The 57,131-nt window shown below is 64.7% G+C and carries 50 protein-coding genes (2 of these 50 running past the window's edge); 27 read left to right on the forward strand and 23 right to left on the reverse strand.

Going from position 1 to position 57,131, the window contains the following annotated elements; all coding sequences use genetic code 11:
* From ABIG06_RS24155 to hpaH, 6 genes are all read right to left on the reverse strand, one after another.
* Positions 1–122 carry the start of a thiamine pyrophosphate-dependent enzyme gene (locus ABIG06_RS24155; protein WP_370138857.1) on the reverse strand. It extends 1,507 nt beyond the left edge of the window, so 122 of the gene's 1,629 nt are visible here — the first part of the coding sequence; it begins with the start codon at positions 120–122; its stop codon lies beyond the left edge, outside the window.
* Positions 123–147: 25 nt separating this feature from the next.
* Positions 148–1,017 carry a fumarylacetoacetate hydrolase family protein gene (locus ABIG06_RS24160; protein ID WP_370138858.1) on the reverse strand — a complete coding sequence of 290 codons (870 nt, stop codon included), beginning with the start codon at positions 1,015–1,017 and terminating at the stop codon, positions 148–150.
* Entirely contained in the window at positions 1,017–2,000 is a 984-nt protein-coding gene (gene hpaD / locus ABIG06_RS24165; RefSeq protein WP_370138859.1) for a 3,4-dihydroxyphenylacetate 2,3-dioxygenase, read from the reverse strand. Before hpaD ends, ABIG06_RS24160 begins: the two co-directional genes overlap by 1 nt.
* A 106-nt stretch (positions 2,001–2,106) precedes the next feature.
* Complete coding sequence (gene hpaE / locus ABIG06_RS24170) at positions 2,107–3,645, reverse strand: 5-carboxymethyl-2-hydroxymuconate semialdehyde dehydrogenase (protein WP_370138860.1); 1,539 nt, start codon at positions 3,643–3,645, stop codon at positions 2,107–2,109.
* Positions 3,638–4,036, reverse strand: coding sequence for a 5-carboxymethyl-2-hydroxymuconate Delta-isomerase (locus tag ABIG06_RS24175; protein WP_370138861.1), 399 nt, complete (start codon positions 4,034–4,036; stop codon positions 3,638–3,640). The genes hpaE and ABIG06_RS24175 overlap by 8 nt, the downstream gene beginning before the upstream one ends.
* Before the next feature lie 30 nt (positions 4,037–4,066).
* Positions 4,067–4,873: a 2-oxo-hept-4-ene-1,7-dioate hydratase gene (gene hpaH / locus ABIG06_RS24180; RefSeq protein WP_370138862.1), complete on the reverse strand. Its 807-nt coding sequence runs from the start codon at positions 4,871–4,873 to the stop codon at positions 4,067–4,069.
* Positions 4,874–4,984: 111 nt separating this feature from the next.
* Here hpaH and hpaR point away from each other — a divergent pair, with 111 nt between their 5' ends.
* From hpaR to ABIG06_RS24220, 8 genes are all read left to right on the forward strand, one after another.
* Positions 4,985–5,503 (forward strand): homoprotocatechuate degradation operon regulator HpaR, encoded by a 519-nt coding sequence (hpaR, locus tag ABIG06_RS24185; RefSeq protein ID WP_370138863.1) that lies wholly within the window; start codon positions 4,985–4,987, stop codon positions 5,501–5,503.
* 114 nt (positions 5,504–5,617) lie between these two features.
* A complete protein-coding gene (locus ABIG06_RS24190) occupies positions 5,618–6,394 on the forward strand; it encodes an HpcH/HpaI aldolase family protein (protein ID WP_124160740.1) in 777 nt (258 codons plus the stop codon).
* Positions 6,395–6,489: 95 nt separating this feature from the next.
* Positions 6,490–8,013, forward strand: coding sequence for a UxaA family hydrolase (locus tag ABIG06_RS24195; protein WP_124160741.1), 1,524 nt, complete (start codon positions 6,490–6,492; stop codon positions 8,011–8,013).
* A 246-nt stretch (positions 8,014–8,259) separates the two neighbouring features.
* A complete protein-coding gene (locus ABIG06_RS24200) occupies positions 8,260–8,778 on the forward strand; it encodes a PAS domain-containing protein (RefSeq protein ID WP_370138864.1) in 519 nt (172 codons plus the stop codon).
* Complete coding sequence (locus ABIG06_RS24205) at positions 8,756–10,060, forward strand: methyl-accepting chemotaxis protein (RefSeq protein ID WP_199751538.1); 1,305 nt, start codon at positions 8,756–8,758, stop codon at positions 10,058–10,060. Before ABIG06_RS24200 ends, ABIG06_RS24205 begins: the two co-directional genes overlap by 23 nt.
* 275 nt (positions 10,061–10,335) lie before the next feature.
* The gene (locus ABIG06_RS24210; RefSeq protein ID WP_424578396.1) at positions 10,336–13,605 is read left to right on the forward strand and encodes a DUF2126 domain-containing protein; all 3,270 of its coding nucleotides are present in this window, start codon (positions 10,336–10,338) and stop codon (positions 13,603–13,605) included.
* Positions 13,606–13,632: 27 nt separating this feature from the next.
* Positions 13,633–16,158: a circularly permuted type 2 ATP-grasp protein gene (locus ABIG06_RS24215; RefSeq protein WP_370138865.1), complete on the forward strand. Its 2,526-nt coding sequence runs from the start codon at positions 13,633–13,635 to the stop codon at positions 16,156–16,158.
* Positions 16,155–17,033, forward strand: a complete 879-nt coding sequence (locus ABIG06_RS24220) for a transglutaminase family protein (RefSeq protein WP_370138866.1) — start codon at positions 16,155–16,157, stop codon at positions 17,031–17,033. Before ABIG06_RS24215 ends, ABIG06_RS24220 begins: the two co-directional genes overlap by 4 nt.
* Positions 17,034–17,301: 268 nt before the next feature.
* On the opposite strand, the gene ABIG06_RS24225 is transcribed toward ABIG06_RS24220, so the two are convergent.
* Positions 17,302–17,661, reverse strand: a complete 360-nt coding sequence (locus tag ABIG06_RS24225; protein ID WP_124160747.1) for a PRC-barrel domain-containing protein — start codon at positions 17,659–17,661, stop codon at positions 17,302–17,304.
* Between the two features lie 181 nt (positions 17,662–17,842).
* On the opposite strand from ABIG06_RS24225, the gene ABIG06_RS24230 reads away from it, so the two are divergent.
* Positions 17,843–18,058 (forward strand): hypothetical protein, encoded by a 216-nt coding sequence (locus tag ABIG06_RS24230; RefSeq protein ID WP_124160748.1) that lies wholly within the window; start codon positions 17,843–17,845, stop codon positions 18,056–18,058.
* A 460-nt stretch (positions 18,059–18,518) separates the two neighbouring features.
* Here the strand turns inward: ABIG06_RS24230 and ABIG06_RS24235 are convergent, their stop codons facing one another.
* The 5 genes from ABIG06_RS24235 to ABIG06_RS24255 form a co-directional block, all read right to left on the reverse strand.
* Positions 18,519–19,343 (reverse strand): phosphodiesterase, encoded by an 825-nt coding sequence (locus ABIG06_RS24235; RefSeq protein ID WP_370138867.1) that lies wholly within the window; start codon positions 19,341–19,343, stop codon positions 18,519–18,521.
* A gap of 67 nt (positions 19,344–19,410) precedes the next feature.
* On the reverse strand, positions 19,411–20,691 hold the full coding sequence (locus ABIG06_RS24240; RefSeq protein ID WP_370138868.1) for an ABC transporter substrate-binding protein: 1,281 nt from the start codon (positions 20,689–20,691) through the stop codon (positions 19,411–19,413).
* Between the two features lie 27 nt (positions 20,692–20,718).
* Positions 20,719–21,555, reverse strand: a complete 837-nt coding sequence (locus ABIG06_RS24245) for a carbohydrate ABC transporter permease (RefSeq protein ID WP_370138869.1) — start codon at positions 21,553–21,555, stop codon at positions 20,719–20,721.
* Positions 21,552–22,499, reverse strand: a complete 948-nt coding sequence (locus ABIG06_RS24250) for a carbohydrate ABC transporter permease (protein WP_370138870.1) — start codon at positions 22,497–22,499, stop codon at positions 21,552–21,554. The genes ABIG06_RS24245 and ABIG06_RS24250 overlap by 4 nt, the downstream gene beginning before the upstream one ends.
* Positions 22,492–23,643, reverse strand: coding sequence for an ABC transporter ATP-binding protein (locus ABIG06_RS24255; protein ID WP_370138871.1), 1,152 nt, complete (start codon positions 23,641–23,643; stop codon positions 22,492–22,494). Before ABIG06_RS24255 ends, ABIG06_RS24250 begins: the two co-directional genes overlap by 8 nt.
* A 155-nt stretch (positions 23,644–23,798) precedes the next feature.
* Between ABIG06_RS24255 and ABIG06_RS24260 the strand changes: the two genes are divergently transcribed.
* The 6 genes from ABIG06_RS24260 (at position 23,799) to ABIG06_RS24285 (ending at position 30,254) form a co-directional block, all read left to right on the forward strand.
* On the forward strand, positions 23,799–24,698 hold the full coding sequence (locus ABIG06_RS24260; RefSeq protein WP_370138872.1) for a LysR family transcriptional regulator: 900 nt from the start codon (positions 23,799–23,801) through the stop codon (positions 24,696–24,698).
* A 216-nt stretch (positions 24,699–24,914) separates the two neighbouring features.
* Complete coding sequence (locus tag ABIG06_RS24265) at positions 24,915–25,742, forward strand: HD domain-containing protein (protein ID WP_124160755.1); 828 nt, start codon at positions 24,915–24,917, stop codon at positions 25,740–25,742.
* Positions 25,743–25,778: 36 nt separating this feature from the next.
* Positions 25,779–26,675 carry an alpha/beta fold hydrolase gene (locus ABIG06_RS24270; RefSeq protein ID WP_370138873.1) on the forward strand — a complete coding sequence of 299 codons (897 nt, stop codon included), beginning with the start codon at positions 25,779–25,781 and terminating at the stop codon, positions 26,673–26,675.
* Positions 26,676–26,827: 152 nt separating this feature from the next.
* Entirely contained in the window at positions 26,828–27,403 is a 576-nt protein-coding gene (locus ABIG06_RS24275) for an HdeD family acid-resistance protein (protein WP_124160757.1), read from the forward strand.
* Positions 27,404–27,581: 178 nt separating this feature from the next.
* On the forward strand, positions 27,582–28,793 hold the full coding sequence (locus tag ABIG06_RS24280) for an ABC transporter substrate-binding protein (protein ID WP_370138874.1): 1,212 nt from the start codon (positions 27,582–27,584) through the stop codon (positions 28,791–28,793).
* 231 nt (positions 28,794–29,024) lie between these two features.
* Entirely contained in the window at positions 29,025–30,254 is a 1,230-nt protein-coding gene (locus ABIG06_RS24285; RefSeq protein ID WP_370138875.1) for an acyl-CoA dehydrogenase family protein, read from the forward strand.
* 441 nt (positions 30,255–30,695) lie between these two features.
* Here ABIG06_RS24285 and ABIG06_RS24290 read toward each other — a convergent pair whose 3' ends face one another.
* The 3 genes from ABIG06_RS24290 to ABIG06_RS24300 form a co-directional block, all read right to left on the reverse strand.
* Entirely contained in the window at positions 30,696–31,046 is a 351-nt protein-coding gene (locus ABIG06_RS24290; protein ID WP_124160760.1) for a hypothetical protein, read from the reverse strand.
* Between the two features lie 24 nt (positions 31,047–31,070).
* Entirely contained in the window at positions 31,071–31,442 is a 372-nt protein-coding gene (locus ABIG06_RS24295) for a hypothetical protein (RefSeq protein ID WP_370138876.1), read from the reverse strand.
* A gap of 527 nt (positions 31,443–31,969) precedes the next feature.
* Complete coding sequence (locus ABIG06_RS24300) at positions 31,970–33,709, reverse strand: methyl-accepting chemotaxis protein (protein WP_370138877.1); 1,740 nt, start codon at positions 33,707–33,709, stop codon at positions 31,970–31,972.
* Positions 33,710–33,944: 235 nt separating this feature from the next.
* On the opposite strand from ABIG06_RS24300, the gene ABIG06_RS24305 reads away from it, so the two are divergent.
* The 4 genes from ABIG06_RS24305 (at position 33,945) to ABIG06_RS24320 (ending at position 40,429) form a co-directional block, all read left to right on the forward strand.
* Positions 33,945–35,327 carry an ethanolamine ammonia-lyase subunit EutB gene (locus tag ABIG06_RS24305; RefSeq protein ID WP_370138878.1) on the forward strand — a complete coding sequence of 461 codons (1,383 nt, stop codon included), beginning with the start codon at positions 33,945–33,947 and terminating at the stop codon, positions 35,325–35,327.
* A 150-nt stretch (positions 35,328–35,477) separates the two neighbouring features.
* Positions 35,478–37,064: a B12-binding domain-containing radical SAM protein gene (locus ABIG06_RS24310; protein WP_370138879.1), complete on the forward strand. Its 1,587-nt coding sequence runs from the start codon at positions 35,478–35,480 to the stop codon at positions 37,062–37,064.
* Between the two features lie 6 nt (positions 37,065–37,070).
* Positions 37,071–37,859, forward strand: a complete 789-nt coding sequence (gene eutC / locus ABIG06_RS24315) for an ethanolamine ammonia-lyase subunit EutC (protein WP_370138880.1) — start codon at positions 37,071–37,073, stop codon at positions 37,857–37,859.
* A 203-nt stretch (positions 37,860–38,062) separates the two neighbouring features.
* Positions 38,063–40,429 carry an efflux RND transporter permease subunit gene (locus ABIG06_RS24320; RefSeq protein WP_370138881.1) on the forward strand — a complete coding sequence of 789 codons (2,367 nt, stop codon included), beginning with the start codon at positions 38,063–38,065 and terminating at the stop codon, positions 40,427–40,429.
* Positions 40,430–40,511: 82 nt separating this feature from the next.
* Here ABIG06_RS24320 and ABIG06_RS24325 read toward each other — a convergent pair whose 3' ends face one another.
* The gene (locus tag ABIG06_RS24325; RefSeq protein WP_061878080.1) at positions 40,512–41,009 is read right to left on the reverse strand and encodes a hypothetical protein; all 498 of its coding nucleotides are present in this window, start codon (positions 41,007–41,009) and stop codon (positions 40,512–40,514) included.
* Between the two features lie 458 nt (positions 41,010–41,467).
* Between ABIG06_RS24325 and ABIG06_RS24330 the strand changes: the two genes are divergently transcribed.
* From ABIG06_RS24330 to ABIG06_RS24355, 6 genes are all read left to right on the forward strand, one after another.
* Complete coding sequence (locus tag ABIG06_RS24330) at positions 41,468–41,701, forward strand: hypothetical protein (RefSeq protein ID WP_025035011.1); 234 nt, start codon at positions 41,468–41,470, stop codon at positions 41,699–41,701.
* Between the two features lie 194 nt (positions 41,702–41,895).
* Complete coding sequence (gene hpnC / locus ABIG06_RS24335) at positions 41,896–42,780, forward strand: squalene synthase HpnC (protein ID WP_370138882.1); 885 nt, start codon at positions 41,896–41,898, stop codon at positions 42,778–42,780.
* Positions 42,770–43,609 carry a presqualene diphosphate synthase HpnD gene (hpnD, locus tag ABIG06_RS24340; RefSeq protein WP_124160768.1) on the forward strand — a complete coding sequence of 280 codons (840 nt, stop codon included), beginning with the start codon at positions 42,770–42,772 and terminating at the stop codon, positions 43,607–43,609. The genes hpnC and hpnD overlap by 11 nt, the downstream gene beginning before the upstream one ends.
* Entirely contained in the window at positions 43,609–44,877 is a 1,269-nt protein-coding gene (gene hpnE, locus ABIG06_RS24345) for a hydroxysqualene dehydroxylase HpnE (protein ID WP_370138883.1), read from the forward strand. Before hpnD ends, hpnE begins: the two co-directional genes overlap by 1 nt.
* Positions 44,878–44,942: 65 nt before the next feature.
* The gene (gene shc, locus ABIG06_RS24350; RefSeq protein WP_370138884.1) at positions 44,943–46,895 is read left to right on the forward strand and encodes a squalene--hopene cyclase; all 1,953 of its coding nucleotides are present in this window, start codon (positions 44,943–44,945) and stop codon (positions 46,893–46,895) included.
* Positions 46,892–47,641: a phosphorylase gene (locus ABIG06_RS24355; protein ID WP_124160771.1), complete on the forward strand. Its 750-nt coding sequence runs from the start codon at positions 46,892–46,894 to the stop codon at positions 47,639–47,641. Before shc ends, ABIG06_RS24355 begins: the two co-directional genes overlap by 4 nt.
* 80 nt (positions 47,642–47,721) lie before the next feature.
* Here the strand turns inward: ABIG06_RS24355 and hpnH are convergent, their stop codons facing one another.
* Both hpnH and ispH read right to left on the reverse strand, forming a co-directional pair.
* Complete coding sequence (hpnH, locus tag ABIG06_RS24360; RefSeq protein WP_124160772.1) at positions 47,722–48,882, reverse strand: adenosyl-hopene transferase HpnH; 1,161 nt, start codon at positions 48,880–48,882, stop codon at positions 47,722–47,724.
* A gap of 35 nt (positions 48,883–48,917) precedes the next feature.
* On the reverse strand, positions 48,918–49,844 hold the full coding sequence (gene ispH, locus ABIG06_RS24365; RefSeq protein ID WP_370140897.1) for a 4-hydroxy-3-methylbut-2-enyl diphosphate reductase: 927 nt from the start codon (positions 49,842–49,844) through the stop codon (positions 48,918–48,920).
* A 454-nt stretch (positions 49,845–50,298) separates the two neighbouring features.
* Here ispH and ABIG06_RS24370 point away from each other — a divergent pair, with 454 nt between their 5' ends.
* Positions 50,299–52,887: an MMPL family transporter gene (locus ABIG06_RS24370; RefSeq protein WP_370138885.1), complete on the forward strand. Its 2,589-nt coding sequence runs from the start codon at positions 50,299–50,301 to the stop codon at positions 52,885–52,887.
* On the opposite strand, the gene ABIG06_RS24375 is transcribed toward ABIG06_RS24370, so the two are convergent.
* Positions 52,855–53,502 (reverse strand): DUF2147 domain-containing protein, encoded by a 648-nt coding sequence (locus ABIG06_RS24375; protein WP_199751539.1) that lies wholly within the window; start codon positions 53,500–53,502, stop codon positions 52,855–52,857. The genes ABIG06_RS24370 and ABIG06_RS24375 overlap by 33 nt on opposite strands.
* A gap of 142 nt (positions 53,503–53,644) precedes the next feature.
* Here ABIG06_RS24375 and hpnO point away from each other — a divergent pair, with 142 nt between their 5' ends.
* Positions 53,645–55,036, forward strand: coding sequence for an aminobacteriohopanetriol synthase HpnO (hpnO, locus tag ABIG06_RS24380; RefSeq protein ID WP_370138886.1), 1,392 nt, complete (start codon positions 53,645–53,647; stop codon positions 55,034–55,036).
* 122 nt (positions 55,037–55,158) lie between these two features.
* On the opposite strand, the gene ABIG06_RS24385 is transcribed toward hpnO, so the two are convergent.
* The 4 genes from ABIG06_RS24385 to ABIG06_RS24400 all read right to left on the reverse strand — a co-directional run.
* Positions 55,159–55,923 carry an anti-sigma factor family protein gene (locus ABIG06_RS24385; protein ID WP_370138887.1) on the reverse strand — a complete coding sequence of 255 codons (765 nt, stop codon included), beginning with the start codon at positions 55,921–55,923 and terminating at the stop codon, positions 55,159–55,161.
* Positions 55,920–56,468, reverse strand: coding sequence for a sigma-70 family RNA polymerase sigma factor (locus tag ABIG06_RS24390; RefSeq protein ID WP_370138888.1), 549 nt, complete (start codon positions 56,466–56,468; stop codon positions 55,920–55,922). The genes ABIG06_RS24385 and ABIG06_RS24390 overlap by 4 nt, the downstream gene beginning before the upstream one ends.
* Before the next feature lie 109 nt (positions 56,469–56,577).
* Complete coding sequence (locus tag ABIG06_RS24395) at positions 56,578–56,913, reverse strand: cupredoxin domain-containing protein (protein WP_370138889.1); 336 nt, start codon at positions 56,911–56,913, stop codon at positions 56,578–56,580.
* A gap of 19 nt (positions 56,914–56,932) precedes the next feature.
* Positions 56,933–57,131, reverse strand: the 3' end of a protein-coding gene (locus ABIG06_RS24400) for a metallophosphoesterase family protein (RefSeq protein ID WP_370138890.1). It continues 746 nt past the right edge of the window; 199 of the gene's 945 nt are visible here — the last part of the coding sequence; its start codon lies beyond the right edge, outside the window; its stop codon occupies positions 56,933–56,935.

Genomic DNA, 57,131 nt, shown 5'->3' on the forward strand with positions numbered 1-57,131 from the left:
TGGGCCTGATGGAAAGCATCGAACAGTCCGTAGACCTGCGCGCCGGGCAGGCCAAATACGGTGTCGACGCCATGTGCGACGAGGCCGCTTACGATCGCTTCGCCGCCGGTGAGGGTGGTCATTTGGCTATTCCACTTCGCTTGTTGTTCAGGCTTCGTCGACGACACCGTTGCGCAGGCGTCCGATGCCCTCGGCCTCGACCTCGACGAGGTCGCCGGGCTTCAGGTACCGCGGAGGATCGAACCGCGCACCCGCGCCGGTCGGCGTGCCCGTGACGATGATATCGCCGGGGACGAGGGTTGCGAAGGTCGAGATATAGTTCACGAGATAGCGGAACGGAAACATCAGCCGGCTGGCGCGATCGTCCTGCCTGAGCTCGCCGTTGACATGCGTGGTGAGACGAATGTCCGCGATCTGTGATTCCTGGGTGTAGGGCACGAGCCACGGACCTAGGCTGCCGCTGGAGTCGAAATTCTTGCCCTGCGTGACGTTGAACTTGGCGTGGCGCAGCCAGTCGCGCACCGAACCTTCGTTGCACAGCGTCAGCGCTGCGATGTGGTCGAGCGCGCTGCTTTCGGAAATGTGCCGGCCTTGCTTGCCGATCACCAGCACGATCTCGCCTTCATAGTCGAGCTGCGTGGAGGCACGCGGGCGCACCAGCGGCGCGTCGTGGCCGACGAAGGAGCGCGGTGAGCGCATGAACATGCTCGGATATTTCGGCGCGTCCTGGCCGTCCTTGTACTCGGCGTTGCGGTCGGGATAGTTGACGCCGATGCAGATGATTTTCTCCGGCGCGGGCACCGGCGGCAGCCAGGTGATTTCGCTGAACGCGTGATCGGGTGCGCGGCCGGCAGCCTCTTCGGCAAGGCCCACGAGCTTTCCCGCCGCGATCACCTCGCGCAGCGTCGGATACTCCTTGCCGTAGCGTGCGGAGAGGTCGACGATGCCGCCGTCAAGGACGGCGCCGTAGCGGGTGTTACCTTTGACGGAATAGGTGGCGAGGCGGGGGAGCGTCATCAATCCGCCACCAGCACGTCGGCCACGAATTTCGGCTCGCGCACCGTCTGTTCCGTGAAGGGCGAGCCCTGCTCGAACCAGGAGCGCGGCGCGGGCGCGCCCCACAGCGTCTGGCGGCGCGGATCGCGCAGCGACCAGCGCAGCGGCTCGTGGTCGTGATCCCCGGTGAAATAGTCGCTGGTGTAGAGCTCGAGGCGGTGCCCATCGGGATCACGGACATAGAGGAAGAACGCGTTCGAGATGCCGTGCCGTCCCGGTCCGCGCTCGATGTTCTTCACGAAACCTTGCGAAGCCATGACATCGCAGAGATGGATGATGTTCATCGCCGTCGGCGTCCAGTAGGCGAAATGGTGCAGGCGCGGACCCTTGCCATTGGTGATGGCGAAGTCGTGGACGTTGCCCTTGCGATGCATCCAGGCCGCGGCGATGCGCCCGTTCGGGCCGTCCTCCTCGGCGTACTCGGTGAGGCGGAAGCCGAGCCGGGCGTAAAATTCCATGGTGTCCTGAACCTCGGCGGCGAAGACGTTGAAATGGTCGAGCCGCTGCGGATGGCAGCCCCTGTAGAGATCGTACCGACGAAGCAGATGAGGCCGCCGGTCCATCGACGCGTAGAGCTCGATCTGGAAGCCGAAGGGATCGGTGAATTGCAATGTGCGGGCCTGAAACGGCTGGTCGACGAAGGCGTAGGCAAGACCGCTCTCGGACAGGAACTTTGCGGCCTTGTCGAGATCCCCGTCGTTGCCGACCTTGAAGCCGAGCCGTGCGCAGGCCGGCGCGGCCGCCTTGCGCAGGACGAGCGAGTGATGCTGGTGCTCCTCGGCCGCGCGCAGGTAAACGACGTTGTCGTCGGCGTCCTCGACATGCAGGCCGACGATGGTCTCGTAGAACTCGCGGCTCAGCTTCAGATCGGTGACGTCGATCACGACGTGGCTGGAGCGGATGATGTTGAACGGCGGCTCGAAGACGTGTTGCGGTACGGGCATGTGCGTTTCCCTCGTTAGGTCCCGTCATTCCGGGGCGGTCCGTCAGGACCGAACCCGGAATCCCGAGGTTCCGGGTTCGCTTCGCGCCCCGGAACGACTGCTTTCCTTAAATCCCAAGTTTCTGAATCTTGTGCGTGCCCCGCGCCAGCGAGACGTGCTTGGTTTCCATGTAGAAGTCGAACGAGTAATCCCCGCCGTCGCGGCCGATGCCGCTCGCCTTCATGCCGCCGAACGGCGTCGGCAGATGACGGACGTTCTCCGAGTTCAGCCAGATCATGCCGGCCTCCAGCGCATCCGCAACGCGCAGAGCCCGGCCCATGTCGTTGGTCCAGACATAGCCGGTGAGGCCATAGCGGATATCGTTGGCGATCTCGATCGCGTCTGCTTCGTCCTTGAAGGACAGCACGGTGAGGAACGGGCCGAATACCTCCTCCTGCGCCACCCGCATCTTGCCTTGCGCGCCGGTCACCAGCGTCGGCTCGACGTAATGTCCACCGCCGGGGCCATCGTGGGCCTTGCCGCCCACCGCGATCGTCGCGCCATCCTGGCGCGCGACATCGAAATAGGAGCGGACTTTTGCGAGGTGCCGCTCGTGGATCAGCGGTCCGATCTCGGTTGAGGGATCGAGGGGATGGCCGACCTTCAGCGCCTTCACCCGCGCGGTCAGCTTCTCCACGAATTGTTCCGCGATGCTCTGCTGGATCAGCAGGCGGCTCGAGGAGGTGCAGCGCTCGCCATTGAGCGAGTAGATCATGAACACGACGGCATCGAGCGCGCGGTCGAGATCGGCATCGTCGAACACGATGACGGGGTTCTTGCCGCCGAGTTCGAAATGCACGCGCTTCAGGGTCGGCGCGCCCTGCATCATGATGGCCGAGCCCGTCGCGCTCTCGCCGACGAAGCCGATCGCCTTGATGGCGGGATGTTCGGTGAGCGCCTTGCCGGCCTCTTCGCCAAAGCCGTGCACGGTGTTGAGCACGCCATCGGGCACGCCGGCTTCCTTCACGAGCTTCGCCAGAATGGACGCCGTCACCGGCGACCATTCCGCCGGCTTGTGCACGACGGTGCAGCCCGCAGCGAGGGCAGGGGCGATCTTCCAGGTCGAGAGCATGAACGGGGTATTCCAGGGCGTGATCACGCCGACAGGTCCGATCGGCACACGCGTCGAGATGTTCCAGTGCTCCTCGCTCGGCGTGTTGAGGCCGTCGCGCGCCTCCGCGCATTTGTCGGCGAAGAAGCGGAAATTCTCGGCGGCGCGGATCGCGGCCTTGGCCATGAATCGATAGGCCTGGCCGGTGTCGATGCATTCGAGCACCGCGATGTCCTCAGCGTTGTCCTCGATGGCATCGGCCACGCGATGCAGCAGCTTGCGACGCATCGCCGGCCCGATGTCGCGCCAGGACTTGAACGCAAGCGCAGCCGCGGTTGCCGCAGCGTCGATGTCCCCGGCATTGCCGCGGGCGACGCTTGCGAGCACGGCGCCATCGACCGGCGATTTCGTCTCGAACGTTTCGCCCGAGATCGAGGCGACGACCTTGCCGTCGATCATGTGGCCGATGCCGTCCGCGCGCAGCGTCTTCAAGAGCGGTGCGACGCGGTCGCAATTGGCCCGGAACAGATCGGCTTTCGGCGTGGGCTTATCCATGGGCGGCCTCCGCTTTCAGGGCGTCGTGGATGTTGTTGCGCTTCCAGCTCACGTCCTTGTCGTTGATCTGCATGTCGAACGACAGGGCGAACTGGCTGGCGGCGAACACGGGATCGAGATGTCTCGAGAGCGCCTGGAAGATTTGCTCGCCGGCCTTCTGACGTGTCTCGAGATCGCGGCCCTCGCCGATGCGCAGCACCATGTCGAGAAAGCCGTAGTCCTGCCTTGCGTCAGCGATCGCATAATGCTCGCAGCGGATGGCGCGAACGCGGATGCCGCCGAGCGGGAAGATGCCGGTCTCGCTGGCTGCCTTGCGCACGATCTCGCAGACGGCGCTGATGTCGAGGCGGCCATCGAGATTGGCGGAATATTCGATCGTGAAATGCGGCATCGCGGTTTCACTCCCTGTCTTCTCGTTGGCCTAAGCGAAGTAGCAGCTCACCGAGCCGTAGGCGCCATAATCGGCCTGAATTGTGTCGCCCTTGCGGGTTTCGATGGGGCGGATGAAAGAGCCGGCGAGCACGACCTGGCCCGGCTCCAGCGCAAGCCCGAGCGGCGCGATCTTGTTGGCGAGCCAGGCCACCGCGGTGGCGGGATGATTGAGCACGCCGGCGGCAAGGCCCGTCTCTTCCAGCTGGCCGTTCTTGAAGCACAGCGCGCCGATCCAGCGCAAATCGGCGTCCAGCGGCCGGATCGGCCGTCCTCCGAGCACGATGCCGGCATTCGCCGCATTGTCGGCGATGGTGTCGAAGATTTTTCGCGTCGCTTTCGTCGTGGAATCGACGCGCTCGATGCGCGTGTCCAGTATCTCCAGCGCCGGCACGACGAAGGCGGTGGCGTTGAGCGCATCGAACATCGTGCAATCGGGACCCGAAAGGCGCTTGCTCATGACGAAGGCGAGCTCGGCCTCGACGCGCGTTGCGATGAAGCGCTCGGTTGGAACGATCCCGCCGTCGGCGAAGAACATGTCGTCGAGCAGCACGCCGGAATCCGGCTCGTCGATGCCAAGCGCGCTCTGCATCGCCTTCGAGGTCAGGCCGATCTTGTGGCCTTTCACCACGCGTCCCTCGGCGACCTTGACGTCAACCCAGGCCTTCTGAATCGCGTAGGCGTCCGCGATGGTGATATCAGGAAAATCCTGCGACAGCTGCCGGATCTGCGTGCGGGTCTTCTCCGCCTGGTGCAGACGCCGCGCGCAAGCTTGGATATCGTCGTGGGAAAGCGCCATCTGTGATCATGCAAATCGTGGTGCCGGGAAATGCTTAACATGTTAAGTGAATGCGTCAAACATAAATTCGGCTTGCTGCACTGCAAACGGTTTGCGGCTTGAAAGGGCGCCATGACGAAGAAACCGGCCGATCCCGCCAACGGAAGCGCGCCCGCTGCACGGCAGGTGCCGATGCGCGACTTCTCGCGCTCGCTGCCGATGTCTCTGCTGCGGGCGCGCGAAGCGGTGATGCGGCAGTTTCGTCCCTCGCTGCGCGAGCACGGCTTGACCGAGCAGCAATGGCGCATCCTGCGCGCGCTCGCCTCCATCGAGGCGGCCGAGGTCACGGAACTCGCGCGCACCGCCTTTCTGCTCGGGCCGAGCCTGTCGCGCATCCTGCGCGATCTCGAGGCCCGCAACCTGATCGAGCGCAAGACCGCGAAAGCGGATCAGCGCCGCAACATGGTCTCGATCTCGAGGGAGGGGCTGAAGCTGATGGCCTCGGTCGCGCCGACGTCGGAGGCGATCTACGCGGAGATCACGCGACGCTTTGGCGCACGCAAGCTTGCCGAATTGCAGGAGATGCTCGGCGAGCTCGAACGGAGTCTTGCGGGGCTCGGGGGCGCCGACGATACACTCGCGGACGGGTGAACCCAGATATGCGTCCGTGCGCGGCGTGAGCCATGGACATTCACGCTCTTTTTCGCTCAAAGTGCGCCCCAACCCGATCCGCGGCGAGTGAGAGCAACAGGGAAGGAAGGCAACGTGGCGAATAAAGTCAAAGAGATCTGGAAGTCGGGTAAGGCCGTCGTCAACGCGTGGCTTGCGATTCCTTCCGGCTTCTCGGCCGAGATGGTCGCGCAATGCGGCTTCGACAGCGTCACCGTCGACATGCAGCATGGCGTACAGGACTATCTGTCGATGGTGCAGTGCTTCCAGGCCATGGACAAGCATCCGGTGACCCCGATGGTCCGCGTGCCCTGGAACGAGCCGGGCATCATCGGCAAGGTGCTCGACGGCGGCGCCTATGGCGTGATCTGCCCGATGGTCAACACGCCGCAGGAAGCCCGGAACCTCGTCTCATATTCCAAGTATCCGCCGAAGGGCGTGCGCTCCAATGGCCCGATCCGCGCCGGCATGTACGGCACCGCCGGCTCCTACCAGAAGACGGCCAACGACGAGATCGTGCTGCTGCCGATGATGGAGACCAGGACCGCGGTCGAGAACATGGAAGCGATCCTCGACGTCGAGGGCATCGATGGTGTCTATATCGGCCCGTCCGATCTCGGCTTCTCCTACGGCCTCGAGCCCAAGCTCGATCGCAGCGAGCCAGAGATCCTCGCGATCTACGAGAAGATCATCAAGGAGTGCGGCAAGCGCGGTCTGAACCCGGGCATCCACTGCAGCGGCGCCGAAGGCGCGGCGCGCGCCATCAACATGGGCTTCAAGCTGGTGACGCTGTCCAACGAGGTCGGCCTGATGACGACCTACGCCAAGATGCAGGTCAACGCGACCCGCAAGGATTCAGGCGGCAAGGCCTGATCTCTGGCGAATGGCGAATGGGGAGTAGCGAATTGCGCTGCTCCCCTTTCCACTCGCCACTCGCCATTCGCTATTCGCCTCCAAAGGAGACTCCCATGACCATCAGCCCCGTCATCCGCCTGCATCCCGACGATGGCGTGGTCATCGCGCGCGCGAGCCTGCCGCCCGGAACAAGCGTGGCTGACGGCGTGACCACGGTCGATCGCATTCCCTCCGGCCACAAGGTCGCGATCAAGCCGATCGCCGACGGCGAGCCGATCAAGCGCTACGGCCAGATCATCGGCTTTGCCACCCAAGCCATCGCGCCGGGCCAGCACGTGCATACGCACAACTGCGGCATGGGTGACTTCGCCAAGGACTACGCCTATTGCGCCGACGTCAAGCCGACACCGAACTTCGACCTGCCGGCGACCTTCGAGGGCATCCGCCGCCCGGACGGCCGCATCGCCACGCGCAACTATATCGGCATCCTCACCTCGGTGAATTGCAGCGCGCATGTCGCGAGCCTCGTCGCGGACGTCTTCAAGAAGAATCCCTTCACCGACGACAACCCGCTGGCCGATTTCCCCAACGTCGACGGCGTGGTCGCGCTGACCCACAAGACCGGCTGCGGCATGACGCAGAACGAGCCGCTGGCGCTGCTCCGCCGCACGCTCGGCGGCTATGCGCGGCACGTCAATTTCTCGCACGTGATCGTGCTCGGCCTCGGATGCGAGGTGAACCAAATCGGCGGCCTGATGGAAGAGCAGAAGCTCGCCGGCCGCCTCCGCGCGATGGACATCCAGGAGGTTGGCGGCACCCGCAAGACGGTGGAAGCCGGCATTGCCTTCGTGCGCGAGGCGCTCGCTGACGCCAACAAGGTCAAGCGCGAAACGGTGCCGGCAAGCGAGCTCACCGTGGCGCTGCAATGCGGCGGCTCGGACGGCTATTCCGGCGTATCCGCCAATCCGGCGCTGGGCGCCGCGAGCGATCTCGTCGTGCGCCATGGCGGCACCGTGATCCTGTCGGAGACCCCGGAGACCTACGGCGCCGAGCACCTGCTGACGCGCCGCGCCGTCAGCCGCGAGGTGGGCGAGAAGCTGGTCGATCTCATGCGCTGGTGGGACGAATACACGACGCGCGAGGGCGCCGAGATGAACGCCAATCCCAGCCCCGGCAACAAGGCCGGCGGTCTCACCACGATCCTGGAAAAGTCGCTCGGCGCGATGGCCAAGGCCGGGACCACCAACCTCGTGGAAGTGCTGCGCTACGCTGAGCCCGTTACCAAGAAGGGTTTCGTCTTCATGGACACGCCCGGCTACGATCCGGTGGCTGCGACCGGACAGGTCGCCGGCGGCGCCAACCTGGTCTGCTTCACCACGGGTCGCGGCAGCGTGTTCGGCTGCAAGCCGGCGCCCTCGATCAAGCTCGCCACCAACACGCCCATGTACAAGCGCATGGAAGAGGACATGGACGTCAATTGCGGCACCATCCTCGAAGGCGAGGAGAGCGTCGCGCAGTGCGGCCAGCGCATCTTCGATCTCATCCTCAAGACCGCTTCGGGACAGCCGACCAAGAGCGAGAGCTTCGATTTCGGCGGCGCCGAGTTCGCACCCTGGGTGCTCGGCGCGACAATGTAGTCGCATTGGGCGAGCGCCGTCGCGCGAGCGCAATCAAAAGCAGCCGGCAATTGTCGCTCGCGACCATTTGCGGCGCCTGCATGCGATTCGACGATATGCAACAATGGTTCGCTACGTAGTGATACGGAGGCGGCGTCGGCTCGCAAAAGTTCCCCGACTTACACCTGGTTAACACTGTTGCCGTAGATAGGGGGGTGATGGGTTCCACATCGTTGTGGGGCCGGCCTTTATTTGAGGATCGAACCGATGCAGGCGATACGTCCCACTGGGGTGGAAAATCTCCTCGGTGAGGAGGAGCTGATCGTATCGAAGACCGATCTCAAGGGCCGCATCACCTACGCCAATGATGTCTTCATCCGGATGGCGAAGTACTCGTGGAAGGAGCTGATGGGCGCTCCCCACAGCCTGATCCGCCATCCCGACATGCCGCGCGCCGTGTTCAAGCTGCTGTGGGACACGCTCCAGTCAAAGCAGGAGATCTTCGCCTACGTCGTCAATCTGGCGAAGGACGGCAGCCATTACTGGGTGTTCGCCCACGTCACGCCGACATTCGACGAGCGTGGCAATATTGTCGGCTATCACTCCAACCGCCGCAAGCCCGACCCTGCGCAGATCGAGCGCATCAAGCCGATCTACAAGACGCTGTGCGCGGAAGAGGCGCGGCATGCCAACGCCAAGGAAGGCATGCATGCGAGCTTCGAGGCGATGGTCGGGCTGCTCAAGCAACAGGGTGTCGGTTACGATGAATTTGTGCTCTCTCTCTAAGGCGCAGGGAGCGACCGCGCTCGCGTGTGTTGTTGCCGTCGTTGCGTTCGTTCTCTCGCTTCTCGGCGTGACCGGAACCAGCAGTGCGGTCCTGCTCGGCGCGACGGTCGCGTTGCTCGGCTACGCCATCTCGTGCCAGCATCGCACGGCGATGGCTGTCGATGAGGTGGCTGATGTGTGCAGCAAGGCGGCGCATGGCGATCTCGAAGCGCGCATCATGAGTGAGCGGCAGGCCGGGCGGATCGGAGCGATCCAGAAATCCGTCAACGACATGCTCGACATCACCGACGCCTTCGTCCGCGAGGCCTCGGCGTCGATGGACTATGCCAGCCGCGGCAAGTATTTCCGCAAGATCCTCGCGCGGGGTCTGCCCGGCTCGTTCCGCCGCTCGGCGGTCGTCATCAATGCCGGCACCGACTGCCTCGGCCGCCGCGTTGTGGAGATCGCCGGCCTCGCGCGGGAGTTCGGCACGCATCTCGACGCGGTTGCAGGCGGCCTCATGGGGGCCGCGACCGATCTCGAATCCGATGCCGGCCAGATGGCGGCGGCGGCGGAGAGGACCAGCCGGCAGACCTCCGGTGTGCTCACTGCGTCCGACCAGGCTTCGCGCAACGTCGCCACCGTCGCCGGCGCCGCGGAGCAGCTCGCCTCGTCGATCGCCGAGATCAACCGCCAGGTCGCCGGCTCGACCGCGAGCACCGGGCGGGCGGTCAACGAGGCCAATCGTGCCGGCAGCGAGATCCGCACGCTGGCGGGCGCCGCGATGCAGATCGGCGACGTCGTCAAGCTGATCAGCGAGATCGCCGAGCAGACCAACCTCCTGGCGCTCAACGCCACGATCGAGGCGGCCCGTGCGGGGGAGGCCGGCCGCGGCTTCGCGGTGGTGGCCTCCGAGGTCAAGAGCCTCGCCAACCAGACCGCCAAGGCGACGGAGGAGATCAGCGCCAAGGTCGGCGAGATGCAGCAATCGACGACCAATTCGGTTGCGGCCGTCGAGGCGATCGCGCAGACCATCGCCGAGATCAACGGCATCACGGCCTCGATTGCCGCCTCGATCGAGCAGCAGGGGGCCGCGACGCGCGAGATCGCCCGCAACGTTCACGAAGCCTCGACCGGCACCTCGCAGGTCTCCTCCAACGTCACCGGCATCAGCGAAGCCGCCGCCGATACGGGCCGCGTCGCCGGCCGCGTCAACAGCGCCTCCGAACGCGTCCATGGCGAGGTCGAGACGCTCCGCCGCGAGGTGACGCAGTTCTTGCAGCGACTGACGTCCGCGGCGTAGCGCGCTCTTTCTTTCCCTCTCCCCTTGCGGGAGAGGATGGCTCGCCGCGAAGTGGCGAGACGGGTGAGGGGTCTCTCACCTCACGAACAGCTCTGCAAGCGGAGACATACCCCTCATCCGGCGCTTCGCCACCTTCTTCCGCAAGGGGAGAAGGAAGAAAGGCGTCTGCACTCAGGCGCCCGCACCTTAGCTAGGCACCCTCTGCCCGTTGTTAGTGCTTGATCGCTCCCCCCTCAGGTGTTCTGCTCAAAAAAGCTGCTGGAGCACCGCACCCCGTGTCGATCTACGTCGCATTACACCACGTCACGCACTACAAATACGACCGCCCGATCGACCTTGGCCCGCAGACCATCCGCCTGCGGCCGGCGCCGCATACGCGCACGCCGGTCCTGAGCTATTCGCTCAAGGTCACGCCCTCCAATCATTTCGTGAACTGGCAGCAGGACCCGCAAGGCAACTGGCTGGCGCGTTACGTCTTTCCGGAGAAGACCACCGAGCTGAAATTCGAGGTCGACTTCACGGCGCAGATGACCGTGGTCAATCCGTTCGACTTCTTCGTCGAGCCCTACGCGGACAGCTTTCCGTTCGAATACCCGAAGGATCTGAAGACCGAGCTTGCGCCTTATCTCGAGACCATCAAGCCCGATCGCCTGTTCGCCAAATTCCTCGACACGATCCCGCACGAGGCCCCGAACACCGTCAACTTCCTGGTCGAGCTCAATCGCGAGCTCCAGAAGAAGGTCCGCTACATCATCCGGATGGAGCCGGGCGTGCAGACGCCGGAGGAGACGCTCGCCTCCGGCGCAGGATCCTGCCGCGACTCCGCCTGGCTGCTGATCCAGACCTTGCGCCATCTCGGTCTCGCCGCCCGCTTCGTCTCCGGCTATCTCATCCAGATTCGTCCCGACATCGATCCGATCGAGGGACCGCCCGAAGTCGAGAACGACTTTACCGATCTGCACGCCTGGGCCGAAGTCTATCTGCCGGGTGCGGGCTGGATCGGGTTCGACGCGACCTCCGGGATGCTCGCCGGCGAAGGGCACATTCCCGTCGCCGCCACGCCGCACTATCGCTCGGCGGCGCCGATCTCGGGCGGTGCCGGCTTTGCCGAGGTCGAATTCGCTTTCGATATGAGCGTGCGGCGCATCCGCGAGGCGCCGCGCATCACAAAGCCGTTCTCCGACGAATCCTGGGCGCGCCTCAACGACCTCGGCGAGCAGGTCGACGGCGATCTCGCCGCGCAGGATGTTCGGCTCACCATGGGCGGCGAGCCCACCTTCGTCTCGGTCGACGATCTCGAAGCGGGAGAATGGAACACCGACGCCGTCGGCCCGACCAAGCGCGCGCTCGGCGACGATCTGATCCGCCGCTTGCGCACGCGCTTCGCGCCGGGCGGCCTTTTGCATTACGGCCAGGGCAAATGGTATCCGGGCGAGAGCCTGCCACGCTGGGCCTTCGGCCTGTACTGGCGCAAGGACGGCGTGCCGATCTGGAAGAACGCCGACCTCATCGCCAGAATCGAAAATCCGCGCCGTGCCGAGGTGAGGGACGCCGAGGCCTTCATGGAAGGCACGGCGGCGCGGCTCGGCCTCGATGCCGGCTACATCATGCCGGCTTATGAGGACACCGCGTACTGGCTGCAGAAGGAGGCCGAGCTTCCCGTCAACGTCGATCCCTCCGATTCCAAACTGTCGGACCCGGAGGCGCGCGCGCGGATGGCGCGCGTGTTCGACGAGGGTCTCAACACACCGCGCGGCTTCGTGCTGCCGGTGCAACGCTGGAACGCGCCGCCGCGCTGGCGCAGCGAGCGCTGGCAGCTCCGGCGCAATCACCTGTTCCTGATGCCTGGCGATTCGCCTCTCGGTTTGCGCCTGCCGATCGGTTCACTCGGTCACGTCCCGCCCAACCAATATCCCTATATCGTCGAGCAGGACCCGATGGAGGCGCGGGACAAGCTGCCGGTGTTCACGCTCGCCGCACGTCCGGAATCCCCGCCGCGGGCCGCGCCCGAGCAACTCAACACTTCCGTCCCGGTTCGCACCGCGCTGTCGGTCGAAGTCCGCGACGGCGTGCTCTGTGCGTTCATGCCGCCGGTCGAACGCATCGAGGACTATCTCGAACTGGTCGCCGCGCTCGAAGCCACCGCGGAGGAAATGCAGCTGCAGGTCCATGTCGAGGGCTATCCGCCGCCGTTCGACCCGCGCATCGAGGTCATCAAGGTGACGCCCGACCCCGGTGTCATCGAGATCAACGTCCAGCCGGCCAAGAGCTGGCGCGAGGCGGTCGAGATCACCTCTGGCCTCTATGAGGACGCCGCGAAAGTGCGGCTTGGCGCCAACCGCTTCCTGGTCGACGGCCGTCACACCGGCACTGGCGGCGGCAATCACGTCGTGGTCGGCGGTTCGAGCCCACAGGACTCCCCGTTCCTTCGCCGCCCAGATCTCCTGAAGAGCCTCGTGCTGTACTGGCAGCGGCATCCCTCGCTGTCCTATTTCTTCTCCGGCCTCTTCATCGGCCCGACCAGCCAGGCGCCGCGCATCGACGAAGCCCGCCACGACAGCATCTATGAGCTCGAGATCGCGCTCTCCCATGTGCCGCCGCCGGGCACCCAGGCGCCGCTGTGGCTGGTCGACCGCCTGTTCCGGCATCTGCTCGTCGACATCACCGGCAATACCCACCGCGCCGAGATCTGCATCGACAAGCTCTATTCGCCGGAGGGGCCGACCGGGCGGCTCGGCCTCGTCGAATTCCGTGCGCTCGAAATGCCGCCCGATCCGCGCATGTCGCTGGCGCAGCAACTCCTGATCCGCGCGCTGATCGCGAGATTCTGGCGCGAGCCGCAGGCCGGCAAGTTCGTGCGCTGGGGCACCGCGCTGCATGATCGCTTCATGCTGCCGCACTTCATCTGGGACGATTTTCTGGAGGTGCTCACCGAGCTGAAGCAGTTCGGCTATCCGTTCGACCCGGAATGGTATCTGGCCCAGCTCGAATTCCGCTTCCCCGCCTTCGGCCGCGTCCATCATGGCGGCGTGACGCTGGAGCTGCGTCAGGCGCTGGAGCCCTGGCATGTGCTCGGCGAGGAGGGTTCGGCCGGCGGTACCGTGCGCTATGTCGACTCGTCGGTCGAGCGGCTCCAGGTCAAGGCCGAAGGCTTCGTCGAGGGCCGTCACATCGTCTCCTGCAACGGCCGCAGCCTGCCGATGACCCTCACGGGCCGCTCGACCGAAGCCGTGGCCGGCATCCGCTTCAAGGCCTGGCAGCCGGCCTCCGGCCTGCACCCGACCATCCCCGTTCACGCGCCCCTGACCTTCGATCTGATTGACACCTGGAACGGCCGCTCGCTCGGCGGCTGCGTCTATCACGTCGTCCATCCCGGCGGGCGCAGCTACGACACCAAGCCGGTCAACACCTACGAGGCCGAGGCGCGGCGGCTGGCGCGCTTCCAGGACCACGGCCATACCCCGGGTCCGATGCAACCGCCGCCTGAGGAACGCACAAATGAGTTTCCGCTGACTCTCGACTTGCGGACCCCGCTCCTGCAATGAGTATGATGCGGGGGCAGGGAGACGCGCATGGGCGAGGGCGCAGCCGAACAGGACGACAAGGCGGGGACGACGCAAGGCCAGCGTGAAGGCCAGCGCCGCCTCGCGCAATGGGTCCGCGACTATAGCCGGCTGCCCGGTATCCCCGACGAGTTCTTAGGGCCGGACGGCGCCCCGCGCGCGGTCTGGAGCCGCTTCTTCGACGCTTTCGGCGCGCTGGCGCCCGATGAGATCGAACGGCGCTTCGGCATGGCCGACCGCCATCTGCGCGAGGCCGGCGTCACCTACCGCGCGCCCGGCGACGCCGCCGACCGGCCGTGGTCGATCAGCCATCTGCCGCTCTTGATCGACGAGGCCGACTGGCAGCAGCTTTGCGCCGGCATCACCCAGCGCGCCGAGCTGCTGGAGTGCGTGCTGCGCGACATCTATGGCGAGGGCCGGCTCGTCGCGGAAGGTGCCCTGCCGGCGGCCGCGATCGCCGGCAGCCCCGAATATCTTCGTCCCGTCTGCGGCGTGCCGCCGCCCGGCGGGCGCTATCTCTCGCTCTATGCCGCCGATGTCGGCCGCGGCCCCGACGGCCGCTGGTGGGTGGTCGGCGACCGCACTCAGGCGCCATCGGGCGCGGGCTACGCGCTGGAGAACCGCCTGGTGCTCTCGCGTGCCTTCTCCGACCTCTACAAGTCGATGAACGTGCCGCGCGTCGCGCCGTTCTTCGAGGCGTTCCGCGACTCGCTTCGTGCGCGCGCCGACCGCGACGAGCCCAGGATCGGCGTGCTCACCCCCGGCAGCTTCAGCGAGACCTATTTCGAGCATGCGACTCTGGCGCGGTATCTCGGCTTTCTGCTGGTCGAGGGCGACGACCTCGCGGTCAGCGACAACCGTGTCCACATCCGCACCGTTGCTGGCCTGAAGCGGTTAGATGTGCTGTTGCGCCGGGTCGATTCCAACTCGCTCGATCCGCTCGAGCTCGATGCCTCCTCGCGGCTCGGGGTCCCCGGCCTGATCGACGTGCTGCGCAAGGACGGCGTCGTCGTCGCCAACATGCCGGGCTCGGGCGTCCTGGAGGCGCGCGCGCTGCTCGGCTTCCTGCCGGCGCTCAGCCGCCGCCTGCTCGGCGAAGACCTGAAGATGCCGCATATCGCGACCTGGTGGTGCGGCCAGCGCGCGGCGCGCGACGAGATGCTGGCGCGGCTCGACGAGGTCGCGATCGAAGGCGCCTACCGGCGCGGTGTGCCCGGTATCGACAGCAACGGTCCGGTGCTCGCGAGCGAGCTGGATGCCGCCGACCGCCAGCGCCTGGTCGAAGCCATCACCGCGCGCGGCATGGACTATGTCGGCCAGGAAGTGGTGCGGCTCTCGACCATGCCGGTGTGGGAGCACGGGCAGCTCACGCCGCGTCCCTTCGTGCTGCGCGTGTTCGCGGCCGCCACGCCCGACGGTTGGGCCATCATGCCCGGCGGGTTCTGCCGGATCGCCGAGCAGCCCGATGCGCGCGCTGTGTCGATGGGCGACGGCGCGCGCGCCGCCGACGTCTGGGTGGTCTCCGACAAGCAGGTCGCGACCGCGACGCTGCTGCCGGCGACCGACAAGGTGCGCATCCGCCGTATCGCCGGCGTGCTGCCGAGCCGCGCCGCCGACAATCTGTTCTGGCTCGGCCGCTACCTCGAACGCGCCGAGGCGACGCTGCGGCTGGTGCGCGCGTTGGGCTCGCCGAGCGGACCCAACAAGGGGACCGCGGCCTCGCTGCAATCGGCCGAACGCATCCAGCGCCTGCTGGTGGCCTGGGGCGCGATCTCGCAGACTTCGCGGGCGGCTCCCGGGCGCATCACCGCCGAAGCGTTGCAGAGCGCGGAGCGTTTCGGCTCGGCACTGTCGCTCGTGCGCGCGGCACAGCGCACGGCAACCTCCTTGCGCGAGCGCCTGTCGCCCGACGCCTGGCAGGTGATCACCGAGATGGCCGAGCGCCTCGCCATCGAGGTGGAGGACGACGACAGCGTGCTGAGCGCCGCGGAGCTGACCTTGCAGGAGCTGGCGAGCTTCGCAGGGCTCGCGCAGGAGAACATGAACCGTGCCGCCGGCTGGCGCTTCCTCGACATCGGACGCCGCACTGAACGCGCCATCAACACCACGCGCTTCACGCGCCAGTTCGCCTATGACGAGGCCGGCGACGAGGAACTCGACATCCTGCTGACGCTGGTGGATTGCCAGATCACCTACCGCTCGCGCTATCTGCTGGCGCCGATCCTGGCCCCGGTACGCGACCTCGCCGTGCTCGATCCCTTTAATCCGCGCTCCGTAGCGTTCCAGGTGGCGACGCTGAACGAGCATATTGCCGCGCTGCCGAGCCTGAAGGAGCACGGCCTGATCGAGAAGCCGCAGCGGCTCGCGGTGGCCTTGCAGGCGATGCTCGCGACCGCGGAGGCCGAGAAGCTCGAGGTCAAGACCCTGTTCGCGCTGGAGCAGGATCTGCTCAGCCTAGCCGACGCGATCGGGCAGCACTACTTCCCGCACGGTCCCAATGCCAGCCGGCCGGAAAAGCTGACGGGGCTGGCGTGATCTACGACATCCGTCACGTCACCACCTACGAATACGAAAATCCCGTCAGCTTCGCCCGCTGCACCCTGCGGCTGGAGCCGAGAAGCGGCGGCGGCCAGGAGCTGATCTCGCACCATCTCGAGATTCATCCGCGGCCGGCCGAGCGCAATGTGCGGCGCGACTTCTTCGGCACGCTCACCGAGAGCGTCGTGATCGAAGCCGCGCACCGCAATCTACGCATCGACTCGCGCTCGCGCGTCTCGGTGTCGCGCCGGCCGCCGGCACGCGACGCGTCGAGTCCGTCCTGGGAGAGCATCCGCGAGATCGCGTTCGAAGCAACCAGCCTCGGGCCGTCCTCGCCGGTCGGTTATGTCTTTGCCAGCCCCCTGGTGCCGGTGCTGCGCCCCGTCAGCGCCTACGCGGGAGACAGCTTTGCGCCGGGGACGGGTATCCTCACCGGCGCCGTCGACCTGATGCGACGCATTCGCAGCGAATTCCGCTACGATCCCAAGGCGACCGTGATCTCGACGCCGCTCGACGAAGTCTTCGACAAGCGGCACGGCGTCTGCCAGGACTTCGCCCATGTGATGATCGCAGGGCTGCGCGGGCTCGGCCTGCCCGCGGCCTATGTCAGCGGATATCTGCGCACCATTCCGCCGCCGGGCCAGTCGCGCCTGCAAGGCGCCGACGCCACCCATGCCTGGGTCTCGCTGTGGTGCGGGCCGGAGCTCGGCTGGGTCGATTTCGACCCAACCAATGATCTTCTCATCGGTAACGATCACATCGTGCTTGCAATGGGACGCGACTTTTCTGACGTCTCGCCGGTCGACGGCATTATCGTCGGCTCGCCGAAGCAGAAGCTCGGCGTCGCCGTCGACGTGCTGCAGGTGGAGTAGGGCGGGTACTCAAAAGCGTCGGCTTACCAGCAAGGCGGAGGTCTCGGGAAAACAGGAACAATGCTCGATTGCCTATAGCAAGGAGCGACCGGACCAAACCTCGCGCTGATTTGGTTGCCGCCCCTCAGCCATCTCACGCTGATGCTGCAAGACAACGAATGCTGCCGTCATCCTGCTGGGCGGGAGGCATACCAAGCACGCGCGTGGCGAGAGAGCCGATCAAGGTGCCGAAAGAGGAAGAACCGCCTTTCGGCGGTCCTCCCTGACGTTAGATAAAAGTGCTCTCGTAGTACTTGTTGACTCGGCTCTCGCTCTGGTCCGACCAGCTCCAACTGCCTTCGTCAGTGTACTTTGGTGCCGCCTTTAGCCGGTCTTCTGTGATGTTCGTCAGGTAACCGCCGAGGCTCTCGTCATACCTCAGCGATTGCCAAGGCAGGGGATAGTAGTCGTCTCCTATCCCTAAGAAGCCGCCGAAACTTAAAACTGCGTACTTCACTTGGCCGCTTCTTTTGTCGATCATAACGCGATCAATACTGCCGATCTCTCGCCGATCGGCGCCGTAGACAGCTGTGCCCTCAACCTTATCACTGCCGATTAGGCTGCTCGTTTCACGATCCTGCATTCCCATTTTAAACCTCCGAGTTAGGAGTTTGAATGAGCCATGCCGCGTCTTCAGCGGCACTTACGAAACGGGATAAAGAGGCAAGGGTTTCTGCAAAAAAAAGGCCCTGTGACCGCCTTTTAATGTTCCTACGAAACAAGCAGCCAGCCTGAGGCGTTGCACTCTTTATTCCATTGAGAGCACAGCGATGGACTACAACCACCTTCAAGACGAGTTGCGACGAATCGAAAACGATGTGGTTGTAGGTGAGCGTCGCTTGGCCGAACTTGAAGCGACGGTCGCGGAGATGAAAAGAGAGAAGCTAGATTTCACTGAGAGGGAAGTCGAGCTGGAAGCCATGCGCGAGAGCCAGCGGCTGCGACAGCAAGAGCGGCTTCGTATCCTTTCGCTGCTGCAACGCTAATCGCGTCAACGCGAGACTGCTCCCTGAACGAGATAGGCCGCAGCATTCGCAAAAATGCTGCGGCCGCTCAAAAGAAGCCGGGTCAAAAAAAACTTGGTGAACTATTCAGCCAGCCCCGGTGAAGGAAGCCTAATCCTCACTGAAGGACAGCGCGAGTGATCTGGTCGACCGCTTGGGAAGTTTCGGCAGGTTCCTTAATCTATGTTGGCCTCGAGGGGTGGCCCGCCGACCAGCCGCGACCCCAACCCCGAACCAATGCTCGCCCGGCTTTGATGTTGAAGGCCAGTGAACAGCTCTGCTCATTTGCACACGCTAATGCGACCGCCGTTTCTGGAACAAGTCGCCCACCGTCGGGTAGCTTTCGCCTGCTAACGAGCGGGCAACGATCTTGCTCGGAGCCGCGGAAGAGTACCGGCTACGCGCCGAGTGCACGCCCTGGTATTGGTCGTGCGCTCGCCGCTCACCGAACCATGGTCTCCCGATCCCACGCCTTGTAGTCGGGCGAACCTTGGGTGCGGATGGGACCATCGTAGCCGTACTCCACCATGTGCACGGTCACATAGTCCTCCCCGAGGAATGCGACGCCGTAGGATTGCGGCAGGTCGCAGGCGCTCAGCAGCTTGGTCTCGGAGAACAGCGGAAAGCTCGCATGGTTGGTGCCGCGCAGCGACGAGACGGGAACGCCTGCAATCGAGCCTGCAAGCGGCAAATGACAATGCCCGAAGAAGACGTGGCGGATCTTGTCCCGATAGCGACTGACGAGGCGGCGGAATGGAGCCGCGTCGAGCAGGCCGATCTGGTCGAACGGGACGAGATGCACCGGCATGGGATTGTGGTGCATGAAGAGCAGGAACGGTCCCTCGTGCTCGGAAAGCCGCGCCTCGAGCCAGCCGAGACGATCGTCGCAATAGCGGCCGGCGTGCGTCTCCGGATGGGCGGTGTCGAGAAACAGGCAGCGGCCGGCGGCGGTATCGTGGATGCCCTGGACGAAGCTGTTGTCGTCGGCGAGGTCGGGGAAGACGCTCAGGAAGGCGGAGCGTCGGTCGTGGTTGCCGATGCACAACCGCACTGGCAGCGGATATTCGTCGAGGCGCTGCTTCAGCCATTGATAATCGGCGAGGTCGCCCCAGTCCGAGAGATCGCCGGTGATCACCATCAATTCGGCGTCGTGATGATCGTCCAGCGCATGCGCCAGCGCCCGCTCGAAATTGGCGCGCGGATCGCGGCCGCCGATGGTCGAGCCGGGCGCCGTCAGGTGAATGTCGCTCAGGTGCAGCAGTTTCATCGCTATCTCCGGTCATCGAGGCGGTACGGGACGCGAGGGCGTCCCGTACCGAGGGATGTGAGGATGGTCAGCGCGCCGCGCCGGTGGTCTTCGGCAGCAGCTTCTGCACGTCCGCGCTCATGTCGGCGAGAACGGCTTCGGGCTCCTTGGCGCGGGCGCCCGAGATGATCGAGTTGAGATGATCCTTGATCACGTCCGTGATCTTCAGGCCGTTGTCGCCGGGGAAGCCGTACCATTTGGTGAGCAGCGCGAGTTGGCTGACCGCGGTGTAGTTATTGGAGTTCTTGACGTAGAAGTCCTTCAGGTAGACGTCGTTGGCGACCTTGTTCGGCGGCATGTAACCGGTGGTCTCCGCCATGATCGCGGCACCCTTGGGGCCGGTCCAGAACTTCACCGCTTCCCAGGCGGCGTCGCGCTTGGCCTTGTCCTTGGCGAGGATCAGCACGACATTGCCGCCGGCCGGCAGCCTGCCGCTCGGAGCGACGACGTCCGGGAAGGGTATCGTCTTCAGCGCGAACTTGCCGCCTGTCATCTGCGTGACCTTGTTGAGATCAGAGGTCGAGGTGATGTGGAAGCCGGTCTTGCCGGCCGCGAACGCCGCACGCATCGACGGCTGGTCGAGATTGGGCATGCCGCCCTCGTTGACGAGCCGCGCAATCGTGTTGATGGCGAACTTGCCTTCCGTCCCGTCGAACGCGACCTTGGTCTCGTCGGCGTTGAGCATGGTGCCGCCGCGCGCGAACACCGGCGCCTGCCACAGCCAGTTGCCGGTGATGTCCCAGGCATAGGTGACGCCGTTGGTGTCGTTGCCGAGCGCCTTGACCTTCCTGGCGAGCGTGATCAGTTCGTCCCAGCTCTTCGGCAAATTGTTCACGTCGCCGCCGGCCTGCTTCACCAGGTCGAGATTGACGTAGACGATGGGCAGGGAGATCGCGAAGGGAAGGGCATAGACCTTGCCGCCGGCGGTGCCGATGTCGTACATCGCCTGGTGGAAGCCCTGCTTGTCGAAATCCTTTTCGGCCGCGATGTAGCCGCCGAGCTCGGCCGGGATGTTCTTGTCGACCAGGACGCGGATGCGGTTCAGGCCCTGGAAGGAGACATCAGGCATCTGGTTGGTCACGGCTTCGCGCAGCACCTTCTGGGTGGCGTCCTCGTAGGATTCGTAAGGTGCCCGCATCGTGACCTTGATCTCCGGGTGCACCTTGGCGAACTCCGCGGCGATGCGCTTGTGGGTCTCGGTGAACAGCTCCGGATAGGGATACTGCATCACGATCTCGGTCTGGGTCTGGGCGAGCGCAGATCCTGCCGCAAGCGACAAGGCCGCCGCGACGATGATGGACTTCAGCATGATACACTCCTGTTTGAGGTGACGTGGTTACTTGATCCCGGTGAGGGTGATGCCCTCGATGAAGCGGCGCTGGGCGAAGAGGAAAGCGACGACGAGCGGCGCGATGATCACCATTGCCGCGGCCATCAGCGGGCCGTAGCTGGTGCCGGCCTCGCTGTTGCGGAAATGCGCGACCGCAAGCGGCGGCGTACGCAGCTGCTCGCTGTTGAGCACGATCAGCGGCCAGAAGTAGTCGTTCCAGTGTGCGACCACGGAGAAGATGCCGAAGGCGGTGACGGCCGGGATCGCGGCCGGCAGCATCACCCGCCAGACGATGCCGAATTCGGAGATGCCGTCCATGCGCGCGGCATCGACGAGATCGTCGGGCACCGTCTTGAAGAACTGGCGCATCAGGAAGATGCCGAAGACCGAGATCGTGAAGGGCAGGACGAGCGCGGCATAGCTGTCGAGCAGCCCGGCCTTGTGCAGCATCAGGAAGACGGGGACCGCGGTCGCCTGCGGGGGGATCAGGATCCCGAACAGCACGAGCGCAAACAGCGTCTCGCGGCCGAGGAAGCGAAGCTTTGCGAGCGCGTAGGCCGCCGGCAGCGCCACCATGATCTGCAGCACGAAGATCGAGATCGTGACGATGACGCCATTGAGCAGGAACCGCAGCAGATTGGCCTTGGCGAAGGCCTCGCGCAGGTTCTCCGCCAGCGCGAGCTGGTGCGGGATCAGGTGCAGCTCGCTGGAAAAGATCTCGGTCTGCGGCTTCGACGCGGTCGAGATCATCCAGATGAAGGGCGCCAGCATGAGCGCGGCGCCCGCGATCAGGAGCACGTGGCGGAGGATCGCCCGGAACGGGATGGAATGTGCGTTGCTCATGTGTAGTGCACCCCGCGATCGGCGAGCCTCGATTTGACCAGCGTGAGCAGGAGAACGAACACCAGGAAGACGACGGTGATGGCCGCGGCATAGCCCGAGCGGAAGAATTCGAAGCCTTCCGTGTACATGGTGTGGATCAGCACCTCGGTCGATTTCGACGGGCCGCCCTTGGTCAATACGTGCACGGTGTCGAACACCTGGAAGGAGCGGATGCCGGAGATCACGACCACAAAGGTCGTGACCGGCCCCAGCATCGGCCAGGTCACGAGGCGGAAGCGAGCCCAGCCGCTCGAGGCGCCGTCGATTTCGGCCGCCTCGTAGAGCTGCTTGGGAATCGAGACGAGGCCGGCGAGGAACAGCACCATGTTGAAGCCGACCGCCTGCCAGATGCCGATCGCGCACAGCGCATAGAGCGCCGTGCTGCGGTCCTGCAGCCAGGCAAAGGCTGGCAGGCCCGCGCCGCGCAACATCCCGTTCACCAGGCCGAATTGCGGGTGCAGCATGAACTCCCACACGACGGCCATCGCGATCAGGGTCGCCATGACAGGCAGGAAATAGATCGTCCGGTAAAGGCTGCGCAGGCTGGTGCCGCTCTGGATCAGCAGCGCGATCGCAAGACCTGCGATCACGGCACCGGGCACCACGATCAGGACGTAAGCCAGCGTGTTGCGCAGCGCGGTCCAGAACACCTTGTCGGCGAACAGGTCCTGGTAGTTGGCCAGCCCGATCCAGGAGAAATGCGGCGCGCCGAGCTGATAGTCGGTGAAGGAGAGGGCGATCACGCCGGCGAGCGGGCCAAGCAGCATGATCAGCATCAGCGCCGCGGCCGGCGTCACCAGGGCGTAAGCGGAGTATGTGCGTCGGCTGCCGTGGGCCGGCAGTGTGCGCCGTGCCGCGCCTGCGGGAACGGCGGCCGCGCCAATCGTCATGGAACCGTCAGACATGGGCGGGCTCACGGATGCGCTCGGGCTGCTCCACTCGGAGCTCGATCCGCTTGCCGGCCGGATCGAAAATCCGCACCGCGTCGGGGGCGAAACCGAAGGCGACGGAGCTGGCCATCGCTGGCAAATGCCTGACGTCCGCAAGCCGCGCGATCAAGCGCAGTCCGGCGCCTTCGATCGCAAGGTGCACGAATGCCTCGGCGCCGAGATTTTCCAGATGGACGACGGTTCCGGAGAACGGCCCCGTGCCGAGGTCGATCCGCTCCGGACGGACGCCGACGCGGCATTCGCCGGCCGCCGCACTGCACGCAAGCTTCAGGGCGGTCCCCAGCACGTCGACGCCGCCGTCGTTCCGGATCCGGCCGGGAAGGACGTTGATCTTGGGGCTGCCGATGAATTCGGCAACACGAATGTCGTTAGGGTGATTGTAGATCTCTGCAGGCGTTCCGGCCTGGATCAATTCCCCGCCCATCATGACGGCGATCCGGCTCGACATCGTCATCGCCTCGGCCTGGTCGTGCGTGACGTAGACGAACGTCGCCTTGAGACGGCGATGCAGCTCGGCGAGCTCTGCGCGCATATGGACGCGCAGCTTTGCGTCGAGATTGGAGAGCGGTTCATCGAACAGGAAAGCCAGCGGCTCGCGCACCATGGCGCGTCCGACCGCGACGCGTTGCCGCTGTCCACCAGACAATTGCCCGGGCTTGCGCCGCAGCAATGGAGCGATGTCGAGTTGCTCGGCAATCCCCTCGACGTCGGCGCGAATGTGCCGTTCCTTGGCGCGTCGGCCCGGCAGCAGGGGGCCGAGCAGCGGCAGCCGTTCGATCGCCGAGAGGCGCCGCATCCGCAACGGCACGGCAATGTTGTCGAAGGTACTCAGATGCGGATAGAGCGCGTAGGATTGGAACACCATTGCGAGGTTGCGCGCGCTCGGGCGGATGGCGTCCACGGGGCGGCCGTCAATATGGACCTGGCCGGAATTCTGCGGTTCGAGCCCGGCAATGATGCGGAGCAGGGTCGATTTGCCGCAGCCGGAGGGACCGACCAGCGAGATGAACTCGCCGTCCTCAATTCGGAAATCGATGCCCTTCAGGACGTCGGCGCCGTCAAAGGATTTGCGGATCGCGGAAAGTTCGATTTGCGCCATGCGCGCTGGTCCCCTGCTGGCCTGTTGCGGCGCACGAGGAGTTAAGGAGCGCATCTGACATTCACATTACGGTCAATGGCAGTCCCTATGGTCATCCCAGGTTTTGGTTTTGCCGGGTCCAGAGGACGGGGAGTATCGATTTTGGGGTTGTTGTGGTGGCGTTGACGTCGTCGCGCGTCCGGGCGGTGAATGCGGTGTTCGAGACCGGCAGCTTCGCGGCCGGCGCAAGGCGGTTGCGGGTGTCGCAGCCGTCAGTTGCCCAACTCGTGCGCGATCTGGAGGCCGAGTTCGCGGTTGCGCTGTTCGACCGGCACGGCCAGAGTCTGATCGCGACACCGCTGTGCCGGCGGCTCTACGCAGCGACGAGCCGGATGCAGGCGATCGAGGCGGACGCACTGGCCATCCTGCAGCAGCGCGACGAGCTCACGGGGGGTGAGCTTCGCATCGGGCTCGGGAATGCCATGCCGGGCATGGCGCTGATCGCGGCGTTCCGCAATCTGTATCCGAAGATCCAGATCAACATCGAGATCGGCAGCTGGTCGGCGATCATGGCTGCGGTGGTCGACCAGCGTGTCGACGTCGCCGTGTTGCCGGAGGTGCCGCAGGACAACCGCTTCCGGCGCGAGCCCTGCGTGCAGCAGCGCGTCGTGGCGATCTGTCATCCCGTTCACGAGCTCAGTCGCCAATCGCGCGTGTCGATCGCCGGCCTCGTGCAATATCCGCTGGTCTTTCGCACCCGGGATTCCGCGACGCAGCGCGCCGTGGACAGGGCGTTTCGCGTCGTCAACCTGCGCGCCAGTCCGGCGATCATCGTCAATACACGCGAGGGGATGCTGGAGGCGGTCGCCAACCGGCTCGGTGTCGGCTTTGTCTGGGAGCACGGCTCGAGCCGTATCGATCGGATCGCGAAGGTGGCGATCACGGAGATCGAGGCGGATTCGCCCGAATTCATCTTCTCGCTGGCCGGCAAGCGCGGCAAGCTGGTCGAGCTGTTCTATCTCGCCAGAAGTCTTTCGCGCACGACCGACGGCGTCGACATCCTGGCCGCGCCCTGACGAGGCCGCCAGGTCCGGAGCCTTCCCGCCACCTTTGGTTGTTGTTAACTGTGACGACAGCCGTGATGTTGCGCAGCGGGACGACAAGATATTTACGTATTTTTGCTCCGGGAATTGGTTACCCTGGCCAAGATGGGCTATGCTCCCGCCGCGTCGAAGACAAGAACGAGACGTCGGGAGTGGCATGGGACACGAGCGGCGGACAGGGCTGCATCCATGATAACTTTACCGAGACTGGCGGCCGAAACCCTCGAGAAAATGCTGGGCTCGTTCATGCGTCGCCGGTACGACGAAACCTATGCCAGGGTTCTGGAGGGCTCGACGCGCACGGCGATGGAATGCATCGGCAACAGCGACGCGCTCTATCACAACATCGAGCATACGATGCTGGTGACGCTCGCCGCCCAGGCGATCCTCACCGGACGTAATCTCCATGCGCATCTTGATGCAGAAGATTACCTCCACATCCTGATAGCCTGCCTCGCACATGACATCGGCTATGTCCGCGGCCTGTTTCCGGAGGACGACGAAGACGGGTTCATCATCGACGAGGCAGGGACCAAGGTGTCGCTGCCCCGCGGCGCGTCGGATGCCAGTCTGATGATGTATCACGTCGATCGCTCGAAGCTCTTCGTGCGGCGGCGGTTGCCGCCCATCCGCGGCATCGACTCCGAGCGCGTCGCCCGTGCCATCGAGGGGACGCGCTTTCCGGCCCGTGAAGGGCAGGAATATGACGACGAAGCCTCGATCCTGCGCGCGGCCGATTTCATCGGACAGCTCGGCGATCCCAACTATCTGCGCAAGGCCAACGCGCTCTACTACGAGTTCGAGGAGGTCGGCATCAACCGTCAGCTCGGCTACGACTCGCCCGCCGACATCATAAACCGCTACCCGCAATTCTATTGGAATAGCGTCGCACCGCACATCCAGACCGAGATCGGTTATCTCAACAAGACCGAGATCGGTCGGCAATGGATCGCCAACCTCTACAGCAACGTGTTCCGCGCCGAACGCGATATCTCGCTGTCCGGTCCGCAGAGATAGGCCGGGCTACGATCGCGATCACTCCGCGAGACATGCATGCAACAGAAAACCATCGCCACCCACGTCCTCGACATCGCCTACCGCGAGTACGGCGTGCCGGACGGCTGGCCCTGCATCCTCGGGCACGGCTTTCCCTATGACGTGAACGCCTACGCGGACGCCGCGGCGATCATTGCCGAGGCAGGCGCGCGGGTGCTGGTGCCCTGGCTGCGCGGCTACGGCCCGACGCGGTTTCGTTCCGCCGGGACGCTGCGCTCCGGCGAGCAGGCGGCGCTTGGCGCCGATCTTCTTGCCTTCATGGATGCGCTCGGCATCGAGCGCGCCATCCTCGGTGGCTATGACTGGGGCGGGCGCGCGGCTTGCGTTGTCTCGGCGCTCTATCCGGAGCGTGTGATCGGGCTCGTCTCCGGCAATTCCTACAACATCCAGAACATCGCCCGCGCCATGGAGCCGGCCTCGCCGCTGGAGGAGGCGGCGCTCTGGTATCAATATCTCTTCCACAACGAACGCGGCCGCCGCGCGCTGGAGCGCAACCGCCGCGGCTTTGCCCGCCAGCTCTGGACGATGTGGTCGCCGAAATGGGCATTCGACGACGCGACGTTCGAGACGAGCGCTGTGTCCTTCGACAATCCCGATTTCGTGGATGTCGTGATCCACTCCTACCGCCATCGCTACGCGCTGGTGGCGGGCGACCCCGCCTATGCTGCGATCGAGGCCCGGCTTGCCGCGCAGCCGCCGATCCGCGTCCCGACGATTGCAATCGATGGCGACAGCGACGGCGTCAATCCGGGCACCGCCCACCACGCGCGCAAGTTCGAGCGATTCTTCGAACGGCGCGTCTTCAAGGATGCAGGCCACAATTTGCCGCAGGAGCGACCCGCCGAATGGGCCCAGGCCGTGCTCGACATTCGCAACGCCGCCGAGCGCGCCTGATCATTGCGGGACACAGCGGACGGATTCTCCGCATTCGATCTTGATTTGCGTCAATGTTGCTGCCGGTGAGGAGTGTTCTGCTGGCTGTCGTCCCGGTCCGGATGGTGCTATCTTGAATTGTGCCTCCGGGCTTTGCAAGAGGAGTGGCGGCCATGACGAGTGCTTCGGATACGTCTCACCATGCGAGCCTCGGCTCGGGTATCGCCGCGCTGCACGCCAAATGGGGCTGGATCGTCGCGCTCGGCGTCGTCTATCTGATCGCCGGCTTCGTCGCGCTCGGCAGCGTCGTGATGGCGACGGTGGCGAGCGTGATCGTGGTTGGCGCGATGATGATCGTGGCCGGTGTCGCCGAGGTGATCGGCGCATTCCAGGTGAAGAGCTGGGGCAAATTCCTGATCTGGGCGCTGCTCGGCGTGCTCTATATCGTTGCCGGCTTCCTGACCTTCGAGAATCCGCTGTTCGCGGCAGTCCTGCTGACGCTGTTTTTGGGGGCATCGCTGATCGCCTCGGGCGCCGTCAGGCTGTTTCTCGCCTTCAGCATGAAACGCGAGAGCCCGTGGGTGTGGGTTGCGCTCTCCGGCGCGATCACGTTGCTGCTCGGCCTGCTCATCGTGGCGCGCTGGCCGGTGAACAGCGTCTACATCCTCGGCCTGTTTCTCGGTATCGACCTGATCATGGCTGGTGCCGGCTGGATCAGCCTCGGCCTTGGCTTGAAGCGACGCGGCTAGGCGCAGGTCTCTCATCGCCTCCGATGGAGGTGAAGCGCAGACTCATATGCTGAGCCGACCCCGAGCCATCAGCAACTCGACGCAAGACCGTGTTGTGGAACTCCGCTGATCTGACGCGCTGACGAAAAGCAGCACGCCGCGTGACTGCCTCGCGCGGCGATAATCAGTGGGAGAAACCATGAAAGCCGCTTTGGTCCTGGCCGCAGCGCTGGCTGCCGCCTGCGTTTCCGCCCCTGTCTCCGCGCAGAAATCCTACGGTCCTGGCGTCAGCGACACCGAGATCAAGATCGGCAACACCATGCCCTATAGCGGCCCGGCCTCGCCGCTCAGCATCACCGGCCGGGTGATCTCCGCCTATTTCGACGAGATCAACGAGAAAGGCGGCGTCAACGGCCGCAAGCTCAATCTGATCTCGCTGGACGACGCCTTCTCTCCGCCGAAGACCATGGAGGCGGCACGGCGCCTCGTCGAGGGTGAAGGCGTCGCCTTCATCTTCGCGACCATGGGCACCGCGCCAAGCTCGGCCATCGCGAAGTATCTCAACGGCAACAAGGTGCCGCAGCTTTTCTTGATCAGCTCGGCCTCGAAGTGGAACGATCCCGCCAACATGCCCTGGTCGATGGCGCTGCCCTGGGCGCCGAACTACACCAGCGAGGCCGCGATCGACGTCGCCTATGCCCGCGCCAAGAACCCGAATGCGCGCTTCGCGGTGCTCTATCAGAACGACGATGCCGGCAAGGAATATCTGCGCGGCGTCAAGGAGGCGCTCGGCGCCGACGCCGACAAGGCGATCGCGATGGCCTCGAGCTTCGAGGTCGCCGACCCCACCGTCGATTCCCAGGTGCTGACGCTGGCCAATACCAAGGCCGACGTCTTCCTGATCTATTCGGTAACGCCGCGCGCCTGCGCGCAGGCGATCCGAAAAGCTCATGAGGTCGGCTGGCAGCCGACGCGCTTCCTCGCCAGCGGCTGTGCCAACAAGGCCACGGTGATGGTGCCGGCCGGTCTCGACGCCGGCAAGGGCGTGCTGTCGCTCGGCTCGCTCAAGCCGTTCGTGGCCGAGCCGAAGAACGATCCGGCGATGACGGCCTATATCGATTTCATGAAGCGGCGCCTGCCCAACGCCGACGTCAACAACGTCGCCGGGCTCTACGGCTACACCGTCGCCGAGGCGCTGGTGGTGCTGCTGAGGCAGTGCAAGGACAACCTGACGCGCGAGAACATCATGGCGCAGGCCGCCAACCTGAAGAACGTGCCGCTGTCGCTGCTGATGCCCGGCATCACCCTCAACACCACGCCGCAGGACTTCCGCCCGATCAAGGACGGCTACATGCTCCAGTTCGACGGCAACGATTGGGTCGTGGCGAGCGAGCTCCTGCGCGGGACGTGATGGGTGGGCCGCAGAGACGGTGTACCTTCTTCCCTTGTGGGAGAGGGTGGATGCGCGAAGCGGAGCCGGGTGAGCGGCATGGCTCCGCCAGTCGTCTCTGCATTTGAACGCTCGGAGACAACCCTCATCCGGCGCCATAGCCGAAGCTTTGCTTCGGCGTTCTTAGGAACGGCTGCCGAAGGCAGCCTATGCCACCTTCTCCCAAAGGGGACAAGGGAACAGGAGCCCACGATGGACTTTCAACACTCTCCCCGTTCGCTCGAGTTGCAGGACCGCGTCCGCCAGTTCATGCGGACGCATGTCGAGCCGGTCGAGGAGCTCTATTACGAGCAGGTCAAGCCGGAAGCATCGCGCTACAAGACGCCCCCAGTCTTGCAGGATCTGAAGCGGCTGGCGCGGGAGCAGGGGCTCTGGAACCTGTTCCTGTCAGGCGAGCATGGCCAAGACCTTGACAACACGGGCCTGACCAATCTCGAATATGCGCCCGTGAAGGAGATCATGGGCCGCATCCTCTGGGCGCCCGAGGTGTTCAATTGCTCGGCCCCCGATGTCGGCAACATGGAGGTGCTGGCGAACTACGGCACGCCAGCGCAGCAGGAACGCTGGCTGAAGCCGCTCCTGGAGGGACGCATCCGCTCGGGCTTCTCGATGACGGAGCCGCAGGTTGCCTCCAGCGACGCCACCAACATCCAGTGCGAGATCCGCCGCGACGGTGGCGACTACGTCGTCAACGGCCGCAAATGGTTCACGTCAGGCGCGATGAACGAAGATTGCGAGATCCTGATCGTGATGGGCAAGACCGCGCCGGATCATCCCGACCGCCATCGCCAGCAATCCATGATCCTGGTGCCCCGAAATACGCCCGGCGTGCGCATCGTCCGCGACATGCTCACTTACGGCTATGACGATGCGCCGGTCGGCCACCCCGAGATCGTCTACGAGAACGTCCGCGTGCCCGCGGAGAACATTTTGCTCGGCGAAGGCCGCGGCTTCGAGATCGCGCAAGGCCGGCTCGGCCCCGGCCGCATCCACCACTGCATGCGGCTGATCGGCTGTGCCCAGCGCGCGCTGGAATTGATGTGCCGGCGCGTGGTCTCGCGCACGGCTTTCGGCAAGCCGCTCGCCGAGCAGGGCTCGGTGCGCGAGGACATCGCAAACTCCTTCTGCGAGATCGCGCAAGCGCGCCTATTGACGCTGCAGGCCGCCGACAGGATGGACCGCGACGGCAACAAGGCTGCGCGCGACCTGATCGCCGCCGCCAAGATCGTGGTCCCCAGCATGGCCGCCCGCGTCATCGACCGTGCCATCCAGATCCACGGCGCCGCCGGCGTCTCGCAGGATACGTTCCTCGCGCGTGCCTACGTCTACGCCCGCTTCATCCGCATCGGCGATGGGCCGGATCAGGTGCATCTGGCTGCGGTGGGCAAGGAGCTGATCCGGCGGGGCGGGGTGATGGGGTAGTGGTGCTGTGCGCCGCGCCACGCACCCTCGATGCGGGCCGGAGCATTGTCCGCTCCCTGCTCAGGAGCTGCGCCGTCACCACTTGGCGCAACAGAGCCGTTCAAATGCGGAAAGCCTCATCTGATTGCGGGATAGGCGCGCGAGGGCGCCTGGCGACGATGGCCCCGCAATCCATCGGGTTTTACGATGGGATGCTGTCGACATGTTTCGCTGCGTCGTACCCTTCTCGGGCGATCTGTGGGCAGCTCACGAACGAGCATGAAGCCGGCTCCAATGGCCAGGCTTCGAGAACGCCGAACGCACATCATTCGCTTGGCGCTTTGATGCTGCGGGGCAGGGGCAACGCACGCGCCACCGGCACGATGCCATCATGTCAGTATTCTGAAATGGGCAGCGGAGAACCGCGACGAAGTTAGTCCACCCGGCGGGTCCATTCATGTCTTACCGGCGACGGCGGACAGGGGGCGCCGCAGGTAAGTCCCGCTGCCAAATCGTCCCATTGTCAAATTGGATCAGCATTCCATCCGGTGAATAGACTGCGCTTTGATCGAACGCATCGACCCAGATCCGGTTGGCCGGCGAATACCAATCGGGCCAAGCACGAGATGGCAAACCGGCTTCAGTCAACAGATTGAGTTCGGGCCCATTCTGGGTGACATAGGCCGGCAGGTCCCCCCGGCACATCTGAATGCATCTGTAGACTCCGGTGAGGTTGATCGACTGAGCCGAAGCGCCCGAGGCGACGATCGCCGCGACCGCACCAGCAATGAGAGACAGCTTCCTGTTGGCCATGAACTTGCTCCTGGAAGGGATTTGCTACTGCTTGTTTCGATTCTTGCTGCCCCCTCTGAGGGGTGAGGCCGGCGCCACCGCACTTGCCGTGTCCGTCATCTGAATGCAGGTGAGCAGATCGACATAGCTTTGGATTCCGCCGGTGGTCGCTTCACCCTCGCACGGGTCGCGAAGAGCGGGCTTGACGGTCAACCAGACTGTAGCCAGTTGCTCTTGCGCCGCGGTCTCGTCACGCATGCAATCTGAAAAGCTCTGCGGCAGCGCGAGCCCCATCGCCTTGTCGGTTTCGGAGGTGGCCTTGCAGAGCGCTTCTACCCGCAGCTCGGGAAGGCGATCGGATACCGGCACGAACGAGTGGCTTCCGAGCATCGCAAATGAGAACACGATCGCCTTCATCTATCTCTCCTTCCGCAGCAATGACAAACACGCGCGAGGCTTGAAGGACATGGCAAAACGCCTCAACGAACAGGGGGATAGCCAGCCACACCGTCCAAAACCGTGCGTTGACGCAAATCAAGAGGCTTCGTGGGAATTGCGGCGCGGTTTGCTTGCCGGCCAGGCTGCACGGCAGCATTGAATGATTTCAATGATTTGCCATCGATGTCTCATGCGTGGCGCGGGATACGTACGCCGCCTCGACTGTGTCGTGGCCGAAGAATGGCTGCGAAAAGAAGGCTTGTCGGGTCCGACGCCGATGCGCGCGAGCTGTTCGCGGATCCGGCGGTCTCGCGGGGAATGCGGTGCGCCAAGGATGACATTATGCCGGTGTTTTGCCCGACGAGTCAAACCGGCTTCGTAAAATCAGCAGAGCGTCGGGAGCGCCGCTAATTCCTTGATTCAGTTGCTGCCGTCTACTGTGCATGGGGTTGTTTTCGCACTTTTTGCTCGATCGGCCCCACCGCCGGCTTAGCGGACCGCGTCGGCTATCCCGCCTTGGCGACGCGGCTGTCTGCCGCGCCGGATCGCAGGTTCTGGAAGAACTTCTCGACCTCGCGCGACAGCGTGTCCGCCGTCGCCGTCAGGCTGCTCGCCGCCGTCAGCACCGAGGATGCCGCGGTGTCGGTCTCGCCGATGGCGTCGCGGAGCGAGGTGATGTTGGCCACGAGCGTCTCGTTGCCCTGCGCGGCGCTTTGCGCGTTGGACGAGATCTCGCGCGTGGCGGCGTCCTGCTGGCTGACGGCGCCGGCGATCGCCGAGGTGACCTCGTTGATCTCGCGGACCGCGCCGCCGATCTCGCGCACGGCGTCGACGGCGTTGCGGGTCGAGGCCTGGATCATCGCAACGTTCTCGCTGATCTCGGCGGTGGCCTTGGCGGTCTGGCCTGCGAGCGCCTTCACTTCGTGGGCGACGACGGCGAAGCCGCGGCCGGCATCACCGGCGCGCGCGGCCTCGATGGTGGCGTTCAGGGCGAGCAGGTTGGTCTGCTCGGCGATCGCCTGGATCAGGCTGAGCACGCCGTCGATGCGCTGCGTGGCCGCGGCGAGGCTCTCGATCTCGGAGATCGACTTCTCGGTGCGCTGGCCGGTCTGCTCGACCGCGCCGGCGCTCTGGCGCACCTGGCGGCCGATCTCCACCACCGAGGCTGACAGTTCTTCCGCCGCGCCGGCCACCGCCGTGACGTTGTGCGAGGCCTGCTCTGTGGCGTTCGCCGCCGTGCCGGCGCGGCTGTTCGCGTCCGCGGTGACGCGGGTGATGGTCTGCGCGGTCTCGCGCATCACCGAGGCGTTGTCGCTGAGGCCGCGCATGATCGCGCCGATCGCCTCGCGAAACTGCTCGACGGACCGTTCGATGTGGCGGGCACGCTCCTCGCGCGCGGCGGCGTCGTGCGACACTTGCGAGGCGAGGTTGCGGTTGCGACCCATGGCGTCCTGGAAGACCTGGATGGCGCGGGCCAGTGCGCCGATCTCGTCGGCGCGGCCGGAGTGCGGCACCACGACGTTTTCGGCGCCGTCGGCGACCTGCTTGATGGTGGCGGTGATCGAGGCGAGCGGCCGGGCGATCGAGCGGGCGATGATGACGATGCCGATTGCGACGAGGGCCAGCGCCACGCCGCCAAGGCAGGTCAGCACGAACGACAATTCGCGATTGGTCTCGGTCTGCTGCGCGATCTGCCTGGCCCGCTCGGCATAGACCTTGGACAGCGCCTCGAGATCCTTGTTCAGCGCCGAGCGAACGGCGCGGTTGGCGTCGTTGTCACCCCATTCGCGGCCGGCGGCTGCATTGATCTCGACGCCGCGGCGCACCAGCTCCTTGCGGAACTCGACGAACTGCTCGATGCGCTTCTTGAAGGTGGCAAACTGTTCGGCATCGTCGGCCTTGACGATCGTCTCCCAACGCTTCACGACGTCGAGGATCTGCGCGTTGAACTTGAGCAGGCCATCGCCATATTTCTTCACCACGGCCGGCTCGGTCGACATGTAGACGCCGCGCGATTCCATCACGACCGCATAGACCAGCGAGTTCACCCGCTCGACGTTCAGCGCGGCGGCATTCGCCGTCTCGATCGCGCTGGTCAGGTCGGCGCTGCTGCGGCTGTTGTAGTCGGACAGCATCGCGATCGCGGCCGTGAGCAGCGCGAACAGCGCGAAGATCGCATAGAGCTTGGCGGCAAGCGTGAAACGGCCTGCCAGCTTGGTGGCATTCCCAGATCGGTCTGATGTCATGGTGTGCAGGAGCCCGGAATGGCCCGGAGCGGCCGGTGAACAGGGTCGTGTAGAATTGATGCAAAACTTTGCAGGATGAAGGTGGATGTGGCGTTAACGCGCCCGTCGGCTCCCTTCGTCCTTGGTCGAACGAAAGTAAGATATTTCAGCGTCTTGATCCGAAGGTATAGTTTCAGGACAGTCTTTCAGCATAGTCTTGGGGTCGGCCCTTGGCCGACCAACTCCGGAGAGGCCCGTGGTCTACCGCCACCGCATCGACGCCACGACCTACACCTTCCCTGATCTGCGCGACCTGCTCGCCAAGGCGACACCGCCGCGCTCCGGCGACCGGCTGGCCGGAATTGCCGCTGCCAGTTCCGAGCAAATGATCGCGGCACGGATGGCGCTCGCCGATGTGCCGCTCGGCCAATTCCTCCAGGAAGCCGTCATTCCCTATGAGACCGACGAGGTCACCCGCCTCGTCATCGACAGCCATGACGCCAGGGCCTTTGCGCCCGTGGCATCGCTCACCGTCGGGGCCTTCCGCGACTGGTTGCTGTCCGATGCCGCAACGCCCGATGTCCTGCGCAAGCTGGCCGGCGGCATCACGCCGGAGATGGCGGCCGCGGTGTCAAAGCTGATGCGCAACCAGGATCTGATCCTGGCGGCGCGGAAATGCGAGGTCACCACCGCCTTTCGCAACACCATCGGTCTGAAGGGGCGGATGAGCACGCGGCTCCAGCCCAACCATCCGTTCGACGATGCCAGGGGCATCACCGCCTCGATCCTCGACGGCATCCTGCTCGGGGCCGGCGATGCCTGCATCGGCATCAATCCGGCGAGCGATGATCCGGCCGTGATCGCCCAATTGCTGCGGCTGCTCGACGAGATCATCGCGCGGCTGCAGATCCCGACGCAAGGCTGCGTCCTGACCCATGTCACGACGACGCTGTCACTGATCGGGCAGGGCGTGCCGGTCGACCTCGTCTTCCAGTCGGTCGCCGGCACCGAGGCGGCTAACCGCAGTTTCGGCATCGATCTCGCGCTCCTGAAAGAGGCCCAGCAGGCCGGGCTGTCGCTGCGGCGCGGCACGGTCGGCCGGAACGTGATGTATTTCGAGACGGGCCAGGGGTCGGCGCTGTCGGCGGGCGCCCATCACGGGGTCGACCAGCAGACCTGCGAGGCGCGCGCCTATGCGGTCGCCCGCGCTTTTGCCCCGCTGCTCGTCAACAGCGTGGTCGGCTTCATCGGTCCGGAATATCTCTATGACGGCAAGGAAATCATCCGGGCAGGGCTGGAGGATCATTTCTGCGGCAAGCTGCTCGGCCTGCCGCTCGGGGTCGACATCTGCTACACCAACCATGCCGAGGCGGACCAGGACGACATGGACAATCTCCTGACGCTGCTTGCCGCCGCCGGCGTCACCTTCATCATGGGCGTCCCGGGCGCCGACGACGTCATGCTGAACTACCAGTCGACGTCTTTTCACGACGCGCTCTATGTCCGCGACGTCTTCGGTTTGCGCCGCGCGCCGGAGTTCGACGACTGGCTGGCGCGCTCGGGAATGACAGGCGCCGATTTCCGTCTGGCCGGCGATGCAGGCCTGCTGCCCGATTTTGCCTCGCGGTTGATTGCGTGAGGGGCGGGCCAGCTCGCACCCCGATGAAACTATCGGCGCTTCCCGGAATTGTGCTTCTGCCACAATATTGAGAAATTCCGGCGACAGCATTACCCTGGGTCTGGCTGGCAATTTCCGCACTATCGGTCGAGTGTGGCGGGGGGAGCTTTGATGCGAGCTGAAAGTAACGGAACGTCCCGGCGGATTCTCTGCGTGTTTCCGCGCTACACCTCGTCCTTCGGTACGTTCGAGCATTCCTATCCATTGACCGACGGCGTCCGCGCCTTCATGCCGCCGCAGGGGCTGCTGCTGATCTCCGCCTACCTTCCGAAAGAGTGGCAGGTCAAATTCGTCGACGAGAACCTGCGCCGTACGACGAAGGAGGAATTCGAATGGGCGGAAGCGGTCTTCGTCAGCGGCATGCACATCCAGCGCCAGCAGATGAACGACATCTGCCGCCGCGCCCATGAATTCGATCTGCCGGTCGCACTGGGAGGGCCCTCGGTCAGCGCCTGCCCGGACTACTATCCGTCCTTCGACTATCTGCATGTCGGCGAACTCGGCGACGCCACCAACCAGCTGATCGAGATCCTGTCGCGCGACACCTCGCGTCCCAAGGCCCAGGTGGTGCTGACCACCAAGGACCGCGTGCCGATGACGGAGTTTCCGATTCCGGCCTACGAGCTCGCCGAGGTGAAGAAGTATTTCCTCGGCAGCATCCAGTACTCCAGCGGCTGTCCCTATCAGTGCGAGTTCTGCGACATCCCCGGACTCTACGGCCGCAATCCGCGCATCAAGTCGCCACAGCAGATCATCGCCGAGCTCGATCGCCTGCGCGAATGCGGCATGACCGACACGGTCTATTTCGTCGACGACAATTTCATCGGCAACCGCAAGGCGGCGCTGGACCTGTTGCCGCATCTGGTCGAATGGCAGAAGCGGACCGGCTACGTGGTGCGGCTCGCCTGTGAAGCGACGCTCAACATCGCCAAGAGGCCCGAGATCCTCGAGAAGATGCGCGAGGCCTATTTCGTCACCATCTTCTGCGGCATCGAGACGCCCGATCCCGACGCGCTGAAGGCGATGCAGAAGGACCACAATATGATGGTCCCGATCCTGGAGGGCGTGCGCACGATCAATTCCTACGGCATGGAGGTCGTGTCCGGCATCATCATGGGACTCGATACCGACAAGCCGAACACCTCGGAAGCGCTACTCGCTTTCGTCGAGGAGTCCCGGATTCCGCTGCTCACCATCAATCTGCTCCAGGCGCTGCCGAAGACGCCGTTGTGGGACCGTTTGGATCGCGAGGGCCGCCTGGTCCATGACGACAGTCGCGATTCCAATGTCGACTTCCTGTTGCCTTATGACGAGGTCGTCGCATCCTGGAAGCATGCGATGGCGGTCGCCTACGCGCCCGAGAAGGTTTACGCGCGCTATCAGTATCAATGCGACAATGTTTACGCGCGCCGACTCAAGATGCCGACGCCGGACGAGATGAAGACCTGGCCGAACATCCGGCGCGGTCTCATCATGTTGCGCAACATCTTCTGGAAGGTCGGCGTGCTCGGAGACTACAGGCGCGTGTTCTGGAAGTTCGCCCTTGGACGCATCAAGCGCGGCGACATCGAAGGCCTGATCGGCTGCACGCTGATCGCGCACCATCTCATCACCTTTGCGCGCGCGGCTTCCAGCGGCAAGCAGAACGCCTCGAATTATTCGATCCGCCTGCGCGAAGCCGCCGTTCCCGCCGAATGATGCGATATGTCTGATCCGGCTCCGCCGCGCCGCCCGACCCTCGATTTGCGGGCGTTCACGCCCGCGCGCGTGGCGCTCGGGCGCAGCGGCGCGAGCATGCCGACGAGGGCGCTGCTTGATTTCACGCTGGACCATGCCCGCGCACGCGATGCCGTGCATGCCGCCTTCAATGTGCCGCGTCTGGTCGCCGATCTCGGCGCGCTTGGGCTTGCCGTGACCGAGGTGAGGAGCCAGGCGGTCGATCGCAGCGACTATCTGCGGCGGCCGGACCTCGGACGACAGCTTGACCCCGGCTCGGCGCAGCTTCTGGCACGAAGCGCCTCGGCGCCGTGCCAGCTCGCGCTTGTGGTCGGAGACGGCCTGTCCGCGGCGGCGGTTCACGCCCATGCGACGATCCTGGTGACGCGCCTGTTGCCATTGCTTGCGCAAGGGGATGACGTCGCGATCGGCCATGTCGTTGTCGCATCGGGCGCGCGAGTCGCGCTCGGCGACGAGATTGGCGCCATTCTCGGTGCGCGCATGGTCGTGATGCTGATCGGCGAACGGCCCGGCCTGTCCGCGCCCGACAGTCTCGGCGCCTATCTGACCTTCGCCCCGAAGCCCGGCCGTACCGATGCCGAACGCAATTGCGTCTCGAACATCCATCATGCCGGGTTGAGCCATGACGAGGCCGCCTTCAAGATCGCCTGGCTCGTCCGTGAGGGCCTCGCCCGGGGGACCACCGGCGTGGCTCTGAAGGACGAGAGCGCGGACCGGGCGCCGCATCGAATTGGCACAGCCTCGCCGGGATGCTAGGCGGTCGGGACCGGATCGCCGCTTCTTGATCGATTCGGCCAGGCTTCGCCTGCTTGCGAGAAGACCTGTTGACCTGCTAAACCCCTCGCGGCGATTTTCCGCGCATTTTCAAAGGGCAAGCCTCCCATTTGTATGGCGTTCTCAAGCCGTTCGCGGGGCGCAATAAGCTCTCAAGACCGAGCCGATTAGGAACTGGACAAGGCATGCTCGAAAAGCACAGCGAGAATGAGGTTCATGTCGACAAGGTCGAGCAGGGACCTGCGTCCTCGATCGCCTTCGGGCTGGAGCGCCTCGGGCTGATCGCCGTCCGGGCCCCGATCGTCTCCTGCATCGTCCTGCTCGCCCTGATCGTCGGCGCCGTGTTCGGCATCCACAGGATCAAGATCGACGATTCGCTGTCGCAGCTGTTCCGCTCCGACACCCGCGAATTCCGCCAGTACGAAGAGGTGACGAAGAAGTTCCCCGCCGAGGAGTTCGACGTCCTCGTAGTGGTCGAGGGCAAGACCCTGCTGGCACGGAACAACCTGGAGAAGCTGCGCGATTTCGTCACCGACCTGCAGCTGGTCGATGGCACGCGCGGACTGGTCTCGCTGTTCTCGGCACGTCAGGCGCCGGCCCCGGGCAAGCTGCCGGCGGCGCTGTTCCCGGCCGAGTTGCCGGAGGGCGACGCGTACGACAAGTTCATCGAGACCGTCAAAAACAACGAGATCATCCGCGGCAAGCTGCTGTCGGAAGACGGCACGCTGGCGCTCATCGTGCTGTCGCTTGATCCCGAAGTGGTCGCCTCCAACAAGCTGACCAAGACCGTCGCCGATATCCGCGCGCTGATGAAGGAGGACCTCGGCGACACCGGGCTCAACGTGCAGCTCTCCGGCGTGCCGGTGATGCAACTCGAGATCCGTAACGCGGTCGAGCGCGACGGGCTGACCTACAACATCCTCGGCATTCTCGCGGGCTGCATCATCGCCATCATCTTCTTCCGCAAGATCTCGTTCATGATCGCCGCGGCGTTTCCGCCGATGATCGCGATCCTGCTGGCGCTCGGCGCGCTCGGCTGGGCCAATTTCAACCTCAACATGTTCCTGAACGTGATGACGCCACTCATCATGGTCATCAGCTTCTCGGACTCGATGCAGCTCACCTTCGCCGCGCGCGACCGGCTGATCGCAGGCCAGGACAAGTTCACCGCGTTCAAGAACGCGGTGCTGGTGGTGGGTCCGGCCTGCGTGCTGACGCACGGCACGGCCGGCATTTCCTTCATCGCGCTGCAATTTTCCGACTCCGACCTGATCCGCAAGTTCGGTGAGGCAGGTCTCGCCGCCACTATCATCGCGCTGGTCGCGGTGCTGTCGCTCGTGCCGGTATTCGGCGTGCTGTTCGTGCGCAACGAGAAGGTCTTTGCGGTCAAGTTCCAGGGCGCCGATGCAGGCGTCCAGGCGCTGCGCAATTTCTGCTACTGGGTCGCGGTGCGCATGGTGGGCCGTCCCGGCTTGTTCAGCCTGATCGCGGTGCTGTTCGTCGGCGGCCTCGGCGTCATCTATGCCAATCTGGAGCCGCGCTACCGGCTCGCCGACCAGGTGCCGGATAAGCGTCAGGCGGTCGCCGCCAGCGACCGGCTCGATGCCAAGCTGACCGGCGCCAACCCGGTCAACGTGCTGATCCAGTTCCCCAAGGGCGAATCGCTCTATTCGCCGGAGACGCTCCAGACCATCGCCGACGTGCATGCGACCGTGGAGAAGACGGCCGGTGTCGGCAACGTCTGGTCGCTGGAGACGCTGCGCCGCTGGCTGGCCGAAAAGGCGGGCAGCGCCGACGTCGCGACGTTGAAGGAATATGTCAACGTCATCCCCGAGCACCTGGTGCGGCGGTTCATCGATGCCGAGCAGGACGCCGTCGTGGTCGCCGGCCGCGTACCGGACAAGGATTCCAGCCAGCTCCTGCCGATCGTCGACAAGCTCGACCACGAGCTCGACGCCGTCCGCAAGAAGCATCCCGGCTACGAGATCGCGGTCACGGGCCTTGCCGCCATCGCTGCGCGCAACTCGGCCAGCATGATCGAGAAGCTGAACCACGGCCTCACCATCGAATTCGCGCTGGTCGCGATCTTCATCGGCCTCGCCTTCCGCTCCTGGGTGGTGATGCTCGCCTGCATCCTGCCGGGTATCTTCCCGGTGGTGATGTCGGGAACGGTTCTGTGGGCGATGGGCGAGGGCCTGCAATTCGCCAGTGTCGTCGCGCTCACCGTCTCGTTCGGCCTGGGCTTGAGCGCGACCATCCACTTCCTCAACCGCTTGAGGCTCGAGAGCAAGCCGGGCGTCGGCTCGGCGCTCGCGGTGGAGCGGGCCACCGTGCTGGTCGGCCCGGCGCTGATCCTGACCACGGTGGTGCTGGCCTGCGGCCTCGTCGTGACCGTGTTCTCGGACCTGCCGTCGCTGCGGCTGTTCGGCTGGCTCAGCGCCTTCTCGATGGTCATGGCCCTCGTCGCCGACCTCTTCATCCTGCGGCCGACGGCGATGTGGCTGATCAATCTGCATGGCAAGCTGCAGGGCACCGACAAGCCGGCGATCTGAGCGGCTTCATCTGATCCAGATCAACAAAAAGCCCCCGGCTCGCGAGAGCCGGAGGCTGTATCCTTTCGCAGCGGAAAGGGCGTCAGCCCTTCGTCATCGTGATGTTGACGCCGCGGATCTCGCCCTTGGAGCTGATCTGCACCGTCTGCTTGCTGCCGTTGGTGCGCAGCGAGAGGTTGGCGGCAAAGCCGTTGGCCTCGACGAACACGTCGATCTGGCCGCCGCCGGCGGTGCCCTGCAGATTACCGAAGATGTTGCGGCTGGACTCGCTCCAATTGCCGGAGATGCGCTCGCCCTGGCTCGTCACGTCGCTGGTGAGGTTGAACTTGTAGCTGTCGGACGCGCAGTGCAGCGCCTGTTTCAGGTTGAGGCCGCTGCCGCCGACCTTGTAGTCCGCCTTGCAGCGAATGCGCTCGGTGGAGCCGTCGGACAACGACACCGTGCCGGTGCCGGTCCATGCGCCATCGAAACCGGCAAACGGTCCGGACGACTGAGCATGGCTCGCCGAAACCGAGAAGAGCAGCGCCGCCCCGATGCCGGCCGCCTTGATTGCCAGTCCAGTTCGCCCAATGAATTTCATCGCAATTATCCCGTTTTGGAACGACGCTCGCTTACGATCGAGAACGTCTCGCCACATCGAAAGTTTAGTGCTTCGAGCCAGTGTCAGGTTCAAAGCCTGGCCACCAGAGATGGCGGCTCACGAGGTCCAGCGCCAGCCTTGATCCGCCGATGTGCCTTGTTTCGGCATCTTTCTGGCAGGAAAGGCACGGCGGACAGATGCAGCGCTGCAACAGGTGTGCAGTAAAACGCAGATTCCCTGAATTATGACGTAGTATCAACCCCTTACATTTGCAAATGAAGGCGCGGGGAAGGTCGGATTCGGCGGCCGCGGTGCCAATTTGGCCGCATTTGCCGGTGCTTGTGCCTTCTCTGGGCCGCCACTCCTGCGGCAAGTTGCCATCAGAACAATCCGCTCCGGTCGTCCGCCCTGTGCAGTCCGGGTCCGGTGCGATTCTGCCGTCAGAATGAAGGAATACAATGCGTAATCTTCTCGTCGCTCTCACCCTGCTGTCGGCATCCCTTTCGACCGCGGCGTTCGCTCAGCAAGGGCGTGGCACGGATGCCGAGCAGAAGGCCTGCACGCGCGACGTGCAGAAGTTCTGCCGTCCGGTCATCGATCAGGGCGATTTCACCATCCTCGCCTGCCTCAAGGAGAACCGGGCCAAGATCTCGCAGGCCTGCGACCAGGTGCTGAAGAACCACAACCAGTAAGAGCTCTTGGCCACTGGCCGACAAAGGCGGCCCAGGCCCCGCCTTTTCGGGCTGATCGGCAAAGGGCAGCCATCGAGCGACAGGATTGGTTTTGCGGCATTATTCCCCTATATGGGGGCCGCAGCCGGATCGCCGGCATGAGCCCGCGCGAGCGAAAAAGCCTTCCTGTCCAAACGATTGTAAACCAGCCCTCGATGACCTCTGCGAGCGAATTGCGATCCGGCAAGGGTGACCGCGACGAGAATTTTCCCGTCGCGTCCTGGATCATTCATCCGCGCCATCGCGCCCTGATCCTGGCCTACTACAACTTCGTCCGCACCGCCGACGACATTGCCGACCATGCGACGCTGCCGCCCGATGAGAAGCTTGCTTATCTCGATCTGCTCGAGGCGGAACTGCTCGGCAAGGGCGACACCCAGGCCGAAGCCGTCACCCTGCGCCGCGCGCTGGCCGAGCGCGGCATGGCGCCGCGACATGCGCTCGACGTGCTCATCGCCTTCCGCATGGACGTGACCAAGCTGCGCTATGAGAATTGGGACGAGGTCATCCGCTATTGCCGTTACTCGGCGATGCCCGTCGGGCGCTTCATGCTCGACGTCCACAGCGAGAGCACCTCGACCTGGGCCGCATCGGACGCGCTCTGCGCGGCGCTCCAGATCAACAATCACCTGCAGGATTGCGGCAAGGATTTCCGCGAGCTCAACCGCGTCTATCTGCCGCGCGATGCGCTGGCAGCACACGGCGCCTCCGTCGAGCAGCTCGGGCTTGCGCAATCACCGCCGGCGATGCTGGCCTGCCTTCAGGCGCTTGCCGCGCGCAATGAAGCGCTCCTCAGGCAGAGCAAGTCGCTGAGCGCGGAGGTGAGGGATTTTCGCCTCGGCGTCGACATTTCGGTGATCCAGGCCTATGCCGACCGCATCGTGCGCCTCTTGAAGGTGCGCGATCCCCTGCGCGAGCGCGTGCATCTGAACAAGTTCGAGCTGCTCGCCTTCAGCCTCGCCGGGATGATCGGCGAAGTCGGCCGCCGCGCGATCGGACGCAAGGCCATTTCCAGACCGGGGACTGCACATGACGCTTGAGGCGACCACGCCCGGCGCCAGTTACGGCTCGGCCGCATCCGGCAGCTCGTTCTATGCCGCGATGCGCATCCTGCCGCGTGACCAGCGCGAAGCGATGTTCCAGATCTACAGCTTTTGCCGCCAGGTCGACGACATCGCCGATTCCGACGGCCCGCGGGAGGAGCGGCTCGCCGCACTTCAGCAATGGCGCAACGACATCGATGCGCTCTATCAGGGCCATCCGCCGCCGCGGCTGAAGGACTACGTCGCCTCGGTGAAGGCCTTCGGGCTCAAGCGCGAGGACTTCCTCGCCATCGTCGACGGCATGGAAATGGATGTGCCGCAGGACATCCGCGCGCCCGACATGGCAACGCTTGATCTGTACTGTGACCGTGTCGCCAGCGCCGTGGGGCGGCTGTCGGTGCGCGTGTTCGGAATGCCCGAGGAAGACGGCATCCTGCTCGCGTACCATCTCGGCCGCGCGCTGCAGCTCACCAACATCCTGCGCGATATCGACGAGGATGCGGGCCTCGGCCGGCTCTATCTGCCGCGCGAAGCGCTGCTGCATGCCGGCATCACCTCCGATGATCCGGACCGCGTGATCGCCGAGCGCGCGCTGCCGAAGGTCTGCCTGCCGCTGGCGCAGCGCGCGAAGGTGCATTTCGAGAAGTCGGACGAGATCATGAACCGCAACAAGCGCCGCGCGGTGCGCGCGCCGCGGATCATGTCGAAATACTATCATTCCATTCTGGACCTGCTGATCGCGCGCGGCTTCACCGCGCCGCGCGAGCCGGTGCGTGTGTCGAAGATCGCACGCATCCTGATCCTGCTCCGCTACGCTTTCATCTGATGCAAAAGACAGCTCATATCATCGGTGCTGGAATTTCCGGCCTCTCCGCCGCTGTGCGGCTCGCCAATGCCGGCTTCAAGGTCGCCGTGCACGAGGCGACCCACCAGGCCGGTGGCCGCTGCCGCTCCTATTTCGACGGCGCCACCAATCTCACCATCGACAATGGCAATCATCTGCTGCTGTCGGGCAACAGTCATGCGCGTGCCTATGCGCGCGCGATCGGCACCGAGGCGGGCCTCGTCGGTCCTGAAAGCGCGCAGTTTCCCTTCGTCGACATCAAGTCGGGGCAGCGCTGGCAGATCGATCTCGGCGCTGGCCGGTGGCCGACCTGGGTGTTCGACGAGAGCCGCCGCGTGCCCGACACCGGCCTCACCGATTATCTGAAGCTGGCGCCGCTGATCTGGGCGTCGGAGGAGACGCTGGTCGGCAAGTCCATTCCTTGTGAGGGCATCCTCTATCAGCGTCTGGTGCAGCCGCTGCTGCTCGCGGCGCTCAACGTCGATCCGCCCGAGGGCTCGGCGGGGCTTGCGGGCGCGATCGTGCGCGAGACGCTGCTCGCGGGCGGGCAGGCCTGCCGTCCCTTGATCGCGCGCGACGGTCTCAGCGCGGTGCTGATCGAGCCTGCGGTGAAGTTCTTGCAGGAGCGCGGCCACTCGGTTCAGCTGGGCCATGAGCTGCGCTCGTTTGCGACCACCGACGGCAAGGTCGGCGCGCTGAATTTCGGCGGCGAGGATGTGATCCAGATCGGTGAGGGCGATGTCGTCGTGATGGCGGTGCCGCCGCGCGCCGCCGCGAGCCTGCTGCCCGGCCTGAAGACTCCGACCGAATTCCGCGCCATCGTGAATGCGCATTTCCGTTTTGAGCCGCCGCCGGGTTCGCCGCCGATCCTCGGCGTGATCGGCGGCGTGGTGGAATGGCTGTTCGCGTTCCCCAACCGGCTTTCCGTGACCATCAGCAATGGCGACCGTCTGGTCGACATGCCGCGCGAGGAACTCGCACAGGCGATCTGGAGCGACGTCTGCAAGGCCGCTGCCCTGTCCGGTGAGCTGTCGCCGCCACTGCCCCCCTGGCAGATCGTGCGCGAGCGCCGCGCCACATTTGCGGCGACGCCGGCCCAGAATGCCCTGCGTCCGGGGCCGGTCACTGCGCTGAAAAACCTGTTCCTTGCCGGCGACTGGACTGCTACGGGATTGCCGGCAACCATCGAGGGATCGGTCCGGTCCGGCGATCGCGCCGCCGATCTGGTTCTGGCCGCCAAAGGATCCTGAAAGGCGGCCCTGACGGGCAAATGTCCCGGCCAATTTTCAATCGACTATCGGAGCAATCGAGCGACATGGATTCCGTGAACGCGACCAGCCGCGAGACCCTGGAATCGAGCATTGCCTCGGCCACCCAGGGCGTCCTCGGCTTCCAGCAGTCCGACGGCCATTGGGTGTTCGAGCTCGAGGCCGACTGCACGATTCCAGCCGAGTACATCCTGCTGCGCCACTATCTCGCAGAGCCGGTCGACACCGTGCTCGAGGCCAAGATCGGCAACTACCTGCGCCGCGTTCAAGGCGCCCATGGCGGCTGGCCCCTCGTGCATGACGGCGAGTTCGACATGAGCGCGAGCGTGAAGGCTTACTTCGCGCTGAAGATGATCGGAGATTCCGTCGACGCGCCGCACATGGTGCGCGCGCGCGAGGCGATCCATGCCCGAGGCGGCGCGATCAACAGCAACGTCTTCACGCGCTTCCTGCTGGCGACGTTCGGCGTCGTGACCTGGCGCGCGGTGCCGGTGCTGCCGATCGAGATCGTGCTGCTGCCGTTCTGGTCGCCGTTCCACCTCAATAAGATCTCCTACTGGGCGCGCACCACCATGGTGCCGCTGATGGTGATCGCCGCGCTGAAGCCGCGCGCGAAGAATCCGCTAGGCGTCGGCATCGACGAGCTGTTCCTCCAGGACCCGCGTTCGATCGGCATGACCGCCAAGGCGCCGCACCAGAGCATGGCCTGGTTCCTGCTGTTCCGCTCGCTCGATGCCATCTTGCGCGTGATCGAGCCGCTGTTTCCGAAGAGCCTGCGCAAGCGTGCGATCGACGCCGCGCTCGCCTTCATCGAGGAGCGGCTCAACGGCGAGGACGGCATGGGCGCGATCTACCCGCCCATGGCCAACATTGTCATGATGTATGACGCGCTCGGCAAGGATGAGAACTATCCGCCGCGCGCGACAACGCGGCGGGGCATCGAAAAGCTGCTCGTGATCGGCGACGACGAGGCCTATTGCCAGCCCTGCGTCTCGCCGGTGTGGGATACGACCCTGACCGCCCATGCGCTGCTGGAGGCCGGTGGAGAGAAGGCGGTACCCGCCGCCAAGCAGGGCCTCGACTGGCTGATCCCGAAGCAGGAGCTCGAAGTGAAGGGCGACTGGGCCGTGAAGCGGCCCGACGTCCGCCCCGGCGGCTGGGCCTTCCAGTACAACAACGCCCATTATCCTGACCTCGACGACACCGCGGTCGTGGTGATGTCGATGGATCGCATGCGCCGGGAGCACGGCGCGACCGGCTATAATACCGCGATCGCCCGTGGCCGCGAGTGGATCGCGGGCATGCAGAGCGACGACGGCGGCTGGGCCGCCTTCGACGTCAACAATCTCGAATATTACCTGAACAACATCCCGTTCTCGGACCACGGCGCGCTGCTCGATCCGCCGACCGAGGACGTCACCGCGCGCTGCATCTCGATGCTGGCGCAGCTCGGCGAGACCGAAAAGACCAGCAAGCACGTTGCCGACGGGATCGCGTACTTGCGGAAGACCCAGCACCCGGAGGGGTCCTGGTACGGCCGCTGGGGAATGAACTTCATCTATGGAACCTGGTCGGTGCTGTGCGCTCTCAACATGGCCGGTGTCGACCACAAGGACCCGATGATCCGGAAGGCCGCCGACTGGCTGACCTCGATCCAGAACCAGGATGGCGGCTGGGGCGAGGACGCCGTCAGCTACCGGCTGGACTACAAGGGTTGGGAGGCTGCCCCCTCGACAGCCTCGCAAACGGCATGGGCCTTGCTTGCCCTGATGGCGGCAGGCGAGGTTGATCACCCCGCCGTCGCCCGCGGGGTGGAGTACCTGATTGCAACACAGAACAAAAAAGGACTGTGGGACGAGCAGCGGTACACCGCCACAGGCTTCCCCCGTGTATTCTATCTACGGTATCATGGTTACCCGAAGTTCTTTCCGCTGTGGGCGTTGGCGCGGTATCGGAACTTGCGGAACACCAACAGCAGGGTGGTAGGGGTCGGAATGTGACTTTGGGGACGGGGGACTGTTTCACCGCGGGTAATACCATCGACCCGCGGCCGATACTGATCGTGACCGGACTGGTTCAGGAGGCTCGCATTGCGGCCGGGCCCGGAATGGCAGTCATCTGTTCATCCAGCAGCCCGACCCAGTTGCGGGCGCTGCTGACGGTGGTGGATCCTGATACGATTCGCGGCGTGATCTCCTTCGGCGTGGCCGGCGGGCTCGACCCGACGCTGCGGTCCGGCGACGTCGTGCTGGCGACCGAGGTGCTGTCCGGCGATGCCCGCTGGGCGGCCGGGCTGTCGCTCGGCGACGACCTGATCGAGCGCCTGACCTCCGGCCGCCGCCGCGTCGTGCGCGGCAGCCTCGCCGGCGCCGAGGAGGTGGTCACGAAGCGGGCCTGCAAGGCGGCGCTGCATTCGGAGACGGGAGCCTCCGCCGTCGACATGGAAAGCCACATCGCGGCCGCCTACGCTGCCGAGGCCGGGCTGCCCTTCGCCGCGGTTCGCGTCATCAGCGACCCCGCCCATCGCGCGCTGCCGGCGCTCGCCCGCGCCGCCATCAAGCCGAACGGCCAGATCGATCTCGCCGCCGTTCTGCGCGGCATCGTCCGCAATCCGGCGACGCTGCATGCGCTGGTCTCGACCGGCCTCGACTTCAACCGCGCCCTGCGCTCACTTCGCGGCTGCCGCGATTATCTGATCGGAACGGAGCTCATCGAGAGCGAGGCGCTGGTGTCGAAGGCGGCCTGAGCGGCTTCCTCGATTCGACAAAAAAGGCCCGGTCGCCATTGGCACCGGGCCTTTTCCATTCGTGACTATTTCTGTCGCGCCTACGCGGCGGTCGAAGCCTTCTGCGCGGCCTTCGCCTGCGCGGCGGCGGCTTCGTCCTTGCGGATCTCGGACAGCTTCTTCTGGACCTGCTCCGAGAAGATGTACTGCGCCGGGCGCTGCTTGCTCATGTCGATCTCCGGCGCCATCGGGCCGGTCGTCCTGACGCCGCGCAGCGCCACCCACATCGCCTTCAGCGGGTTGTTGAGCGCTGCCGTGGCCGCGGTGGGCTCATAGCCGCAATGGGCCATACAGTCGGCGCACTTCTCGTAACGGCCGGTGCCGTAGGTCTCCCAGTCGGTGGTCTCCATCAGCTCCTTGAAGGTCTTGGCGTAGCCTTCACCGAGCAGGTAGCAGGGCTTCTGCCAGCCGAAGATGTTGCGCGCGGGCATGCCCCAAGGCGTGCACTCGTATTCCTGGTTGCCGGCGAGGAAGTCCAGGAACAGGCCGGAATGCATGAAGTTCCACTTCTTGCCTTTGCCCATCGCGAAGACGTCGCGGAACAGCTTCTTGGTCTTGGTGCGGTTGAGGAAGTGCTCCTGGTCCGGCGCGCGCTCATAGGCGTAGCCCGGCGACATCGAGACGCCGACGCCGAGCTCGACCGTGAGGTCGAGGAACTTTGCGATCTCCTCGGCCGGATGGCCGTCGAAGATGGTGGCGTTGACGTTGACGGTGAAACCGCGCGCCTTGGCCGCCTTGATCGCCGAGACGGCGCGGTCGAACACGCCCTTCTGCGACACGGCTTTGTCATGGTGGTCGCGCAGGCCGTCGAGATGCACCGAGAAGAACAAGTACGGCGAGGGCTCGAACAGATCGAGCTTCTTCTCGAGCAGCAGCGCGTTGGTGCAGAGCGAGACGAACTTCTTGCGCGCGACGAGGCCACGCACGATCTCGCCGATCTCCTTGTGGATCAGCGGCTCGCCGCCGGGAATGGCGACCATCGGCGCGCCGCACTCGTCGGCCGCGTCCCAGCACTCCTGCGCGGTCATGCGGCGGTTGAGGATCGCATCGGGATAATCGATCTTGCCGCAGCCGACGCAGGCGAGGTTGCAGCGAAACAGCGGCTCCAACATCAGCACGAGCGGATAGCGTTTGCGGCCAAGCAGTTTCTGCTTGAGCAAATAGCCGCCGATACGCATTTCCTTGAAGAACGGGATAGCCATTACAGGTTTCTTTCTGGGCTTTGAATTCGGGTGGGTCAGCTCGCAGCCAGTTGGGCCGGAAGCCGGAATTCGATGTTTTCCTCGCGGCCCGGCAGCACCGAGACCTTGACCGGTCCGATCCGCCGCATCGCTTCGATCACGTCATCCACGAGTACCTCGGGCGCCGAAGCGCCGGCCGTGACGCCGACGGTCCTGGCATCCTTCAACCATTCCGGATTGAGCTCGCTGCCGTCGGCAATCAAATAACTCGCGACGCCGGCCTCAGTGCCGATTTCGCGGAGCCGGTTCGAGTTCGAACTGTTGGCAGCGCCCACCACCAGGATCACGTCGACCAGCTTGCTCAAATCCCTTACCGCAGATTGGCGGTTCTGTGTCGCATAGCAGATATCCCGGATATCCGGGCCTTGAATATCTGTAAAGCGGGCCTGAAGGGCCGCTATGATGTCCTTGGTGTCGTCGACCGACAGGGTGGTCTGGGTGATGTAGGCCACTGGCGTATCCGCCGGCAATGTGAGCGCCTTAACCTCCTCGACGCTCTGGACAAGCTGCACCGGTCCCGGGACCTGGCCCATCGTGCCCTCGACTTCGGGGTGGCCGGCATGGCCGATCAGAATCAGCGTCCGGCCCTTGCCGATGTAGCGCTTCCCCTGATTGTGAACTTTCGTGACCAGGGGGCAGGTGGCATTGAGCACCGGAAGGTCGCGCGCGGCAGCCTCTTCCTCGACACTGCGGGCGACGCCATGGGCGCTGAAGACCGTCACCGCCTTCGCCGGCACCTCGGAGAGTTCCTCGACGAAGATTGCGCCTTTGCTCTTCAGGCTCTCGACGACGTACTTGTTGTGCACGATCTCATGGCGCACGTAGACGGGCGGGCCGTACTTCTCCAGCGCCCGTTCCACGATTTCGATCGCACGCACCACGCCCGCGCAGAAACCGCGCGGTTGCGCCAGATAAACTTCCATTGGACGTCCATCACGCAAGTTGCACCAATCCGCTTTCGTAAGTTCCCCGGCGGCACCCCGATACTGACCAATGAGTTGCAATATCCGCACCATTGGTTCGCACACGCGGTAGCTGCCCACCCTCATTGGGGCTCCGGCGCATGGAGGCGCAATACTTTGTGTCAAAAAATCGGCAATAAGGAAAGAAGGGAACGCTGGCAGCTCATTTCTTAGGTATTATAGTAGCTGACACCCTGTGCGCAAATTCGCGACATCGGTGCATCGTTCTTCGTCACTTTCCCGCCTCAAGTCCCCGGCTATACCGACCGCCCGCATGATTTTGCCACGGTCCCCCGCCGTTTACCTCGAACCTTCGCGCGGCGAGAACCACTCAAAACAGCAATAGGTTTCGCCGGGGAACTCCGATAAACAGCGGGCGTTTCCGGCAAGCTGTTTAACCGCAGAAAGAAAAGAAGTGCTGCAAAGCGTAGTCGTTGCCATCGTCAGGGCCTGCACCCGGTTTGCCTCCCTCGTCGTCGTTCTCGGGCTCCTGCTGTCGGTGGGGGCGGGCTATTACACTGCGCGCCACTTCGCCATCAACACCGACATCAATTCGCTGATTTCCCAGAATCTCGACTGGCGCAAACGTGACCAGCAATTCGACCAGGCGTTTGATCAGAACGAAACGATCCTCGCTGTGATCGAGGCCCGGACGCCGGAGATGGCGAGCGCCGCGGCAGACGCGCTCTATGCCAAGCTGAAGGACGACAAGACCAACTTCCAGTCGATGCAGCAACTCGGTAGCGGCGAGTTCTTCGAGAGGAATGGACTGCTGTTCCTGCCGACGGAAGAAGTCGCCAAGATCACCGGCCAGTTCGAATCCGCCGCGCCCCTGATCGAGATCATGGCCGGCGATCCCTCGATCCGCGGCCTCACCGGCGCGCTTGAAACCGGCCTTGCCGGGGTCAAGCGAGGCCAGGTCAAGCTCGACAATACCGAGCGGCCCTTCAACCTGATCGCGCAGACCGTCGAGACCGTGCTCAACAAGGGCAATGCCAGCTTCTCCTGGCGCGAGCTCGTCAGCGACGAGCCGTTGAAGGATTCGGACAAGCGCACCTTCATCGAGTTCAAACCGGTCCTCGACTACAACGCGCTGGAGCCGGGCAAGGACGCCACCGACGCGATCCGGAAAGCGGCGGCCGATCTGGACTTTCCCACCAAATACCAAGCGCGGGTGCGCCTGACCGGCCCGGTCCCGATCGCCAACGAGGAATACGCGACCGTACAGGAGGGGGCCGTCGTCAACGGCGTCGGCACAGTTCTCGTCGTGCTGGTCATCCTGTGGCTGGCGCTGCATTCGGCGAAGATCATCTTTGCGGTGTTCGTCAATCTCTTCGTGGGCCTAGCGATCACGACCGCGGCCGGCCTGATGATGGTCGGCTCGCTCAATCTGCTGTCGATCGCGTTCGCGGTGTTGTTCGTCGGTCTCGGCGTCGATTTTGGCATCCAGTACAGCGTCCGCTATCGCTCCGAGCGCTACAAGCACAATGACCTCTCGGGCGCGCTGGTGCTGGCCGCCAAGCGCTCGGCGGTGCCGCTGTCGCTCGCGGCGATGGCCACCGCAGCGGGCTTCCTCTGCTTCATGCCGACCGACTACAAGGGCATCTCGGAACTCGGACAGATCGCCGGTGTCGGCATGCTGGTGGCGTTCGTGTCCAGCATCACCGTGCTGCCGGCGCTGCTCAAGCTCCTGAACCCGCCCGGCGAGCCGGAGCCCGTCGGCTACGCCTTCCTGGCGCCACTCGATCACTTCCTGGAGAAGCATCGCGTTCTGATCGTCGGCGGCACGCTGCTGCTCGCGCTTGGCGGCCTGCCGCTGCTCTACTTCATGAAGTTCGACTTCAACCCGATGAATCTGCGCAACCCGAAGGCCGAATCGATCGCCACCTTCCTCGATTTGCGCAAGGACCCCAACACCGGCGCCAATGCCATCAACGTGATGACGACGTCGGAGGAGCAGGCGAGGCAGGTCGAGGCGAAGCTGGAGAAGGTGCCAGAGGTGCTCAGGGTGATGTCTCTGGACAGCTTCGTGCCACAGGACCAGCCGCCGAAGCTGAAGCTGCTCGCACAGGGGGCCAAGGTGCTCAACCCTGCGCTGAACCCCGATCAGATCGATGCGGCGCCGTCGGATCAGGAAAACGTCGAGTCGCTGAAATCGTCGGTCGACAATCTGCGCCGGACCGCGGGCGACGCGAAGGGACCTGGGGCGGTCGCCTCGCGCCGTCTTGCAGACGCGCTCGAAAAGCTCGCCGATGGCGACGAGGCCACGCGCAACAAGGCGCAGGACGTGTTCGTCACGCCGATGAAGATCGTGTTCGACCAGCTCAGGAACGCCATGCAGGCCGAGCCGGTCACCCTGAAGTCACTGCCGCCCGAGCTCGTCAGCGCCTGGAAGAGCAAGGACGGCATCATCCGCGTCGAGGCGCTGCCCAAGGGCGATCCCAACGACAACGACACGCTGCGCAAATTCGCGGCGGCGGTGCTCGCGGCCGAGCCGACCGCGATCGGCGGACCGGTCTCGATCCTGAAATCCGGCGACACCGTGGTGAAGGCGTTCATCCACGCCGGCATCTACGCGCTGGTGGTGATCGGGCTCCTGCTGTGGATCACGCTACGCCGGTTCGTCGACGTGCTGATGACGCTGGTGCCGCTTCTGGTTGCCGGCGCAGTGACGCTCGAGATCTGCGTGTTGATCGGCCTGCCGCTGAACTTCGCCAATATCGTTGCATTCCCGCTGCTGCTCGGCGTCGGTGTTGCCTTCAAGATCTATTATGTCGTCGCGTGGCGCTCGGGCAGAACAAACCTGCTCCAGACCAGCCTCACGCGCGCGATCTTTTTCAGCGCGCTGACGACGGCAACAGCGTTCGGCAGCCTGTGGCTGTCGAGTCATCCCGGCACGTCCAGCATGGGCAAGCTGCTGGCACTCTCGCTGGTGACGACGCTGGCTGCCGTGCTGCTGTTTCAGCCGGCCCTAATGGGCAAACCCCGCAATCTCGGGGAGTAGGCAGATGTCGCCGACGGGGTCGGCGGCGCTCTTCTGACCGGGCTTGGCGGCGCCAGCAGCCTTCGGAGCTGCAGGCGCAGGCGCCGTGGCGCCGGTCGTGGCTTGAGCTGCCTGCGCCCCTTGAGGCTTCGGCGGCGCCGCGCCGCCGGATTTCGGCGCGCCCTTGGCCATGGCGTTGACAGGACTCGAGGGGATTGGCGGGCCGACCCGGGTCCAGGTCTCGCCGCCGCAGAGAAAGCCCATCACGCAGCCCTTGATTTCGAGTTGGTCGGGACCAGCCGGCGTGATGGTCGCGCTGTAGAGCTGTCCATCCTTGGCGTTGTAGACCTGTCCTTCCCACTGATCGATACCGGGCTTCTTCTTCATGTCGATCAGGGTAGCCATGCCCAGCGTCGGCCTGTTCTTTTTCGAGACATCCGGATTGTTCTCGTCGCGCCCGCCGGGTTGCTTTTCCCAGGAAACCGCGCCCCACATGCTGCCATAACATTGGGCGACACGAATGTTGGCAACGCTGTCGGCTACCCGCCAGTCGCCGGTCGGGTCTGCAGCGAGCGCGGGTGTCAGGCAGGTGTAACCGCCAGCCAGTATTAGTCCGGTGTAAAGGGCCAAACGCATGATAGTTCCTTGGCAGTGCAACATGATCTAAAAGCTGTGCTTGCGAAGATGGTCCGAAAAAGGGCAAAAGGCCGCACAGAGCGTTTTCAGTAACGGTCCGTTTTCAGTTGACGAGTCGGCCTCCAATCGAAGTATGTAGCGGATGCACAGCCCAAATCCAGACATGTCTCAGCTATTCGCGGACCGTCAGGCCCAGCGCAGCACCCTGCATAACCGATATCTCAACGAGCAGTTCGTCCGGGTTCTCAAGACCATCGGCTACGATGTCGGCTTCCAGAAGGGCCAGGGGCAGTACCTGTACGATCGCGACGGCGCTCGCTACCTTGACCTGTTGTCCGGCTTTGGCGTGTTTGCGATCGGGCGCAATCATCCTGTCATGCGCGATGCGCTCAAGAGCGTGCTCGATGCCGATCTGCCCAACCTCGTCCAGTTCGACGTCTCGACGCTCGCCGGCGTGCTGGCCGAACGGCTGCTGAAATACGTTCCCTATCTCGACAAGGCGTTCTTCGCCAATTCCGGCGCGGAATGCGTCGAAGCCGCGATCAAATTCGCGCGTGGCGCGACCGGCCGTCCCGGCATCGTCTATTGCGCCCACGGCTACCACGGCCTGACCTATGGCGCGCTGTCGCTGACCGGCGACTCGAACTTCCGCACCGGATTCGAGCCGCTGTTGCCGGGCTGCACCCCGGTCCCGTTCAACGATCTGGCCGCGCTGGAAAAGGCCCTGGCCTCGCGCGAGGTTGCGGCCTTCGTCGTCGAGCCGATCCAGGGCAAGGGCGTCAACATGCCCACGGACGAGTTCCTGCCCGGCGCGGCCGCACTCTGCAAGAAGTACGGCACGCTGTTCGTCGCCGACGAGATCCAGACCGGCATGGGCCGCACCGGCCGCTTCCTCGCGGTCGAGCACTGGAACGTCGAGCCCGACATGGTGCTGCTGTCGAAGTCGCTGTCGGGCGGCCACGTGCCTGTTGGCGCGGTGCTGACGCGCAAGGCCATCTTCGACAAGATCTTCAACCAGATGGACCGCGCGGTGGTGCACGGCTCCACCTTTTCCAAGAACGACCTCGCGATGGCCGCGGGCATCGCGACGCTCGACGTCATGGAGTCCGAGAAGCTGATCGAGTCCGCCGCCAAGCGCGGCGCCGAGCTGCGGCTCGCGCTGACGCGCATGGTGCCCGGCTACGAGCTGATGAAGGAAGTGCGCGGCAAGGGCCTGATGATCGGCGTCGAGTTCGGCCCACCGAAATCGCTGCGCCTGCGCGCGTCCTGGAACGTGCTGGAGGCGGCCAACAAGGGCCTGTTCTGCCAGCTCATCACCGTGCCGCTGTTCAAGGATCACAAGATCCTGACGCAAGTCGCCGGCCACGGCAGCCACACCATCAAGCTCCTGCCGCCGCTCACCATCACCGAGGAAGACTGCAGCTGGATCGAGAAGGCGTTCGACGACGTCATCGCCGGCAGCCACAAGGTCCCCGGCGCGATCTGGTCGCTCGGCAAGACGCTGGTGGACAACGCGGTGCGACGGTCGGCCTGATCTTCGGCCGAGCCATCTCGGCATGCGTCATTGCGAGCGAAGCGAAGCAATCCAGGCTGTCTCCGCGGACGTAGCCTGATTGCTTCGTCGCTTCGCTCCTCACATGAGGGTGTCAGGTGCAACTACCCCTCCACATTCGCCTTCATCGCCGCCTCGAACTTGTCGACGAACTCGGCGAGCTCGTCGGCGCCGATATCGCTGACGGCCCAGAAGTTCAGGCCGCGCTCGCCCCAGCGGCGGCAGTTGAAGCCCTGCATGGTCTGCGTCTTCGGCGGTCGGTGTTCGGTGCTCGATGTCTGCGCCACGAACAGATTGATTAAGTGCTGGCGGCGCCTGTAGACAACCGCGCCGATGGCACGGGCGTCGATATAGTCGAGCCGGCCGCCGACCAGCGTAAAGCCTTGCGCGGTGAGATCGATCACCGGTGGGGCGACGTCGAGCTTGCCATTGAACCAGGGCTTCACCGTGTGCTGGTCCGTCGAGACCACGTCGGTGAGGTGACCGGCCTGGAGCGAGCGCAGATGCGCGGAGACGACCTCCGACAGGACGCGCTGCTGGTCGTCCTGGCGCAGCACCAAGGCGACAACGCCCGAAGCGGCGAGCGCGGAGACCGCCGAGCCCATCGCAAAGCCGCGCAGCACGGAGCGGCGGGTCGGCTGGGCTTGCTGCTTCGGCAGCGACGCCTCGATCCGGTCGCGCAGGCTTGCCGGCGCGGTATAGTGCAGCTTGGTGCCAGCGAGCACGCGCTGCATCTCGCGCTGCGCGGCGAACTCCGCGGCGCAGGCCGGGCAGCCGGCGATATGGGCTTCGACCTCGCGCGCATGGCCGGCATCGAGCTCGTTGTCGAGCAGCGCGTGAAGCAGGATCCTTGCTTCGTCGCAGGTCATTTCGCTTGCTCCTCTTCGGCCGTCCAGGCCGCGCGCAGCATGGCGCGGGCGCGGGCGAGGCGGGACATCACGGTGCCGACGGGGGCGCCGACGACATCGGCGATTTCACGATAGGACAGGTTGTTGACCTCGCGCAGCACGAAGGTTTCCTTGAACGGCTCGGCGAGCGCGTCGATCAGCTTGCGGATGGCGCCGGCGTCGCGGCTGCGCAGCATTTCGGTTTCCGGGCTCGACTCGCTCTCCTGCCAGATCGGCGCCTGCTCGTCGGCGCCGGGCGTGTCCTCGATCGCACCGGGCCGGTGCGCTCGCCTTGCATATTCTGCGTTGCAGACGTTGCGCAGGATGGCGAACAGCCAGGGCTTCATCGCCGGGCCGCGATAGCTGTCAAAATGCTTCAGCGCGCGCAGATAGCATTCCTGCACCGCGTCATCGGCGTCGGAGGCATCGCGCAGCAGGTAACGCGCGAGCGTGTAGACGTCGTCGAGATAGGGCAGCGCCGCTTCGCGGAAGCGTTGCGCCTTCTGCACATCGTCGGTGGCCGGCATCGCTCCTCGCTTTGCCTCTGTTTCTTGTTTTGCCGTGATCGAAGGCGCACGCGCCCGGCCGGCGTGGGGCCACCGGCCGGGCAGGACGTTGATGCCTTGGGTGGAGACGTTACTCAACCTTGATAATCCCCGTCATGTGCGGGTGCAGCGAACAAAAATATTCGTAGTCTCCTGCATTGGTGAAGGTGAAGGAGAACTTGTCGTCGGTGTCCAGGGTCTTGGACCTGAACTTGCCGGCAGACACGATGGTGTGCGGGATGTCGTCGCGGTTGGTCCAGGTCACGGTGGCGCCGACCTTGATCTTGAGCTCGGCCGGCTGGAACACGAAATTGTCGATGTGGATTTCCAGGTCGTCGGCGCGGGCTTTTGTTACGGGCAACAGCACGGCCGCGGCCAAAGCGAGACCGAGGTCGACACCGAAGTCGCGGCGATTGAGTGTCTTCATTGTCTGCTTCCGTTCAGCCTTAGCCTTGCAGTGGTGTGTCGATGATCGCGAGCCGCTGCTCGTTCTGCTTGAAGTTGATGCTGGCGACGCCGAGCATGGAACGGAGCTTTGCGTCCTCGACCTTCATCGGACCGGGCGAGGGCGCTGTTCCCGGCGTCGGCTGCGGGAAGGCGGTCGAGCGCGCCGTGTGGAAGGTGACGTTGCCTTCGACCTTCTGC

The sequence above is a fragment of the Bradyrhizobium sp. USDA 326 genome, assembly GCF_049739485.1.
Lineage (GTDB): Bacteria > Pseudomonadota > Alphaproteobacteria > Rhizobiales > Xanthobacteraceae > Bradyrhizobium.

Excerpts from the sequence above, each read along its gene's own strand:
- ABIG06_RS24325 (WP_061878080.1), bottom strand. The coding sequence starts at position 41,009 with ATGAAATTCATTGGGCGAACTGGACTGGCAATCAAGGCGGCCGGCATC.
- hpnO (WP_370138886.1), top strand. The coding sequence starts at position 53,645 with ATGCACAGCCCAAATCCAGACATGTCTCAGCTATTCGCGGACCGTCAG.
- ABIG06_RS24290 (WP_124160760.1), bottom strand. The coding sequence starts at position 31,046 with ATGGCCAACAGGAAGCTGTCTCTCATTGCTGGTGCGGTCGCGGCGATC.
- hpaH (WP_370138862.1), bottom strand. The coding sequence starts at position 4,873 with ATGGCGCTTTCCCACGACGATATCCAAGCTTGCGCGCGGCGTCTGCAC.
- ABIG06_RS24240 (WP_370138868.1), bottom strand. The coding sequence starts at position 20,691 with ATGCTGAAGTCCATCATCGTCGCGGCGGCCTTGTCGCTTGCGGCAGGA.
- ABIG06_RS24250 (WP_370138870.1), bottom strand. The coding sequence starts at position 22,499 with ATGTCTGACGGTTCCATGACGATTGGCGCGGCCGCCGTTCCCGCAGGC.
- ABIG06_RS24285 (WP_370138875.1), top strand. The coding sequence starts at position 29,025 with ATGGACTTTCAACACTCTCCCCGTTCGCTCGAGTTGCAGGACCGCGTC.
- ABIG06_RS24225 (WP_124160747.1), bottom strand. The coding sequence starts at position 17,661 with ATGGGAATGCAGGATCGTGAAACGAGCAGCCTAATCGGCAGTGATAAG.
- ABIG06_RS24395 (WP_370138889.1), bottom strand. The coding sequence starts at position 56,913 with ATGAAGACACTCAATCGCCGCGACTTCGGTGTCGACCTCGGTCTCGCT.
- ABIG06_RS24235 (WP_370138867.1), bottom strand. The coding sequence starts at position 19,343 with ATGAAACTGCTGCACCTGAGCGACATTCACCTGACGGCGCCCGGCTCG.
- ABIG06_RS24195 (WP_124160741.1), top strand. The coding sequence starts at position 6,490 with ATGACCATCAGCCCCGTCATCCGCCTGCATCCCGACGATGGCGTGGTC.
- ispH (WP_370140897.1), bottom strand. The coding sequence starts at position 49,844 with ATGGAAGTTTATCTGGCGCAACCGCGCGGTTTCTGCGCGGGCGTGGTG.
- ABIG06_RS24215 (WP_370138865.1), top strand. The coding sequence starts at position 13,633 with ATGGGCGAGGGCGCAGCCGAACAGGACGACAAGGCGGGGACGACGCAA.
- ABIG06_RS24385 (WP_370138887.1), bottom strand. The coding sequence starts at position 55,923 with ATGACCTGCGACGAAGCAAGGATCCTGCTTCACGCGCTGCTCGACAAC.
- hpnH (WP_124160772.1), bottom strand. The coding sequence starts at position 48,882 with ATGGCTATCCCGTTCTTCAAGGAAATGCGTATCGGCGGCTATTTGCTC.
- ABIG06_RS24295 (WP_370138876.1), bottom strand. The coding sequence starts at position 31,442 with ATGAAGGCGATCGTGTTCTCATTTGCGATGCTCGGAAGCCACTCGTTC.
- ABIG06_RS24375 (WP_199751539.1), bottom strand. The coding sequence starts at position 53,502 with ATGCGTTTGGCCCTTTACACCGGACTAATACTGGCTGGCGGTTACACC.
- shc (WP_370138884.1), top strand. The coding sequence starts at position 44,943 with ATGGATTCCGTGAACGCGACCAGCCGCGAGACCCTGGAATCGAGCATT.
- ABIG06_RS24255 (WP_370138871.1), bottom strand. The coding sequence starts at position 23,643 with ATGGCGCAAATCGAACTTTCCGCGATCCGCAAATCCTTTGACGGCGCC.
- hpaR (WP_370138863.1), top strand. The coding sequence starts at position 4,985 with ATGACGAAGAAACCGGCCGATCCCGCCAACGGAAGCGCGCCCGCTGCA.
- ABIG06_RS24205 (WP_199751538.1), top strand. The coding sequence starts at position 8,756 with ATGAATTTGTGCTCTCTCTCTAAGGCGCAGGGAGCGACCGCGCTCGCG.
- ABIG06_RS24160 (WP_370138858.1), bottom strand. The coding sequence starts at position 1,017 with ATGACGCTCCCCCGCCTCGCCACCTATTCCGTCAAAGGTAACACCCGC.
- ABIG06_RS24320 (WP_370138881.1), top strand. The coding sequence starts at position 38,063 with ATGCTCGAAAAGCACAGCGAGAATGAGGTTCATGTCGACAAGGTCGAG.
- ABIG06_RS24230 (WP_124160748.1), top strand. The coding sequence starts at position 17,843 with ATGGACTACAACCACCTTCAAGACGAGTTGCGACGAATCGAAAACGAT.
- hpnD (WP_124160768.1), top strand. The coding sequence starts at position 42,770 with ATGACGCTTGAGGCGACCACGCCCGGCGCCAGTTACGGCTCGGCCGCA.
- ABIG06_RS24390 (WP_370138888.1), bottom strand. The coding sequence starts at position 56,468 with ATGCCGGCCACCGACGATGTGCAGAAGGCGCAACGCTTCCGCGAAGCG.
- ABIG06_RS24310 (WP_370138879.1), top strand. The coding sequence starts at position 35,478 with ATGCGAGCTGAAAGTAACGGAACGTCCCGGCGGATTCTCTGCGTGTTT.
- hpnE (WP_370138883.1), top strand. The coding sequence starts at position 43,609 with ATGCAAAAGACAGCTCATATCATCGGTGCTGGAATTTCCGGCCTCTCC.
- hpaE (WP_370138860.1), bottom strand. The coding sequence starts at position 3,645 with ATGGATAAGCCCACGCCGAAAGCCGATCTGTTCCGGGCCAATTGCGAC.
- ABIG06_RS24330 (WP_025035011.1), top strand. The coding sequence starts at position 41,468 with ATGCGTAATCTTCTCGTCGCTCTCACCCTGCTGTCGGCATCCCTTTCG.
- ABIG06_RS24245 (WP_370138869.1), bottom strand. The coding sequence starts at position 21,555 with ATGAGCAACGCACATTCCATCCCGTTCCGGGCGATCCTCCGCCACGTG.
- hpaD (WP_370138859.1), bottom strand. The coding sequence starts at position 2,000 with ATGCCCGTACCGCAACACGTCTTCGAGCCGCCGTTCAACATCATCCGC.
- ABIG06_RS24300 (WP_370138877.1), bottom strand. The coding sequence starts at position 33,709 with ATGACATCAGACCGATCTGGGAATGCCACCAAGCTGGCAGGCCGTTTC.
- ABIG06_RS24265 (WP_124160755.1), top strand. The coding sequence starts at position 24,915 with ATGATAACTTTACCGAGACTGGCGGCCGAAACCCTCGAGAAAATGCTG.
- ABIG06_RS24275 (WP_124160757.1), top strand. The coding sequence starts at position 26,828 with ATGACGAGTGCTTCGGATACGTCTCACCATGCGAGCCTCGGCTCGGGT.
- ABIG06_RS24200 (WP_370138864.1), top strand. The coding sequence starts at position 8,260 with ATGCAGGCGATACGTCCCACTGGGGTGGAAAATCTCCTCGGTGAGGAG.
- eutC (WP_370138880.1), top strand. The coding sequence starts at position 37,071 with ATGTCTGATCCGGCTCCGCCGCGCCGCCCGACCCTCGATTTGCGGGCG.
- ABIG06_RS24270 (WP_370138873.1), top strand. The coding sequence starts at position 25,779 with ATGCAACAGAAAACCATCGCCACCCACGTCCTCGACATCGCCTACCGC.
- ABIG06_RS24175 (WP_370138861.1), bottom strand. The coding sequence starts at position 4,036 with ATGCCGCATTTCACGATCGAATATTCCGCCAATCTCGATGGCCGCCTC.
- hpnC (WP_370138882.1), top strand. The coding sequence starts at position 41,896 with ATGACCTCTGCGAGCGAATTGCGATCCGGCAAGGGTGACCGCGACGAG.
- ABIG06_RS24280 (WP_370138874.1), top strand. The coding sequence starts at position 27,582 with ATGAAAGCCGCTTTGGTCCTGGCCGCAGCGCTGGCTGCCGCCTGCGTT.